Source organism: Flavobacterium agrisoli, assembly GCF_016522065.1.
Classification (GTDB): domain Bacteria; phylum Bacteroidota; class Bacteroidia; order Flavobacteriales; family Flavobacteriaceae; genus Flavobacterium; species Flavobacterium agrisoli.
The window spans coordinates 461,370-519,040 of record NZ_JAEHFV010000001.1 but is presented as its reverse complement, the minus strand read 5'-3'; the positions used below and the strand labels follow the sequence as shown (position 1 = coordinate 519,040).

At 34.2% G+C, this 57,671-nt stretch carries 58 protein-coding genes, 1 tRNA gene and 1 pseudogene (2 of these 60 cut by a window edge); 40 read left to right on the top strand and 20 right to left on the bottom strand.

Features of this window, described 5'->3' with window-relative positions; all coding sequences use genetic code 11:
• Positions 1 to 1,500, bottom strand: the 5' portion of a protein-coding gene (locus tag I5M07_RS02150) for a helix-turn-helix domain-containing protein (protein WP_200104545.1). The gene continues 174 nt to the left of window position 1, outside the view; 1,500 of the gene's 1,674 nt are visible here — the first part of the coding sequence; its start codon is at positions 1,498 to 1,500; the stop codon falls past the left edge of the window.
• A 331-nt stretch (positions 1,501 to 1,831) separates the two neighbouring features.
• On the opposite strand from I5M07_RS02150, the gene I5M07_RS02145 reads away from it, so the two are divergent.
• The 16 genes from I5M07_RS02145 to I5M07_RS02070 all read left to right on the top strand — a co-directional run bounded on the left by I5M07_RS02145 (position 1,832) and on the right by I5M07_RS02070 (position 16,879).
• The gene (locus I5M07_RS02145) at positions 1,832 to 2,437 is read left to right on the top strand and encodes a hypothetical protein (RefSeq protein WP_200104544.1); all 606 of its coding nucleotides are present in this window, start codon (positions 1,832 to 1,834) and stop codon (positions 2,435 to 2,437) included.
• A gap of 336 nt (positions 2,438 to 2,773) precedes the next feature.
• Complete coding sequence (locus I5M07_RS02140) at positions 2,774 to 3,643, top strand: helix-turn-helix domain-containing protein (RefSeq protein WP_200104543.1); 870 nt, start codon at positions 2,774 to 2,776, stop codon at positions 3,641 to 3,643.
• A gap of 74 nt (positions 3,644 to 3,717) precedes the next feature.
• Positions 3,718 to 4,893 carry a hypothetical protein gene (locus I5M07_RS02135; RefSeq protein WP_200104542.1) on the top strand — a complete coding sequence of 392 codons (1,176 nt, stop codon included), beginning with the start codon at positions 3,718 to 3,720 and terminating at the stop codon, positions 4,891 to 4,893.
• Positions 4,894 to 5,091: 198 nt separating this feature from the next.
• Positions 5,092 to 5,553 carry a hypothetical protein gene (locus tag I5M07_RS02130; protein WP_200104541.1) on the top strand — a complete coding sequence of 154 codons (462 nt, stop codon included), beginning with the start codon at positions 5,092 to 5,094 and terminating at the stop codon, positions 5,551 to 5,553.
• A gap of 127 nt (positions 5,554 to 5,680) precedes the next feature.
• The gene (locus tag I5M07_RS02125; protein ID WP_200104540.1) at positions 5,681 to 6,016 is read left to right on the top strand and encodes a DUF4134 domain-containing protein; all 336 of its coding nucleotides are present in this window, start codon (positions 5,681 to 5,683) and stop codon (positions 6,014 to 6,016) included.
• Between the two features lie 12 nt (positions 6,017 to 6,028).
• A complete protein-coding gene (locus tag I5M07_RS02120; protein WP_163397480.1) occupies positions 6,029 to 6,343 on the top strand; it encodes a DUF4133 domain-containing protein in 315 nt (104 codons plus the stop codon).
• Between the two features lie 32 nt (positions 6,344 to 6,375).
• A complete protein-coding gene (locus tag I5M07_RS02115) occupies positions 6,376 to 8,847 on the top strand; it encodes a TraG family conjugative transposon ATPase (protein WP_200104539.1) in 2,472 nt (823 codons plus the stop codon).
• Between the two features lie 9 nt (positions 8,848 to 8,856).
• Positions 8,857 to 9,540 (top strand): conjugal transfer protein TraI, encoded by a 684-nt coding sequence (locus tag I5M07_RS02110; RefSeq protein ID WP_200104538.1) that lies wholly within the window; start codon positions 8,857 to 8,859, stop codon positions 9,538 to 9,540.
• A gap of 14 nt (positions 9,541 to 9,554) precedes the next feature.
• On the top strand, positions 9,555 to 10,169 hold the full coding sequence (locus tag I5M07_RS02105; RefSeq protein WP_200104537.1) for a hypothetical protein: 615 nt from the start codon (positions 9,555 to 9,557) through the stop codon (positions 10,167 to 10,169).
• A gap of 11 nt (positions 10,170 to 10,180) precedes the next feature.
• Entirely contained in the window at positions 10,181 to 10,816 is a 636-nt protein-coding gene (locus I5M07_RS02100; RefSeq protein ID WP_200104536.1) for a TerB family tellurite resistance protein, read from the top strand.
• 3 nt (positions 10,817 to 10,819) lie between these two features.
• Positions 10,820 to 12,031 carry a conjugative transposon protein TraJ gene (gene traJ / locus I5M07_RS02095; RefSeq protein ID WP_200104535.1) on the top strand — a complete coding sequence of 404 codons (1,212 nt, stop codon included), beginning with the start codon at positions 10,820 to 10,822 and terminating at the stop codon, positions 12,029 to 12,031.
• 24 nt (positions 12,032 to 12,055) lie between these two features.
• Positions 12,056 to 12,664 carry a conjugative transposon protein TraK gene (gene traK / locus I5M07_RS02090; RefSeq protein WP_233431392.1) on the top strand — a complete coding sequence of 203 codons (609 nt, stop codon included), beginning with the start codon at positions 12,056 to 12,058 and terminating at the stop codon, positions 12,662 to 12,664.
• Positions 12,665 to 12,926: 262 nt separating this feature from the next.
• Complete coding sequence (gene traM / locus I5M07_RS02085) at positions 12,927 to 14,216, top strand: conjugative transposon protein TraM (protein WP_200104534.1); 1,290 nt, start codon at positions 12,927 to 12,929, stop codon at positions 14,214 to 14,216.
• Between the two features lie 13 nt (positions 14,217 to 14,229).
• On the top strand, positions 14,230 to 15,093 hold the full coding sequence (traN, locus tag I5M07_RS02080) for a conjugative transposon protein TraN (protein WP_200104533.1): 864 nt from the start codon (positions 14,230 to 14,232) through the stop codon (positions 15,091 to 15,093).
• A gap of 15 nt (positions 15,094 to 15,108) precedes the next feature.
• Positions 15,109 to 16,260, top strand: a complete 1,152-nt coding sequence (locus I5M07_RS02075) for a hypothetical protein (protein ID WP_200104532.1) — start codon at positions 15,109 to 15,111, stop codon at positions 16,258 to 16,260.
• A 343-nt stretch (positions 16,261 to 16,603) separates the two neighbouring features.
• A complete protein-coding gene (locus tag I5M07_RS02070) occupies positions 16,604 to 16,879 on the top strand; it encodes a DNA-binding protein (RefSeq protein WP_200104531.1) in 276 nt (91 codons plus the stop codon).
• Between the two features lie 349 nt (positions 16,880 to 17,228).
• Here the strand turns inward: I5M07_RS02070 and I5M07_RS02065 are convergent, their stop codons facing one another.
• The 9 genes from I5M07_RS02065 to I5M07_RS02025 form a co-directional block, all read right to left on the bottom strand.
• Positions 17,229 to 18,536: a site-specific integrase gene (locus I5M07_RS02065; RefSeq protein ID WP_200104530.1), complete on the bottom strand. Its 1,308-nt coding sequence runs from the start codon at positions 18,534 to 18,536 to the stop codon at positions 17,229 to 17,231.
• Positions 18,537 to 18,827: 291 nt separating this feature from the next.
• Positions 18,828 to 18,908 (bottom strand) — tRNA-Tyr (locus I5M07_RS02060).
• 172 nt (positions 18,909 to 19,080) lie between these two features.
• Positions 19,081 to 19,821 carry an acyl-[acyl-carrier-protein] thioesterase gene (locus tag I5M07_RS02055; RefSeq protein ID WP_200104529.1) on the bottom strand — a complete coding sequence of 247 codons (741 nt, stop codon included), beginning with the start codon at positions 19,819 to 19,821 and terminating at the stop codon, positions 19,081 to 19,083.
• 1 nt (position 19,822) lies between these two features.
• Complete coding sequence (miaA, locus tag I5M07_RS02050; RefSeq protein ID WP_200104528.1) at positions 19,823 to 20,752, bottom strand: tRNA (adenosine(37)-N6)-dimethylallyltransferase MiaA; 930 nt, start codon at positions 20,750 to 20,752, stop codon at positions 19,823 to 19,825.
• 13 nt (positions 20,753 to 20,765) lie between these two features.
• The gene (locus tag I5M07_RS02045; protein ID WP_200104527.1) at positions 20,766 to 21,605 is read right to left on the bottom strand and encodes an ion transporter; all 840 of its coding nucleotides are present in this window, start codon (positions 21,603 to 21,605) and stop codon (positions 20,766 to 20,768) included.
• Between the two features lie 24 nt (positions 21,606 to 21,629).
• On the bottom strand, positions 21,630 to 22,991 hold the full coding sequence (locus I5M07_RS02040; RefSeq protein WP_200104526.1) for an exonuclease domain-containing protein: 1,362 nt from the start codon (positions 22,989 to 22,991) through the stop codon (positions 21,630 to 21,632).
• Between the two features lie 69 nt (positions 22,992 to 23,060).
• A complete protein-coding gene (locus I5M07_RS02035; RefSeq protein ID WP_200104525.1) occupies positions 23,061 to 23,723 on the bottom strand; it encodes a YggS family pyridoxal phosphate-dependent enzyme in 663 nt (220 codons plus the stop codon).
• Positions 23,724 to 23,735: 12 nt separating this feature from the next.
• The gene (locus I5M07_RS02030) at positions 23,736 to 24,629 is read right to left on the bottom strand and encodes a 3-hydroxyacyl-CoA dehydrogenase family protein (RefSeq protein WP_200104524.1); all 894 of its coding nucleotides are present in this window, start codon (positions 24,627 to 24,629) and stop codon (positions 23,736 to 23,738) included.
• A gap of 78 nt (positions 24,630 to 24,707) precedes the next feature.
• Positions 24,708 to 25,673 carry a Gfo/Idh/MocA family protein gene (locus I5M07_RS02025; RefSeq protein ID WP_200104523.1) on the bottom strand — a complete coding sequence of 322 codons (966 nt, stop codon included), beginning with the start codon at positions 25,671 to 25,673 and terminating at the stop codon, positions 24,708 to 24,710.
• Positions 25,674 to 25,795: 122 nt separating this feature from the next.
• Here I5M07_RS02025 and I5M07_RS02020 point away from each other — a divergent pair, with 122 nt between their 5' ends.
• A complete protein-coding gene (locus I5M07_RS02020; RefSeq protein ID WP_200104522.1) occupies positions 25,796 to 26,437 on the top strand; it encodes a protein-L-isoaspartate(D-aspartate) O-methyltransferase in 642 nt (213 codons plus the stop codon).
• A 2-nt stretch (positions 26,438 to 26,439) separates the two neighbouring features.
• On the opposite strand, the gene I5M07_RS02015 is transcribed toward I5M07_RS02020, so the two are convergent.
• The 3 genes from I5M07_RS02015 to smpB form a co-directional block, all read right to left on the bottom strand.
• Positions 26,440 to 27,432 (bottom strand): helix-turn-helix domain-containing protein, encoded by a 993-nt coding sequence (locus I5M07_RS02015; protein WP_200104521.1) that lies wholly within the window; start codon positions 27,430 to 27,432, stop codon positions 26,440 to 26,442.
• Between the two features lie 91 nt (positions 27,433 to 27,523).
• Entirely contained in the window at positions 27,524 to 28,156 is a 633-nt protein-coding gene (locus I5M07_RS02010; protein WP_200104520.1) for a hypothetical protein, read from the bottom strand.
• An 83-nt stretch (positions 28,157 to 28,239) separates the two neighbouring features.
• On the bottom strand, positions 28,240 to 28,695 hold the full coding sequence (smpB, locus tag I5M07_RS02005; RefSeq protein ID WP_200104519.1) for an SsrA-binding protein SmpB: 456 nt from the start codon (positions 28,693 to 28,695) through the stop codon (positions 28,240 to 28,242).
• Positions 28,696 to 28,764: 69 nt separating this feature from the next.
• Between smpB and I5M07_RS02000 the strand changes: the two genes are divergently transcribed.
• Positions 28,765 to 28,989, top strand: a complete 225-nt coding sequence (locus I5M07_RS02000) for a VF530 family protein (protein ID WP_200104518.1) — start codon at positions 28,765 to 28,767, stop codon at positions 28,987 to 28,989.
• On the opposite strand, the gene I5M07_RS01995 is transcribed toward I5M07_RS02000, so the two are convergent.
• The 3 genes from I5M07_RS01995 to I5M07_RS01985 form a co-directional block, all read right to left on the bottom strand.
• Positions 28,986 to 29,549: a DUF3575 domain-containing protein gene (locus I5M07_RS01995; RefSeq protein ID WP_200104517.1), complete on the bottom strand. Its 564-nt coding sequence runs from the start codon at positions 29,547 to 29,549 to the stop codon at positions 28,986 to 28,988. The genes I5M07_RS02000 and I5M07_RS01995 overlap by 4 nt on opposite strands.
• Positions 29,550 to 29,664: 115 nt before the next feature.
• Positions 29,665 to 30,165 (bottom strand): GNAT family N-acetyltransferase, encoded by a 501-nt coding sequence (locus I5M07_RS01990; RefSeq protein WP_233621909.1) that lies wholly within the window; start codon positions 30,163 to 30,165, stop codon positions 29,665 to 29,667.
• A 50-nt stretch (positions 30,166 to 30,215) separates the two neighbouring features.
• Positions 30,216 to 31,067 (bottom strand): aldose 1-epimerase family protein, encoded by an 852-nt coding sequence (locus tag I5M07_RS01985; RefSeq protein WP_200104516.1) that lies wholly within the window; start codon positions 31,065 to 31,067, stop codon positions 30,216 to 30,218.
• 172 nt (positions 31,068 to 31,239) lie between these two features.
• Here I5M07_RS01985 and I5M07_RS01980 point away from each other — a divergent pair, with 172 nt between their 5' ends.
• The 11 genes from I5M07_RS01980 (at position 31,240) to argH (ending at position 44,456) form a co-directional block, all read left to right on the top strand.
• Positions 31,240 to 33,504: a M1 family metallopeptidase gene (locus I5M07_RS01980; protein ID WP_200104515.1), complete on the top strand. Its 2,265-nt coding sequence runs from the start codon at positions 31,240 to 31,242 to the stop codon at positions 33,502 to 33,504.
• Between the two features lie 449 nt (positions 33,505 to 33,953).
• A complete protein-coding gene (locus tag I5M07_RS01975; protein WP_200104514.1) occupies positions 33,954 to 34,595 on the top strand; it encodes a GNAT family N-acetyltransferase in 642 nt (213 codons plus the stop codon).
• A gap of 57 nt (positions 34,596 to 34,652) precedes the next feature.
• Positions 34,653 to 35,846: an argininosuccinate synthase gene (locus I5M07_RS01970; RefSeq protein WP_200104513.1), complete on the top strand. Its 1,194-nt coding sequence runs from the start codon at positions 34,653 to 34,655 to the stop codon at positions 35,844 to 35,846.
• On the top strand, positions 35,839 to 36,816 hold the full coding sequence (argC, locus tag I5M07_RS01965; RefSeq protein WP_200104512.1) for an N-acetyl-gamma-glutamyl-phosphate reductase: 978 nt from the start codon (positions 35,839 to 35,841) through the stop codon (positions 36,814 to 36,816). Before I5M07_RS01970 ends, argC begins: the two co-directional genes overlap by 8 nt.
• A 106-nt stretch (positions 36,817 to 36,922) precedes the next feature.
• Positions 36,923 to 38,062 (top strand): aspartate aminotransferase family protein, encoded by a 1,140-nt coding sequence (locus I5M07_RS01960; RefSeq protein WP_200104511.1) that lies wholly within the window; start codon positions 36,923 to 36,925, stop codon positions 38,060 to 38,062.
• Positions 38,063 to 38,104: 42 nt separating this feature from the next.
• Entirely contained in the window at positions 38,105 to 39,301 is a 1,197-nt protein-coding gene (locus tag I5M07_RS01955) for a glutamate-5-semialdehyde dehydrogenase (RefSeq protein WP_200104510.1), read from the top strand.
• Between the two features lie 69 nt (positions 39,302 to 39,370).
• Positions 39,371 to 40,132 (top strand): glutamate 5-kinase, encoded by a 762-nt coding sequence (gene proB, locus I5M07_RS01950; protein ID WP_200104509.1) that lies wholly within the window; start codon positions 39,371 to 39,373, stop codon positions 40,130 to 40,132.
• Between the two features lie 72 nt (positions 40,133 to 40,204).
• Complete coding sequence (locus tag I5M07_RS01945) at positions 40,205 to 41,152, top strand: N-acetylornithine carbamoyltransferase (protein WP_200104508.1); 948 nt, start codon at positions 40,205 to 40,207, stop codon at positions 41,150 to 41,152.
• Between the two features lie 82 nt (positions 41,153 to 41,234).
• On the top strand, positions 41,235 to 42,011 hold the full coding sequence (argB, locus tag I5M07_RS01940; RefSeq protein ID WP_200104507.1) for an acetylglutamate kinase: 777 nt from the start codon (positions 41,235 to 41,237) through the stop codon (positions 42,009 to 42,011).
• A gap of 43 nt (positions 42,012 to 42,054) precedes the next feature.
• Positions 42,055 to 43,125 (top strand): M20 family metallo-hydrolase, encoded by a 1,071-nt coding sequence (locus I5M07_RS01935; protein WP_200104506.1) that lies wholly within the window; start codon positions 42,055 to 42,057, stop codon positions 43,123 to 43,125.
• 50 nt (positions 43,126 to 43,175) lie between these two features.
• Complete coding sequence (gene argH / locus I5M07_RS01930; protein ID WP_200104505.1) at positions 43,176 to 44,456, top strand: argininosuccinate lyase; 1,281 nt, start codon at positions 43,176 to 43,178, stop codon at positions 44,454 to 44,456.
• Between the two features lie 105 nt (positions 44,457 to 44,561).
• On the opposite strand, the pseudogene I5M07_RS01925 reads toward argH, so the two are convergent.
• From I5M07_RS01925 to I5M07_RS01915, 3 genes and pseudogenes are all read right to left on the bottom strand, one after another.
• Positions 44,562 to 44,963 (bottom strand): annotated as a pseudogene (locus I5M07_RS01925) (peroxiredoxin family protein); the annotation flags it as partial.
• A 3-nt stretch (positions 44,964 to 44,966) separates the two neighbouring features.
• Positions 44,967 to 45,731 carry a DUF4369 domain-containing protein gene (locus tag I5M07_RS01920; RefSeq protein ID WP_200104503.1) on the bottom strand — a complete coding sequence of 255 codons (765 nt, stop codon included), beginning with the start codon at positions 45,729 to 45,731 and terminating at the stop codon, positions 44,967 to 44,969.
• A gap of 244 nt (positions 45,732 to 45,975) precedes the next feature.
• Entirely contained in the window at positions 45,976 to 46,416 is a 441-nt protein-coding gene (locus tag I5M07_RS01915) for a KTSC domain-containing protein (protein WP_200104502.1), read from the bottom strand.
• 226 nt (positions 46,417 to 46,642) lie between these two features.
• Between I5M07_RS01915 and I5M07_RS01910 the strand changes: the two genes are divergently transcribed.
• The 6 genes from I5M07_RS01910 (at position 46,643) to I5M07_RS01885 (ending at position 50,811) form a co-directional block, all read left to right on the top strand.
• Positions 46,643 to 47,194: a hypothetical protein gene (locus tag I5M07_RS01910; RefSeq protein WP_200104501.1), complete on the top strand. Its 552-nt coding sequence runs from the start codon at positions 46,643 to 46,645 to the stop codon at positions 47,192 to 47,194.
• Positions 47,187 to 47,339: a hypothetical protein gene (locus tag I5M07_RS01905; RefSeq protein WP_200104500.1), complete on the top strand. Its 153-nt coding sequence runs from the start codon at positions 47,187 to 47,189 to the stop codon at positions 47,337 to 47,339. The genes I5M07_RS01910 and I5M07_RS01905 overlap by 8 nt, the downstream gene beginning before the upstream one ends.
• A 5-nt stretch (positions 47,340 to 47,344) precedes the next feature.
• Positions 47,345 to 47,566 (top strand): hypothetical protein, encoded by a 222-nt coding sequence (locus I5M07_RS01900; RefSeq protein WP_200104499.1) that lies wholly within the window; start codon positions 47,345 to 47,347, stop codon positions 47,564 to 47,566.
• Between the two features lie 3 nt (positions 47,567 to 47,569).
• A complete protein-coding gene (locus I5M07_RS01895; RefSeq protein WP_200104498.1) occupies positions 47,570 to 47,941 on the top strand; it encodes a YchJ family protein in 372 nt (123 codons plus the stop codon).
• Positions 47,942 to 48,075: 134 nt separating this feature from the next.
• Positions 48,076 to 49,194: a vWA domain-containing protein gene (locus I5M07_RS01890; protein ID WP_200104497.1), complete on the top strand. Its 1,119-nt coding sequence runs from the start codon at positions 48,076 to 48,078 to the stop codon at positions 49,192 to 49,194.
• A 153-nt stretch (positions 49,195 to 49,347) separates the two neighbouring features.
• Entirely contained in the window at positions 49,348 to 50,811 is a 1,464-nt protein-coding gene (locus tag I5M07_RS01885; protein WP_200104496.1) for an AAA family ATPase, read from the top strand.
• A gap of 42 nt (positions 50,812 to 50,853) precedes the next feature.
• Here the strand turns inward: I5M07_RS01885 and I5M07_RS01880 are convergent, their stop codons facing one another.
• Positions 50,854 to 52,029, bottom strand: a complete 1,176-nt coding sequence (locus I5M07_RS01880; protein WP_200104495.1) for a proline dehydrogenase family protein — start codon at positions 52,027 to 52,029, stop codon at positions 50,854 to 50,856.
• Positions 52,030 to 52,123: 94 nt separating this feature from the next.
• Here I5M07_RS01880 and aroB point away from each other — a divergent pair, with 94 nt between their 5' ends.
• The 5 genes from aroB to I5M07_RS01855 all read left to right on the top strand — a co-directional run.
• Complete coding sequence (gene aroB / locus I5M07_RS01875) at positions 52,124 to 53,191, top strand: 3-dehydroquinate synthase (protein WP_200104494.1); 1,068 nt, start codon at positions 52,124 to 52,126, stop codon at positions 53,189 to 53,191.
• Between the two features lie 291 nt (positions 53,192 to 53,482).
• Positions 53,483 to 54,886, top strand: coding sequence for a type III PLP-dependent enzyme domain-containing protein (locus I5M07_RS01870; RefSeq protein ID WP_200104493.1), 1,404 nt, complete (start codon positions 53,483 to 53,485; stop codon positions 54,884 to 54,886).
• An 87-nt stretch (positions 54,887 to 54,973) separates the two neighbouring features.
• Entirely contained in the window at positions 54,974 to 55,942 is a 969-nt protein-coding gene (locus I5M07_RS01865) for a deoxyhypusine synthase family protein (RefSeq protein ID WP_200104492.1), read from the top strand.
• A gap of 9 nt (positions 55,943 to 55,951) precedes the next feature.
• Positions 55,952 to 56,353: a DNA primase gene (locus I5M07_RS01860; RefSeq protein WP_200104491.1), complete on the top strand. Its 402-nt coding sequence runs from the start codon at positions 55,952 to 55,954 to the stop codon at positions 56,351 to 56,353.
• Positions 56,354 to 56,669: 316 nt separating this feature from the next.
• Positions 56,670 to 57,671: the 5' portion of an OmpA family protein gene (locus I5M07_RS01855; protein ID WP_200104490.1), read on the top strand. The gene runs 249 nt beyond the window's last position; 1,002 of the gene's 1,251 nt are visible here — the first part of the coding sequence; its start codon is at positions 56,670 to 56,672; its stop codon lies off the right edge, out of view.

Here is a 57,671-nt window from a genome sequence, read left to right as displayed (position 1 = left end):
AATTTTTAGGTCATTGATGTAATCAGCAAAACGCTTGCCGCTGCGATGGTATATCACTTTTGAAAGATATTTGCTGTTTGTATTAAACCTTACGGTTAATGTTGTTAGTGTTGCCTCTTTGTGCAGGAATTTTTTATCCCTTTCAAATTTTTCAAGGTGTCTTATTATCTGCTGTACAGTCTCCTGCGAAATATCGGTTATTTCGAATTTGTCGGGTGCTTGTTTCTGTAAGCTGCTCTGTTCATTTTTTTTCAGAAGCAGATCAAATTTGATCTTATTGCGTTTTTTGGTTTCAAAGTGATTATAGGTCCCATAAATGACAGTGGAGAACAGAACGACAACCACGCTGATCAAAATAACGTCATAATATTTCTCTTTTACAAGCTGCTGCTGTATTTTTTCTTTTTCAAGGAGAATTTCTTTTGTGTCATATTCCTTGTGAATTTTGCCCATTAGGTACTTATTGGTATCTGTTAATATAGAATCTGCTTTTAAAAGCTGGTCTATATAATACAACTGGGATTTCAGGTTGTTTTCTTTCTTGTAATATTTAATCATTAATTCAAAAACTTCTCTTAAATCCGGACGAATGTAACCTTTCTCAATAAATACTTTTTCCACCTTTTTAAAGTAAGGGACTGCTTTTGCCGGACGCTGTAGTTTCCAATAGTTTTTTCCAATGTAAAAATTGGCGATTGATTCATTTGCAAATTCTGTCATGCTGTTTAACTGCGGCATGATTTCCTGAAGCAATTGAATCGAAGTATGATAATTATTTAAAAAGAACTGGTTGATTCCTTCGGAATGCTTAAAAAATAATTCCATCTCTGGTATATTAAGCTTTTCACATTCTTTAATTCCAAAGGCATTAGTTTCGGAGCATTTATTGTAATCTCCAATCTTATTGTAACAAACACTAAGTGAATGCAGTGAATTTAAATAGGGGCGGGGCTGATTTTTTTCAAAATATTCAATGCAGTCATTAAAAAGAGAAATGGCTTCATCATAAAATCCGAGGTAAAATTTGATCTGGGCAATATGATATTTGGTTTTGTATATTAGGTAATCATTATCAGATTTGGAAATGCTTTTATTTGCTTTAATATAATAATCATAGGCTTTTACATAGTTTTTCTGGCTGTAATATACTATTCCTTTGGATAGCAGGGCAGATCCAATCAGTTCATTACTTCTTGACTTTACAGCTGTCTGCACCATGCTGTCCGCATATTTTAAGCGGAGAATCATAGGTGACTGATGCAGCATATTTTGATATGCATTAACTAGCTCTTCATGATTCTTTTCACTGCGCGCTTTTCTTAAATAGGCATATAAATATGGAGATGCTTTCAGGCTGTCATTTTTGTATTGATAAATTTTATCATCCAGATATCCATAACTTTTAAAAATAAGTGAATCAGAAATTCTGTTCGGACTATTCTGGGCAGTTAAGGATTTAATTATAAATAGAAGTAAAAGTACCGATAAATTACATTTCATAATACATAGAAATTTTGAGTTTATGCTCTGATGAAAGCATAAATCAGATTAATAAAAAAAATGTAGAGGTCATTAGAGAGCAGCTTTCAAAAATACTGTAATTATTTGAATTTCAATATTTAATGTAAGAAAAATACATTATTGATTTCATGGAAATCGATAGTGGATTTTCCGAAAATCCACATACATGTTCTTGATTTATGATTTTTTGCAATTTAGATTTGCTTTGAATTCAACAGCAAAAGATTCAGTAAAGTACTGAGCAAAAGTTCTGCTGGCCCGGGTAAAATGGACTGAGACAAGTTCTCAATTAACCAAACCATTTTGCATTATGAAAAATTTACTAATAACTGGTTTAATTATTTTTTTAGGTTCATGTTCAAATGACGATTTTGACAATTCTGATTTAAGCTTGGTTTCGAGCCAAGCAATCAGCAAAGAGAAAACTGCAGATTTTAAAAAGGCGTCTGCTTTAGAGGAAAACTTTCAGGAAGTTCCGGCGGGAGATTACGTACTTCTAGTTCCTGCCCAATTAAAGGAAAAGATCATTTCAGTATTAAAAGCCCAACCTGGGCGAAATGAACTAAAGACTTTTGAGAAAAGCAGTTCTGTTTTAGATACAATTTCTTCTACGGAGGATCCTATCTCAGCATTATTTATAATTGTTGATGAAAGTGCACTGGGGTCATTATTGAAACTTGATCTGAAGGGGTATATAGTTAATCTCGGAAATCTTCGCGGCCAGCAGTACCACATCGTGGATGATTTTATAATTCAATACGAGATTTCAAAAAGACAGGATTCAACACTTCTAACAGATGAAAAGGAATCCATTTTATCTATTTCCTCTATTTCGGAAGCAGTTTTATTTAGCGAAAAGGATAGAAAAGACAGAGATTGGGAGACATCCACCACCAGTAAGAGTACCGGACATTAATAATGTAACGACGTAATTGAAGTTGATCACTTCCTACTTTAATATAGTTGATTAATAATTTTCTAATCTACCTGATTTATGAAAAAGAGAGCTTTGTTTTATATTTTATTGTTCCTTTTTAATCTTTGCAGCCTTTATTTTATAATGAAGCTTTTTGCTGCTGATCAGCTGGTTCAGTACGTACTTTACGAGGACAATATAATTGAGAGTCCGAGATTAACAGCATATATTTTATACGTCTGCTGTTTGTCTAATTTATATTTCCAGTTTTTTACATGGATGGAATATTTTTTCAAGGATGAAATCTAAAAGGAGATCTAAACTAAAAGAGCAAAAATGATTAGAGAAATCTTAAATACTGAGATTAAAAGCATTGAAAATGATGGTATTGATGTAGTCTACATTACAGACTATAGGGCAAAAAACATTGTACCGGTACCATTTTCCGTTTCAAATTTTTCAGTGCTTTTGATCAAAAGTGGTAAAATGAATATCAGATTTCATGACGAAACTAATATAGTTAATCGGAAAGATTTATTGGTAATCCCATTTAATTCCATTTGCACGAGGCTTGAAGCGACGGATAATATCCAGCTTTATCTTGTAAGGACAAATTTTGATTTTGCATTTAATAATTGTTATGAGAAAGAGCTTTCTGATGCTTTTAGTTTTCTAATGTTAAAATCAGATCGAAAGATTAGTCTTCAAGAAACAGATTTTAAAGTTTTATCACTTATTTACAAATTAATGTATGTATTGCAGAACAGCAATGACAAACCGGAAGTAATTACTAAGCTGCGCCGGATATGCTTTAATTTATTTATATATGAACTCAAGTTTATACATTCGAAATATAAACCCGACTTAAATCTTGACTTTTCAAGAAGGGAAAGCATTGTAATACAATTCCTGACTCTACTATCAATACATTTGAGAAAACAGCATCATGTTCAGTTTTATGCAGGAGCTTTATTTATCACTCCAGGACATTTGAATAAGATGGTAAAAGAAAGCACAGGTAAAACTGCTAAAGCATTTATCATTGAAGCTATTGTCAATGTTTCAAAAAATCTTCTTACGGACTCAAGCTATTCCGTGGCTAATATTGCCGATGAATTAGAATTCAGCAGCGCTGAAAACTTTGGCGTATTTTTTAAAAGACATACTGGTATGCTGCCAACCGAATTTCGTTCTAATAAAAAGTAAGCTGCCGAGATAGCTCCTTATTCTGCCAGAGATTGTTTAATTAAAACGATAAGACGATGATTAAAATGTATCCTTTGGAATGGTTTGATTCGTTGATTATAAATTCATTTGATACTGATAATTCTTCTGTAAAAGTATCGGAATATGAATTGGAGAATTTGAGTAAAACAATAGTATCTGAATCAAAAAAAATTAAAATTCATATTAAAGATTCTTTTTTCGAACTGAAAAGTAAAAGGCAGATTAGACTTCTGATAAGAAAATATCATTCTTCATTGGTTTTTTTATTAGACAGGATAGTAGAAATAAGAATGATCGAAAAATTCAATTCTCCTGATTTTTTTAGAATATTTGACCTGATCGTTAGTTCCCTGGACGATTTGCTGTCATTTGTAGAAATCAGATATTCGTCCTTTATGAGTTTGGACCAAAGGGTGTCCTACAGCTATTTTTCAATTTGGAAAAAAGAGACACTAGAGGTTTTAAAAAATGTGATTAAAAAAAAAGAAAATACTGTGGACAATGATCCAGAAATGGTATTTGTTGTTAATCTTCTTGCTGCGCCACTTCATAACAGCAGAAATAGTAAGTATACCTATCGCCAGATTTTGTATTATAGAGAGATAATCATCGAACTTGAAAAATTAAATTATCCAGTTACGGAATCAGAAGGTTTTTCAAATCTTGATCTTATGCTTATAAGAATGAATTTTAATTCCAGAGAATATACCGATAGACTGGTTAATAGAATAGGCAGGTATTTAGAAGGTTTTGAGAATTTATCTGAAAGACTTGAAAAGCTGCTATACTTCTGCAAGAAACTGTCTAAAATAAACGCAGATTTAAAATTGACCTTTAATCCATCTCAACAGAATCTTATCTCATTTTTGGAATACTGGTTCTCCAGCGAAATCAGATTTGCTGAAAAAAAGGCTGCAATTCTAATACAGGAACAGATTGATGCTTCTGTCGGGAGTGAATTTGTGGAGAAGGCAGATTCAAAACTTGAATGTATACTTTCAGGGGATCAGATTGGACTTATTTTAAGGGCTACAGATGAGGCGAGAATTATTAAAGCCAAGTCTATGAATTACATATTTAAAAGTATAGTACCTTATCTCTCTACTCCAGTAAAGAGAAATCTTTCTTACCAATCAGTGAGAAGCAAATCATATAATGCGGAAGAGCGTGATAAGGAAATTGCGATTGAAAGTCTAGAGAAAATAATCCGCAAGATAAAAACGTATTAGATTTTATTGTCTTTTATAATCTGACAACGCTTTAAATTCGGGCATTTTGAAAGGGTACAAAAAGGGTACAGAAAAGTTGTACTTGTAGAAAATTTATTCTTATCGTTCCTTTGACCTGTAGAATAAATCACATCAAAATTTAACGGATAGTGATTTTCATAGAGGAGGATAAAATGTTGAACGATAAAATGAGGAGCTATGTTTACAAATATTTCATGGGGCAGTTATCTGACCGCGGCTGGTATTACTATAATTTTCTGGTATCTAATAATCTTACTGAAATTTCACAGTAGTGATTTAAAAAAAATCTTATCAGGTGAAAAGAAACTGCAAATACCATTTCTAAAAAAAACTTCTAAAAATTTACAGGATATAAAATCGATATCCGATTCATTTCCGAAATCTTTTGATACCCTGGAAGATGCGGAAAATCTATCGCAGCGTATTAAAGAAGCAGTTAAAGAAAGTGCAGAAAAGAGACTAACAAAAGAGCAGTTTCAAAACTACCTGCGAATGCTTCTGGATGAATATCCTTATGTCAAAATTTCCTCCCTCAGAGAAAACATTAACCAACAAATGGTCTTTGAATCTCAAAGGCATCCTACTCTGCTTTTAACGCTCAGCGAAGCAGACAGTCTCTGGGAAGGACCGGTATTTTAAAAAATTCAGAGGAGGAATATTCCCCGTTCTCTCTGGTGCGGTATGGCTTTATGTGACAGGAAAAATAGAGCTGCAACGGTGGTATTCCTCTTCTTTTTATAAAGAATAACTTTAAAAATGATTTGTGATGAAAAAATGCAGATGGAAATTAAAAAGTCTTATTAGAAGATTTAGAGCTATGGGATCTTCGCTACTGATGATTCTGGTTAGTAATGTTATTTATAGCCAGGATGGTGTGGCGGGCATTAATGAAGCCAACCAGAAAGTGAGAAGTTACTTTGATGCCGGCACTGAATTAATGTATGCGGTAGGAGCGATCCTCGGGCTGATAGGGGCAGTAAAAGTATACCAGAAATGGAATGCCGGAGATCCTGATACCGGAAAAGTGGCAGCAGCCTGGTTTGGAAGCTGTGTGTTTCTGGTGGTAGTCGCTACTGTAATTAAATCCTTTTTCGGGGTTTAAACGATAGAGAAGATGAGTAACAGCGTTTATTCGATCAATAAAGGAATCAATCAGAGTATAGAATTTAAGGGACTTAAAGCGCAGTACATCTGGTATTTGGGCGGAGGTGTTGTAGGTCTTATGATTCTGTTTGCTGTCCTGTATATAATTGGAATTCCTTCCTTGATATGCATTGGTTTTGTTGGAACGGCGGGAGGTTTTCTTGTTTTTAAAATATACAGAATGAGTAATACCTACGGAGAATACGGCATGATGAAGGCTCTGGCTAAAAAACAGATTCCTAAGTGGATTAAAGTTTACAGCAGAGCAGTTTTTATGAAGTTATAGCTGTAGAGAGTTAATTATATAATAGAGAAAGGATGGAGAAGAGGATGGAAGAGCAGCTGCCGGTTATGGCAGTGGAGCATGACTGCATTTTATCAAAACAGGGCGATGTAACTATAGTTTTTAAGGCAGAACTGCCTGAAATTTTCACGCTGTCAGACCAGGAGTATGAAGCTTTCCACCAATCGTGGATAAAGGCGTTAAAGGTGCTGCCGAAGTTTTGTGTTTTTCATAAACAGGACTGGTTCTTAGAAAGTGCTTATAAAGCTGATTTTTTAAGTGAAGACAGCAGTTTTCTGACCAGAAGCAGTGAGCGTTTCTTTAATGAAAGACCTTTTTTGGATCATTCCTGCTATATCATGCTGACCAAGAAACCAGCGGGAAGAAGAAATGCAACCTCATTGTTTTCTAATCTGCTTAGAAGTTCCATAGTTCCAGAGGAAACCTTAAAACCGCAGCTTTTGCAGGATTTTGCAGATACCTGCGGGCAGTTTAAAAGGATTGTGGAAGACAGCGGATTTATAAAGCTGGAGCGTCTGCAAAATGAATCGCTTAGAAGCGAGAGCAGAAGAATAGGGCTGGTGGAAAAGTATTGTTTTTTATCAGAGCAGGAAAATTCATTCGTATTTAAGGATATCAGGTTTGACGAAGGATTAGCAGTAGGGGATAAACACTGCCAATTGTTTACACTTGGTGATGCAGCTGATCTGCCCGGATTATGCGGATCAAGAATTAATTTTGACCGCTATTCGACCGATAAGACCAAATTCAGCGTTGGTTTTGCGTCAACTCTCGGCCAGCTCTTATCCTGTAATCATATTTACAATCAGTATATCTTCATTGAGGATTCACAGAAAACCATCCAAAAGCTGGAAAGCAAGCGACTCAGACTGCAGTCACTCTCTGCCTATAGCCGGGAGAATATGATTGCCAGGGATGCGACGAATGATTTCCTGAACGAGGCAGTATCACAGCAGAGGCTTCCGGTTAAAGCCCATTTTAATGTACTGGCCTGGAGCACGGATAAGGAAGACCTGAAAGAGATTAAAAACAAAGTGTCATCAGCTCTTGCCCAGATGGATGCGGCAGCGAAGCATGAAACAGTCGGAGCTTCTCAGATCTATTGGGCTGGAATGGCGGGAAATGCAGCGGACTTTCCCATGAATGACACCTTCGATACCTTTACCGAACAGGCGGTATGCTTTCTGAATATGGAAACGGGATATAAATCTTCACTGAGTCCCTGCGGTATCAGGCTGGGAGACAGGCTGACAGGAAAACCAGTTCATGTTGATATCAGCGATGAGCCTGTTAAGATGGGAATCTGCACCAATCGCAATAAGTTTATATTGGGACCTTCGGGCAGCGGCAAGTCCTTTTTTACCAATCATATGGTAAGAAGCTATTACGAACAGGGAACGCATATTGTGCTGGTGGATGTTGGGCACAGCTATAAAGGGCTCTGCGATATGGTAAACGGTTATTATTTTACTTACGATGAAAAGAATCCTATCCGTTTTAACCCATTTTATATTTCAGAAGGAGACAGTCTGGATACGGAGAAAAAAGAGAGCATTAAAACGCTTCTGCTCGCACTCTGGAAAAAAGACGACGAAACCTTTAACCGGAGCGAGTATGTAGCGCTCTCAAATGCCCTGCAGTTGTATTACGAGAAATTGGATAATAATGCAGAGATATTTCCCTGTTTCAATAGCTTCTATGATTTCCTGAAGGTGGATTTTATCTCAATTTTGGAAGGAGATAAAGTAAAGGAGAAGGACTTTGATGTGAATAATTTTCTTTATGTACTCAGGCCTTATTACAAGGGAGGCGAGTTTGATTATCTACTGAACGCGACAGAAAATCTGGACCTTCTAAAAGAAAGGTTTATTGTCTTCGAGCTGGATAATATCAAAGACCATCCGATTCTTTTTCCAGTAGTGACCATCATAATAATGGAAGTTTTTATAAACAAGATGAGAAAACTTAAGGGTATCCGAAAAATGATACTTATTGAGGAAGCATGGAAAGCACTGATGAAGGAGGGTTTTGCAGATTACATTAAGTATCTTTTTAAGACCGTGCGTAAATTCTTCGGGGAAGCGATAGTGGTAACTCAGGAGGTGGAGGATATTATTTCTTCACCAGTGGTCAAGCAGGCCATTATCAACAACAGCGACTGCAAGATCCTTCTGGACCAGAGCAAATATCAAAATAAGTTTAACCAGATTCAGGAGCTGCTGGGACTTACAGACAAAGAAAAGGCACTTGTACTTTCTGTAAATAAAGCCAATGATCCAGCTAGGAAATACAAAGAAGTGTTTATCTCCCTGGGAGGGATGCTTTCAAAGGTCTACAGAACCGAAGTTTCGCTGGAGGAATACTTAGCTTATACAACAGAGGAAAGCGAGAAAGTGAAAATGAATGCCTATGCGAAGAAGTTTGGCGGGGACATAAAGAAAGGAATAGCCGCAATGGCTCAGGATATGAGAAATGGAATTAAATGAAAAGGAATAATGAAAAAGAAATTAATACTCTTGATGGTCTGCCTGTTGCTACTGGGCACCTCGGCAAGACCTGCGGAAAAAGTTGCGGCACTCCCGATATTGGAAATTGTAAAAGCAGTAACTAAGAAGGTAATCAAAGCAATCGATCTTAGAATCCAGAAACTGCAGAATAAAACGATCTGGCTTCAGAATGCACAGAAGCAGGTGGAAAATGTACTTTCCAAATTGAAGCTCGATGAGATCTCGGACTGGACTCAGAAACAAAAAGATCTTTACAAAGGCTACTATGAAGAGCTGGCAAAAGTAAAGTCAATTATCACCTACTACCAGAGGATAAAAGAGATTACCAAAAAGCAGACACAGCTTGTTCAGGAATATGAAAGAGCCTGGAATCTTTTCAGGCAAGATACTCATTTTAAAGACAGCGAAATCCAGTATATGGAGCGCGTTTATAAAGGAATACTAGAGGAAAGTGTGAAGAATATCGACCAGATTTTTTTGATTCTGGATTCTTTTGCCACCCAAATGAGCGATCTCAAACGTCTGGAAATCATCAACAAGGCTGCTGATCAGATTGATGGGAACTACGACGACCTTACAATGTTTAACCAGCAGAACATACTGCTGAGTCTTCAGAGGGCCAAAACAGAAGCAGATGTAAACCAAGTGAAACAATTTTACGGAATTCCATAATTCAATAAAAAAACATGAAAAAGATAGGTGTAATACTAATAACGCTCTGTGTTTTTAATCAAGGCATGAGCGGGCAGGCAAAGCAGAGAAAGGAACTTTTACTGCAGATAGCCGCGCTTCAGGTTTATATCGACTACGCAAAGAAAGGATATTCGGCAGTATCAAAGGGGCTTAATTTCATAGGTGATGCCAGAAGAGGAGAGCTAAACCTGCATGGTGATTATTTTACCTCACTTTTAAAAATCAATCCAAAGGTTAGGAATTATTATAAAACTGTTGAGATTATTTCCATGCAGTTTAAAATAATGAAACTCTGCAGCAAGACTTTGGCAGATCTTAAGACTGTTGATTTGTTTCACGGTAATGAACTGGACTATATAGAGAGGTCTTTTGAGAAACTTCTTCAGAACTGCAGCCAGACTCTCGACCAGCTGCTTGTTATTACCACCGATGCAGAACTGGAACTAAAAGATGACCAGAGGCTTGAGCGCATTGATCTCCTGCACAAAACTATGCTGGAGGATTATAATTTCTGTCTTTCTTTCTGCAGCGATGCCAGACTGCTGTCGATTTCAAAATCTGCAGATAAAAAGGATTCTAAGAATGTTGATGAATTATATGGATTATAAATTAAGCTACTATGAAAAAGATTTTGATTTTGACAATATTGATCACTTTGTTAATGATTCCAGTTAAATCAATGGGGCAGTCAGCAGAAATTCAGCAGTTGATTTTGAATATCGAAAAGCTATCCCAGTTCAAGAAAATTCTCAGTGATATGAAAAAGGGATATGAGCTGCTTTCAGGTGGATACAAAACGGTGAAAGATATGACTGAAGGAAACTTCAGCCTGCATAAAACTTTTCTAGATGCACTTATGCAGGTAAGTCCAGCGGTGAGGAATTATAAAAAGGTAGGAGAGATAGTGGAATATCAGATTTCAATAGTCAAGGAAAGCCGCAACGGTATGAACCGATTTATAAAAAGCGGAAATTTCAGCGGACAGGAAATAAATTACTTTGAGAAAGTTTACGGAAACCTGCTTAATCAGAGCGTGCGAAATCTCGATGAACTTACGATGGTCATAACAGCTGATAAGCTCAGGATGTCGGACGACGAAAGACTAAAGGCAGTTGACGATATCTATGAGCAGATGCAGGATAAACTGCTTTTTCTCAGAAACTTTAATACCACGTCGAACGTGCTGGCTCTTCAGAGATCAAAAGAGAAAAAAGATGTTTATGTCTCAAAGAGTTTTCAAGAATTTAAAGAGTAGAGTATGAAATGCCTATTAAACAAAAAAGCAGTTTGTGTGATGCTTATCATGTTACTGCTTCCTTGCAGAATAATAGCACAGGGACTTGGTGAAGACATGAGTAGTCTTCATGGGGTTTTAGACCAGCTTTATGATCAAATGATGCCTTTGTGTTCTAATCTAATAGCAGTAGGGCAGGGAATAGCAGGCTTTGGAACTATATGGTATATAGCTTCAAGAGTTTGGAGGCATATTGCAAGTGCGGAACCTATCGATTTTTACCCGCTCTTCCGTCCCTTTGTAATAGGATTCTGCATTATGATTTTTCCGTCGGTTCTGGCACTTATTAACGGAGTTATGAAACCAACTGTTACAGCTACTGCAGCTATGGTAACAGGCTCTAACAATGCAGTTGCTGTTCTTCTTAAAGAGAAAGAAAAAGCAATTAAAGAAACCGATCCATGGAAGATGTATGTAGGGGCCGCTGGTACGGGTGATCGCGACAGATGGTATAAGTATACGCATGACGGTGCTGATCCATCGGATGAGAGCATGCTCGCAGGCATAGGCAATGATGTAAAATTTGCAATGGAAAAAGCTTCTTACAGTTTTCGAAATTCGGTCAAGGAATGGCTGAGCGAGGTGCTGAGGGTTTTGTTTGAAGCTGCCACCTTATGCATTGACACCCTTCGGACATTTCAGCTGGTGGTGCTTTCCATTTTAGGTCCGCTGGTATTTGGAATCGCAGTATTTGAAGGTTTCCAGCACACGCTCACTGTCTGGCTTGCCCGATATATCAATATTTACCTCTGGCTTCCTGTTGCCAATATATTCGGAAGTATTATAGGAAAGATTCAGGAACTCATGCTCAAGCTGGACCTCTCGCAGGTGCAGGCAACAGGTGACACTTTTTTCAGCAGGACCGATATGTCATATTTAATTTTCATGATAATAGGTATCATAGGATATTTTACCGTGCCTTCTGTTGCCAATTATATAGTTCATGCAGGCGGAGGAGGAGCCTTGGGTCATAAAGTGACAAGCATGTTTAGCAATTCAGCTAGTTCTGTTGTGAGAACCTCTTCAAATGCGGTTGGAATGGCTGCTGATGCGATGGGAGATGCGGATCGGAGAATGACCAGCAGCATGGCTGCGACAGCAGGAAGCAGTCCTTATTTTACTGATAAAGGAAACTATATGAATGACAGGCTTAAAGGAAATTCTAAACAGACTTAATAAAAGGAGCATATGTTTACCAAAATGAAAAACATTGATACGGCATTTAGATATGTGAGAGGTTTCACGATGCTTGTAATTGCAGGATGCATCATAATAAGCTGTTATGCTGTCTATAAAAGTTTCCAGACAGTGAGCCTTATGCAGGATAAAGTATATATTCTGGCAAACGGTAAAGCGCTGGAAGCTTACGCTTCGGAAAGAAAAGATAATATCACTGTTGAAGCAAGGGACCATGTGAAAACCTTTCATAAGTTTTTCTTTACCCTTGATCCTGATGATAAGGTCATTAAAACCAATATCACAAAAGCCCTATATCTGGCAGACGACAGTGCAAAACGGATTTATGATGACCTGAAGGAAAACAATTTTTATTCGGGTATTATATCAGGAAATATCAGTCAGACCATCCAGATTGACAGTGTGAGTATTGATATCCGTGAATATCCCTACCATTTTAGATGTTATGCCAGACAGAACATTATCCGTACTACCAGTATTTTGAAAAGAAGCCTGCTTACAGAAGGTGCGCTTCGCAATGTATCAAGAAGCGATAATAATCCGCATGGTTTTCTTATCGAGCGGTTTAATACGATTGAAAACAAAGATATTTCCGCAGAAACCAGAAAATAGAGATTTATGAAATCCTTTTTTACAAGGCAGACTGAGCCTTTTGTGTATCACAAGTATTATCTGCTATTGCAGAAAAGATGGGCAGAAAAAATGAAGAGAGTTACAGATGGTCTCTCTAAAACAAAACTGATCTGGGGACTTCTGTTCTTTACGGTTTTGACATCGGGTTACTTAATTTATAACCTGTATAGGACATTCTATAAACAAGCTGAGGTTTCAACAGCTTCAAAAATTAAGACAATCAATTTAAAAAACTAAAATTATGCAAGAGAAAACATTATCTCCAAAGGAGTCTAAAAAGAGAAAGATGCTTTTAATGCTGCCTCTTATAACATTTCCATTTTTGACATTCTTATTTTATTCATTAGGCGGCGGAAGAATGGAATCCAAGATGGCAGGGAACGATGAAAGGAAAGGATTCAATTTTAATCTGCCACTGCCTAAATTTAAAGAAGATTCAGCACTGGATAAGATGAGCTATTACGATCAGGCGGCAGTTGATTCGATAAAACTGCGAGAGCAGATAAAAAAAGATCCTAACTATATTGATAATAAAGTCTCGGAAGATAAGGCAGATTCTTTTTCCACAAGTGATTTTGAATCCCGCATGCTTCCAAAAAACAAATCAGCTTTTAATTCTCAGTCTTTTCAGGACCGCAATGAACAGAAAGTTTATGAGAAGCTCAGGGCTCTTGAAAACATAATCAGCCAGCCCGCTGTCCCTGCTTACGGTCAGGACATGAGGGAATTTGAAAATTACGGCACTTCCAGTGGAGAATCGGAAGAGATTAAAAAACTTGAAGGGCTAATGTCGACAATGAGCACGCCTCAGGAACCTGATCCGGAACTTCAGCAGTTAGGCGGTATGCTGGAAAATATTTTGGATATACAGCATCCGCAGCGCGTGCAGGAAAGGCTTAAACAAACATCTGAGAGCAAAAAAGGCAAAATATATTCAGTGCAGAAAAAAGAAGCAGAGAATAACATAAGCTCACTTCATCGGAATGTCGATTTGCAGACCTCTTTGAAAACAAATGAATTTTATTCTCTGGACCAAGCACAGCCTGCTGAAGAAATACAAAATTCTATTGAAGCAGTTGTGCATCAGACGCAGACTATTGTCAATGGCTCGATGGTTAAATTAAGACTTACGAATGATATTTTTCTCCAAGGAACAATGATACCCAGAAATACTTTTCTGTATGGTACGGCGGCTTTAAAAGGGGAGAGGCTGGAGGTAAAAATCACAAACATCCAGTACAATAATTCGATATTTCCCGTCGAGCTGGCAGTCTATGATATGGACGGGATTGACGGCATCTATATTCCCGGAGCGATTAACAGGGATGTGGCTAAGGCATCAGCTGACAGATCCATTCAGACACTCGGTCTTACCGGGATTTCGGATTCCTGGGGAGCACAGGCCGCAGGTATGGGCATCGAGGCAGCCAAAAGTCTGATGAGCAAAAAGGTAAAACTCATAAAAGTGGTTGTAAAGGCAGGGTATCAGGTGCTGCTGTATGATGAAAAACAAAAGAATTTAAAACCTTAAAAAGAGAGAAAGTATGAAAAGAGCGAATTATTTGTTTTTAATCAGCTTGCTGCTGGTTTGTGTTTCAGTTAATCCACAGTCAAACGCAAGGGAAACTGTCTTTTACGAAGACCAGTATAAAAATCTACAAGTAGGTTTTTCTAAAACCACAAGCATTATTTTTCCTTATACAATCAAGAGCATAGATTTAGGAAGCGCAGAAGTGCTTGTACAGAAAGCAAAAGGAGTTGAGAATATACTACTTGTAAAAGCTGCTAAACAGCATTTTTTTCAGACCAATCTGACAGTTGTAACTTCTGACGGGAAATTGTATGTTTTTGTACTGAATTATGACGATTCCTGCCCTGACTTAAATTTTAAGGCTGAAAATGCAGTGGCTGCAAGCAGGGACGTGCTTTTTTCTTTAGAAAACGAAAATCAGAAAAGAATTGAACAGTGTGCTTTGGCTGCATATTCCAAAAAGAAAAAAATCAGTGGTCTAAAAAAATCAAAGTATCAGATCAGACTGGAGGTGAACGGGATCTTTATCCAGCAGGATGTTTTGTATCTGCGTATTGTTTTTGAAAACAAATCAAAGATTAACTACGATATTGATCAGCTCCGTTTTTTTATCAGAGACCAGAAGAAGTCAAAACGTACCGCGTCGCAGGAAATTGAACTGCAGCCTTTGTACGCGACTTCATCTTCTTCTGTAATTCCTTATAAATCTGAAATAATAAAAGTTTATGCTCTGGAGAAATTTACCATCCCGGAGAATAAGTATCTGACACTTCAGATGATAGAAAAAAACGGCGGAAGACATTTGGAAGTGGATATTAATAATAATCTGACTGATAAGGTAATTCCGATTACAGAATTAAGCAGTGACACTTTTTAAGCTTTAAAATAAATTATGATAATCAATTTAGCTGACACTGAAATGATGCTGTCATTTGCTGAGGAAATGGCTTATAACGGCCATCGATTTGCCGCCTTTAATACCGATGAGGTGACTGATACCGACACAATTGAGTTTTTTAGAAATCCCTTGGATGCGAAGGAGTACTGTCTGGTTATGACCAATGATGCGAATTATTTTCAGAGCCTGCCGATTGAATCAGTTATCGACGACTTGCGAGCAGTTTTGAATAGCGGGGCAGATACTTGCGAAAATGAAGCAATAGAACTTACTGGATTTGCCAAAAGGGAAATAGATAGGAGAGAAATTTTAGAAAATAATTTAAATGAAAACGCAATGAATGAGAAAAATTTAGAATACCTGAAAGACCAGTTAAAATATACTGGATTTGGAGAAACGTTCGATGCTGAACTGCGAGAGAACATAATGAAGGGAGATAAGGATTTTAAAATTATGCACACCGGCATTATGAACAATGGTCTGCCAAATAAGGATACCTTAACTGTAGAATTAAATTTCAAAAGGTCTGAGCAGACAGATATGTACTTTTTTAATTCCTATCATGTCAATCTTCAGAAAGAAGAAAACAAACCTGGTCTGGAACAGACCTTCTACATTAACAAAGACAGCGCCAGCATTACAATGAAAGAGGCTTATAATTTGATGGAAGGCAGATCTGTCAATAAAGATCTTAAAAACAAAGAAGGGGAGAGCTATAATTGCTGGCTGAAAATCGACTTTAAACAATCTGACAATGGTAATTTTAAGCTGAACCAATACCATCAGAATTATGGGTATGATTTGGAAGCAAGTCTGGCAAAACATTCAATCAAAGAGCTCAATGCTCCGCAGTATAAAGAAGACCTTTTAAATTCCCTTAAAAAAGGAAACCTTCAGTCGGCGACTTTTGTTGTCGGCGGTACTGAAAGTAAAATGTTTGTGGAGGCAAATCCCCAGTTCAAGACTGTTAATGTTTACGATGAAAATTTACAAAGAATTAATCATCGAGAGAGCAAGGAAGAAAAAAAGGCTGAATCTCAAAAAGAATCAGTATCTAAAGATCAAAAAAAAAATCTAGATTCTGATGAAGGTGATTCAGGGAGGAAAGATAATAAAGTAAAGAAAAGAAAAACTCCCTCACTTTAAAAGTTATGGAAAAATTAAAGCCTTTATCGGATTTTTTCAAAGCAATAGAGAATGATTACCGGATTAGTCCAATGCATATTGCCATTTATGCAGCTCTATTACAATTTAGATCCGTTAAGGGCTTTATTAATCCAATTTTTGTCTTTAGCTCGGAGATTATTGTTATTGCTAAAGTTTCTTCAGCAAATACGTATCATAAATGTGTCCAGGAACTTCATCAGTATGGATATATAAAGTATAGGCCATCTTTTAAAAAAAATCGTGGAAGTGAAGTATATTTTTTGTTTTCAGCTGACGCGGACATCTAAAGATTCTGCAATTAATAATTTTATGAAATTGTACTATGAATGAAATTGTAACCAAGGAAGATCTGAGACAGTTTGGTCTTCTTCTAGTAGTTAAAATACAGGCTTTATTTAAAGATAAGGATTCTGGACGGAAAGAAACTTTGGAACCAGAGTGGATTAAAAGCAAGTCTGTGAGAAAACTGCTTGATATTTCAGCAGGTTCAGTACAGAATCTTAGAACAAGCCAAAAAGTCCGTTTCAAAAAAGTGCTTGGGTCGTACTACTATAATAAAGAAGATCTTCAAAAATTATTTGATGATGATAAACACTAAGAGATTAAAAGAAAGCTATATAATGAGTTATCTGTCAATGTATAGTAATGATCCTAAACTAAATGTCTGGCATCTATCGATTTTGACAGCAATACTAGGATTAGGCTATAGGCAGGGCCAAAGAAGAAGGATTAAAGTCAGCCGCAGTAAAATTATGGAGCTGTCACATGTCAATACGCTGCCGACTTATCATAAGTATTTTAAACAGCTTCAGGATTTGGGATACATTAAGTACACCCCATCTTATCATCCAGGATATAAAAGCGAAGTTAAGTTGTGTAAAAGGAGGCTATCTCAAAATATTTGAGATAGCCTCTTTTAATTTTAAATATATTTTTAAATTTATTGATCACGAAGAAATGTTGTATTTCTTTTTGATTGCCTGAATTTCCTTTTCGAGCCTGCTGAGAACCGCCAAATCAGGTTTAGATATTTTGGATCCAGTTTTATTGAGTTTTTTATTGAGAATAGACATTTCACGACCGATTGTAGCCTGCTCAGTTATAGCATATGCCTCAGTCTGTTTTACCGATGCATGACCCAGCAGTTCTTTAACTACATTAATAGGGACGTTGTTATTTAATGTCACAGTGCTTCCAAAAGTACGGCGGGCCATATGCGTGTTTAATGTAAAAGGAAAGCCACACAAGACTGCCACCTCTTTTAGATACTCATTCATTTTCTGGTTGGATGAAACAGGAAGCACGGTTCCACGCTGGATACACAGCGGGTGCTCTTTATATTTTTCAATTATTTTCAGTGCTTGGGGAAGAAGAGGTACATTAAATGATGAGTTTGTTTTCTGCCTTTCGGACATAATCCATAGATTTCCATCAATGCCTTCTTTGATATCAGTTTTCTTTAATTGATAAGCGTCTATGTAAGCCAGGCCAGTGTAGCATTGGAAGACAAATACATCCCTTACGACATTGAGCCTGTCAGTTGTGAAATAATGACTTTCAAGTTCGTACAATTCCTGTGCGGTAAGCGGTTTTTTTACCAGTTTTGTTTTACGTCCCTTAAAGTTCTTAAATGGGTCCTTGGTGATTAACTCCTTATCGATGGCGCGGATTACAATCTTTTTGAAATTTGCAATATATTTTAGGGTGGTGTTGTTGCTGCAGTCGCGTACAGTTCTAAGATAAAACTCGAAATCCTTTACAAACTCAAGATTCAAATCTGCAAATTCAATATCGTCCTTTTTAAGCTTGAATTTTATAAACGCAGTCAAATGGTTTTTAGTAATGGTAAACCGGTCAAGGGTGCCTTTTGCATAGCCTTTTCCAAGAAGCGCCTCCATTTCATCATTATGCTTTTGAAATTCTTCCAGCACCTTAATCTTTGGCGCTGTCCTTCCCAGAACCTCGTCCATAATTTTCTCAGCGGTTATGGTTTTGCCACTGTACATCATTTCGGTTTTGATTTCATTGATTTTTAAAGTCAGCGAATCCAAAAAGAAGTTCAGCGACTTTGCATCTTCCTTTGAGCCGACCGCTCTTTCGAACCTTTGATCCCATCGTGTATTATCCCATTTTCTCTTAGTTGAGCTTTCCTTACGGATACCGTCAACAGTTATTCTGAAATACACAATCCATTCTTTACTTTCTATTTTGGGTCTTTTTAAAAAGAATCCCAAACCAAAACTGCTTTCCAACATAATCCTACTTTTTAAATTAATAAATGTAGAATAATATTACTGCCAAATCAAGTCGTTAATCTCGTTAACCCCTGTAATATAAGGGATTTTTGCTGTTTCTGGTGCACTTTTCAGCGCGCCGGAAAGTGCACCGATTCTGCACCTTTAATTTTGTGAGGATTTATAAATATTGAAAACAGGCCTAAAATAAAAAAAACCTGCAAATCGTTGAATTTGCAGGTCTTCAGACATTTTTTGTGGCTTTTTGAAAAGATTGAAAACTTTTAGTTTTCCGCCTTTTCGGCCTTTCCGTGGGGAGAGCAGGATTCGAACCTGCGAAGTTTTCACAGCAGATTTACAGTCTGCCCTCGTTGGCCGCTTGAGTATCTCCCCTTGCTTTAAAGCAGCGCTTAACTGTTGCTAAGCGGTTGCAAATATAGGAACTGTTTTGATGTTTCCAAACAAAAAAAGCAGTTTATTTTTAGATTATTTTTAAATGATTGGAAGTGAATAAAATAAAATTTACTTTTTTTAATTTTAATTCTGATTAACAACAAAAAACCGTTTATTTCCAATTTAGTTGAAGGGCAAAACAGTTTTTTTCTTCTTTTTGAATAGAAAAAAAAGATTCTTTGTTGGTTTTAAATTCATTAATTGAAATTTCATCTTCCAACGAAAGTTCTTTCATAAAATTCATTTCAAAACTTTCTAAAGAATGATTTAAAATTAATTTTGGTTCTACATAATCCAAGCACCATTCCAAATATTTAACATTGTTTACATGGTTTACAATATCCAGATCGGAAATAAAAACTTGTTTTTTTGCAATCAGTTCACTTTCAGTTGGCACTACTATTTTTGATAAAGACACTTCGGTAGCTTTTTTATCGGGAAAAAGTTTAAAATGCTCAAAAGGTAAAGCTAATGCTTCTGGACGACGAATTTTGGTATTAAAAACGGCCCAAAACGTTTCACAACCCACCATTTTTTTTTTGTTTACATACATTTCTAAAGCACGGGTTGAGCGAGAATTTTCTAAATTATTAATCCAAGTTTTGATGGTTACAATATCGCCAGATTTTGGTAATTCTGAAATTTCAACTCGCATTCGACTCAGTACCCAAGCTTGATTAAAAGCTTGCATATCATTAAAACTTATTCCACCAACCTCTGAATGTGCTGCGGCGGTAAGTTGTAATAAATTGCACAAATCGGTGTATTTTAAAAAACCACTTGGTGTGCATTGGGTAAAGTTAATTTCCCATTCTTTGCTTATTTCCGATTGAAAATTGGGTGAAATTGGCATTTTAATTATTATTTTCGGTTAACGAATGTATGTGATTTGCAATGGTTAAAAATGGCGTTTGAAAATCGAACCAAGTTGTGTTTTCATTTCGCTTGAACCAAGTGAGTTGTCTTTTTGAAAAACGTCTTGTATTTTTCTTTATTTCATCTACAGCAAAATCTAATGAAATTTTATGATCGAAATAATCAAATAATTCGCGATATCCTACGGTTTGCAAGGCATTTAATGATTTGTGAGGAAATAATTTTTTGGCTTCTTCTAGTAAACCCGCTTCCATCATCAAATCAACTCTGCGGTTAATTCGGTCGTAAATTACCGTTCTATCTGCCTCTAATCCGATTAAAATTGGAACAAATGTGCGTTTGTTTTCTTTTTGGTTCAAAAAAGAAGAGTAGGGTTGTTGTGTAGCCAAACAGACTTCTGAAAAACGCATCAATCGTTGTGGATTTTGTAATGTTTGCGGATTGGTTTTAGATAAAAAAGCTACATATTCCGGATCATTTTCTTCGAGTATTTTTTGCAATGCCGAAATACCTTCTTTTTCGTAGATATTGGCAACTTCTTCTCTAATTTTTTGTGGAATGCTAGGAAAAGCATCAAATCCTTTTAAAACGGCATCCACATATAATCCTGAGCCTCCCACCATTATGGCGAAATCGTTATTTTTAAATAATTCTTCCAGAGTTTGTAGTGCTTCTTTTTCAAAATCTCCAACTGTATATGGCTCAAAAATCGATTTATTTTGAATAAAATGATGCGGAGCAGACTCTAATTCTTCTGAACTTGGCACCGCAGTTCCAATAGTCATTTCTTTAAAAAACTGGCGGCTATCGCTGGAAATGATTTCGCAGTCAAAATGTTGTGTCAATTGAATGCTTAAAGCGGTTTTTCCGATGGCAGTTGGGCCAACTATCGTAATAAGATATTTCATTTAGCCTTGTAATTTATTTAGGTGAAAGAGTAGCACCACATTGATAACAAAATTTGGAATCATCGGGATGTTCTATCAAACCGCAATTTGGACACGGGTTTTTATGAGTATGAACACTGTTTTTTAAAGTGTTTTTAGCAAATTCGGCCGTTACAATTCCGGTAGGCACAGCAATAATTCCGTAACCTAAAATCATAACTAACGAAGCTACAAATTGGCCCAAGGGAGTGATAGGTGAAATATCGCCATACCCAACAGTGGTAAGCGTTACAATGGTCCAATAAATACTCACTGGTATGCTTGTAAATCCACCTTCTTTGCCTTCTATCAAATACATCAAACTTCCAATAATGATGGTGCAAACTAAAACAAAATATATAAATACAATTATTTTTCCTTTACTGGCTTTTAGGGCATTTATTAATTGTAAATACTGACTGTTTATTTGTGGTATATGGAGAATTTTGAATAATCGTAGCAAACGCAAAGCCCGCACGATGACAAAAACATTCGTTCCAGGAAATATCCGAGACAAATACATCGGTAAAATAGCGAGTAAGTCGATTATGCCATAAAAATTAAAGATGTATCGAAACGGTTTATTGATGCAAATAATACGTAATAAATACTCAATTGTAAATAAAACGGTGACAATCCATTCAAAAACAATTAATTGCTCGTGGTATTTTTGATTAAAACCTTGAACGGTTTCTAACATTATCAAAATAACACTAAAAAGGATAACACCTAACAAAATCAAATCAAACAATCGTCCACTAACGGTATCGCTTTTGTAGATTATTTTGTAAATTTTATTTCTAAATTGGTCAAATGAAGATAACGGTTTATTCATTTAAAATGGTTTTAAACTGTTATTTTAAAAGTTAATGATTTTTAATGTTTTGCTTTTTCGAATATAATTTTGAATAATACTTCGTACATCACGATTATTCTCCATCGGAATTAGGATGTTTTTTAGAATTTCGGGATTCGTAATTTGATAATTCAAATCATAAAATGCATAACCTTTATATACGCCATTTTCAATCAAAACGGCACTTCTTTCATTAATAGTTCGTCCTTTATCTAATAAAATCATATTGGCATGCTCAAACGAATAATCGGTAATAAATTCTTGTACTCGAGCATTGTAAATTTCGGGTGCAACCAAGCCCAAACAAGCACCATCACATTCTTTTATTTTATATTGAAAGCATTCTTTTTTAGTTTCGTACAATCCATTTAATTTTTGGCAAAGGTGGTATCTTTCGGTAATTTTAAAAAGAAAATTTTTGCCTTCTTGTAAGGTCGAAAACGAGGTAATTTCGCGCTTTCTACCATCTGTTTTTTGTATTCTTAAATTCAGATAATTGTCTTTATCTTTTTCGAGATAGAGGGCGTATATAAAAATATTTTTGCGTTGCGACCGATTTAAAATAGGTTTATTAACCTTTATTTCCTGACTTTCTTTTAAAAGTGCAATTAGTTCGCTTCCGGTTTCTTCAAAAGAAATAGTAAACACGTCGTTTTGAATGCGTTTACTTTTATTGGTAATGCCGGTAAAATGTTGGTTTACCCTTTTTTTGATGTTCCGACTTTTGCCAATATAAATGATATTTCCATCTTTATTGTGAATGTAATAAACGCCCGTTTTAGCAGGTAAATCGTTTAATAAATCAAGCAGTTTAGGTGTGATTCCTTTTGCGACTTCAATCTTAATAAAGTCTTTTATAATGGTTTTTTCAACGTCTTTTTCAAGTAACAACTTGAACAATTTTACAGTTGCCATAGCATCTCCACTTGCGCGATGTCTATCGGCCATTGGGATACCGAGAGAGCGGACTAATTTTCCTAAACTATAAGAAGGTTGTTCGGGAATTAATTTTTTTGCCAACTCAACCGTACACAAGGTTTTAGCTTCAAATTGATAGCCCAACCGATTAAATTCGGTGCGTAAAATACGGTAATCAAAAGAAGTATTATGTGCCACAATAATGCTATCCGAAGTTATTTCGATAATGCGTTTGGCTACTTCAAAAAACTTAGGAGCCGAACGCAACATGGCGTTGTTAATTCCGGTTAGTTTAGCTACAAAAGGCTGAATCGGAATTTCGGGATTTACTAAGCTAATGAATTGATCTACAACCTCTAAACCATCAAATTTGTAAATGGCAATTTCGGTAATTCCTTCTTCATTGTATTGGCCTCCAGTAGTTTCTATGTCGAGTATTGCGTACAAATTGTGGTGTGAGTATGGTTTTAATGTATGTTTTTTAATGTTTTAACGAAAATAATAAATTTAAGAAAATTAAACCCTTCCTCCAAAAATACTACTTCCAATTCGTACCATGTTACTTCCGCAGGATATGGCTAATTGATAATCGCCCGACATTCCCATAGAGAGGGTGTTCATTTTACAATTTTCTAAATCAGTATTTTTATAACGATCAAAAAGTTTCTTTAAATATCCGAATTCTTTTTCAATTTGAAGCTTATTTTCAGTAAATGTTGCCATTCCCATTAAACCTTTTATTTGAATGTTTTGTAATTTTTTTAACTCATCCGAATGTAATAAATCTTGTAATTCGGCATCATCCAAACCAAATTTGGTATCTTCTTCTGCAATATGGATTTGAAGTAAGCAATCGATAGTTCGATTGTTTTTAGAAGCTTGTTTGTTGATTTCCTGTAATAATTTTAAACTATCAACACCGTGAATTAAACTCACAAACGGCGCCATAAATTTTACTTTATTCGTTTGCACGTGACCAATCATGTGCCACTGAATATCTTTAGGCATTTGCTCGTATTTTTCAGTCATTTCTTGAATTTTATTTTCTCCAAAAATGCGTTGACCTGCTTCGTATGCCTGCATTAAATCGGTAACGGGTTTTGTTTTAGAAACTGCTACAAGCGTAACATTTTCGGGTAATTCATTTTGTATAGACTGTAAATTGGATGCAATGGACATGTAATGGATTTTTTAATTTTTTAAAAATTGATTGGAGATAACTTCGGCTTTTTTATTTTTCGTATAATCATAAAAACCTTCGCCCGATTTTACACCGAGTTTTCCGGCTCTTACCATATTGACTAATAAAGGGCAGGGTGCGTATTTTGGATTTTTAAATCCTTCGTAAAGTACATTTAAAATAGCCAAACAAACATCTAAACCAATAAAATCGGCTAATTGCAAAGGTCCCATCGGATGTCCCATTCCGAGTTTCATCACCGAGTCAATTTCAATAACTCCAGCCACATTGTGATGCAAGGTTTCTATGGCTTCGTTTAACATGGGCATCAAAATACGATTGGCCACAAAACCAGGATAATCGTGTACTTTTACTGGCGATTTTCCGAGTTTATGTGCTAATTCCATCACAATTTTGATGACTTCATCACTAGTCGAATAACCCCGAATAACTTCAACCAAAGGCATAATAGGCACCGGATTCATAAAATGCATTCCAATAACCCGCTCCGGATGCGATACAACCGACGCTATTTGTGTAATGGAAATAGAGGAAGTGTTGGTAGCCAAAATAATATTATGCGAACAAATATGATTGAGTTTTTTAAAAAGATTGAGTTTAAGTTCGGTATTTTCTGTAGCGGCTTCAATTACAAAATCTGCTCCTACGGCACCATCTTCCAAATCGGTGTAACATATAATATTCGTTATAGTTTTGATTTTGTCTTGCTCTGTAATGCTGCCTTTTTTTATCATTCGATCCAAATTGGCCGCAATAGTATTCATACCTTTATCTATTGATTTTTCAGAAATATCAATCAGTTTGACGGTAAATCCGTGCTGCGCAAAAGTATGTGCAATTCCGTTTCCCATCGTTCCTGCACCAATAACTGCAATTGTTTTCATTTTATTTTTTAAAAAATTAAGGTTTAAAAATGTACAAAAACACTTTAAACCTTAAAGATAATTATATTTTATTAAAAGTTATTTCTCGAAACAATCGATAATTTGGTAGGCAACACGCAAGGCTTCGGTTGCTTGTTCCAATGTTACAATTGGAGTAGTATTGTTTTGTATTGCTTCGGCAAATGATTCTAATTCATCTAAAATGGCATTATTTTGAGAAACTTCGGGATTGGTAAAATAAATTTGTTTTTTTACTCCTTCAGCATTTTGTAGAATCATATCAAAATCACCAGGATTTTCGGGCGCATCTTTCATACGAACTACTTCGCATTTTTTTTCTAAAAAATCAACCGATATATAAGCGTCTTTTTGAAAAAAACGGGTTTTCCGCATATTTTTCATCGAAATTCGGCTAGCAGTTAAGTTGGCTACGCAGCCGTTTTCAAATTCAATTCTGGCGTTGGCAATATCAGGTGTTTCGCTAATAACCGAAACTCCACTAGCATTGATTTTTTTTACTTTTGATTTAATTACGCTTAAAATAGCATCGATATCATGTATCATTAAATCTAATACTACCGGAACATCGGTTCCTCTTGGATTAAATTCGGCCAAACGGTGTGTTTCAATAAACATTGGGTTTTTGACCATGTTTTTTGTAGCAATGAACGCTGGATTGAAACGCTCTACATGACCTACTTGTCCTTTTACGTTGTATTCTTTGGCTAAAGCTATTATTTCTTCTGCTTCTTCAACAGTATTTGAAATGGGTTTTTCAATAAAAATATGTTTACCCGATTTGATGGCTACTTTAGCACATTTATAATGCGAAAGGGTAGGAGTTACAATATCAATCACATCAACAGCATGTATTAATTTGGCAATTGTATTGAATTTTTTGTATCCGAATTCTTTTTCAATTTTATCAGCATATTCTTGATTTTCGTCATAAAATCCAACTAATTCATATTTTTCAGATTGTTGTAATAAACGCAAATGAATTTTTCCAAGATGACCTGCACCTAAAACTCCTACTTTAAGCATGATAATGTATTTTTAACAAAAATAGCAATTTCAATTTAAAATCCTGAATAATTGATTTGGATTTTGGATATTGCTTTTTGGATTTTTTACAGTTATTTTTACCAAAAATTAAACACCAAACATTGAAAGACACTGCCAAACATCAAGGACTTAGAAATCAATTAGTAAGCATTTTGCAACAAAAAGGGATTTCGGATAAATCGGTTTTGGAGGCCATTCAAAAAATTCCAAGACATCTTTTTTTAGATTCTAGTTTTGAAGATTATGCTTACCAAGATAAGGCTTTTCCTATAGGTGCGGGTCAAACTATTTCGCAGCCTTATACAGTGGCCTTTCAATCGCAATTATTACAAGTTAAAAAAGACGATAAAATTCTCGAAATCGGAACAGGATCGGGCTATCAAACGGCTGTTTTGTATAAATTGGGTGCCAAAGTTTACACTGTTGAAAGACAAAATGAGCTATTTAAAAAAACCAATGCTTTGTTTCCTAAATTAGGAATTAGACCCAAACATTTGTCTTTTGGAGATGGTTACAAAGGTTTACCCTTACACGCTCCTTTTGATAGTATTATCGTTACTGCGGGAGCTCCTTTTATTCCAAAACCTTTAATGGCTCAGTTAAAAATTGGGGGTAGATTGGTAATTCCGTTAGGCGAAAATGTACAAATAATGACACTTTTAATTCGTAAAAACGAAACCCAATTTGAAAAACATGAGTTTGGTGAGTTTCGATTTGTTCCTTTATTAGAAGATAAAAATTAAATTTAAAGCGAAAGAGCGTATTCTAAAGTTGCTTTTTGAGCTTCGGCCATGAGTAAACTAAAATTAGCAATATTGTCTTCGGTAAAACTTTGTTCTATTTCAGCAATATAATTTTCCTTCTCAGAACGATCGCTTTTAATTACAATTAAACTGTATTTGTTTTGAAGTAAAATCCAATTCATTATTAAAAAGGCAATTTGATTGTTGTACTGCCGAAAAGGCAAAATTTGCATGATTTTTAAATGAGTTTCTGAAGCCAGGATCAATGGATGGATGTTGTCTTTGCTCATCTCATACCATTTGAAGAGAATTTTGAGCTCATTTATAGTTGTTTTATCTGGCTGCTGATTGCTTATTTCTGGTTCTATTTCTTGAGTTAATATGGAATAAATTTGCAATAATTTTTTCTCACAAAAGTCAATTTTTTTCTGAATTAATTCTTTGCAATATTGAATGGCTTCAAAAAAATTAATGATTTCTAAATGCTCTTTCATAGGTTTATCTGTAATAGAAATCCCTTCGTTTACAATAAGTTTTACCTCTTCAAAACTCATTTTATTTCCGTTTAAACTATTGCATTCAAAAGTAAAATACAAATCCAATTGCTTGGTGATTCTACGGTATTCTAACAAATTTAAATTATAGAATTGTTGTAGGAGTGAATTAATTTCGGTAACTAATTTTTGTAATTTTTCTGAAGTTTTAGGCTGAATGACCTCTGATTTCAAAAGTTCGGATTCGACTAATTTCAAAGCTTCTAAAGCGAATTTTTCATTTTTAATTTCATGTAAAATTCTTTCTTTTAACCATAAAACTAAAATTGTATCTAAATTGATATTTAATAAATGAGCAAGTTTTACTATTTGTTCCTTCGTAGGTTTTCGTGTGCCACTTTCAAATTTACTAATTAAGGCTTGGTCTATTTGTAGCATTTGTGCTACTTCCCTTGTTTTTAACCCTTTTTCTTCTCTTGCCTTTTTTAAAATTGCATTCATGGAATCGTAGTTGGTCTTGACAAATTTTGTCATTTATTGAGCTAAAAAAAAGCGCCTTAATTTAATAAAGCGCCTTAAAAGTTTTGTTTAATTATTTTGCAATAGAACCATCAACTTGCATTTGCTCTTTAATAGCATTCATGATATCATCTACCATTGGCCCTAATTCAGATCCAGCTAATGTTTTAGTGGTACCTGTCCAAAGCAATTTGTTTTTTGTTAACGAAAAAATGTTTGTTTCAATCATGTAGTACGTACTTTCGTCATAGTAACCTGGGCTATAAAATCCAGTACCGTACATTCCGTACCAACCACCAAAAGCACCACCATAAAAACCACCATATCCAGGATAACCTCCATAATATACGCCAGTTGTACCAGGAACATAATCGGTTTCTTTTTCCTTGCTAACCAAACGCATTGTAATTACACCATCAAAATTTTCATCGTGTAAAACTTTAAGTTTTTCTTCTTGCGACATTTTTTGAGTCGTTTCGTTTAGAAATTGGTAAGAAGTATGCAAAATGGAAGGATTCGTAGCTGCAATTCTATTTTCGGTATTTCTACGTGTAGCCTCATCTTTCATTAAAGCTACTACCATTACTTTTTTAAAGTTTTGTGATGCAATAGTTTCGCTAGGGTCTTTCCAACTTGTTACTACCGATGTGCTGCTTCCACAGCTAACAAACAAGGCCGCAGTTATAAGAGCTAAAATTTTTTTCATTGTACTTATTTAGTTTTAAATTATAAAAGTAAAAGTAATTATTATTATGAAATATTTTACAATAAAATTTGAATTCTCTAGATTTAATTAAACGCTTTTTTGATACGATCTAAATCGCGTTTAGTATCTTGTTCTTTTAATGATTCGCGTTTATCATACGTTTTTTTACCCCTACACAATCCGATTTGAAGTTTAGCTAAACCTTTTTCGTTGGTAAATAATTTTAAAGGAATGATGGTTAGTCCTTTAGCTTGAACACTTTTATGCAACGTTTTTAATTCGCGTTTATTCAAAAGTAATTTTCTTTCGCTTCGGGATTTATGATTGAATTGGTTACCGAACGAATATTCTTCGATATACGTATTAATTGCAAAAAGCTCCATGCCGCTAAATTCGCAAAAGCTCTCGGTTATGTTGGCTTTTCCTAAACGAATGGATTTTATTTCGGTTCCTGCTAAAACAATTCCAGCAGTATAAGTGTCGATTATTTCGTAATCAAATCGAGCTCTTTTATTTAAAATGTTTACAGACTTTTGCATATAGCGCAAATTTAGGAACAAATAGATGAAACTACAATCGTTTTTAAGGAAATACTATAAATTTGCATTATGGAAAAAATACATTCAAAAGATCCACTTCATGGCATGACCCTTCAAAAAATCCTAGAACTACTTGTGGATTTTTATGGTTTTGATACTTTATCGGAATTAATTCCGATTAATTGTTTCAAAAAAAATCCTACTATCAAATCGAGTCTGACTTTTTTAAGAAAAACCGATTGGGCTCGAAAAAAAGTAGAAGAACTCTATTTAAATTCGTATACTAAATTTTAATTTAATTTATACGAAAGCATAATTCCTCCACGATAAGGTAGCCATTCACCACTTTTGTTATAGTTTTGAGCTCTGTCATAGCGACCTGGTGTACCATCATTATAATAGCCGTGATAAAAACCTTGGTGCCAACCACCTCCAACAAAACAATCCAAATTAAATTTTTCGTTTAATTTTACGTTATAACCAATCGTTGCTCCTAAACGGTAGCCAAAACCATCTTCGTATTGATTTGATTCCCAATAATTCCATTTTTGAAGTTGGTATTTATCAGCACCAATATGAGCACCCACATAAAAACCATTGTATTTTTCTTTAAAATGGTAACGAACTTCGGGTGTAAAAGTGTAAAATTTCATAGGATGTTTTCCATCAAAAGAATTCCAAAACGAAGCCATAACATCAAACTGAAAAGTAGTTTTCTCACCTATACTAGTTTCTATACCAATATCCGGAATTAAAACTAACGCAGTTAAAACATTTGCTTTTATGTAAGTTTGACTTTGAAGTGTTGAAAAAAAAGAACAAAAAAGGAGTAGGGCAATAACAGTTTTTTTCATGATTGGGTTTACAATTCTAAGGTGGTATTTAAAATTTGGATGCAAATATATCGCTTAAAATCGGTGAAAATTATTTGAAACAACCATTTTTTAATTAAGAAAAATTATTGCAAGTTTAGTTATTTAATAATGAGTATATTACCGAATCGTAAAAAACGCCATTAAAAAATTCATTTTCTTTGAAATGGGCTTCTTTTATAAAACCGTTTTTTAAAAGCACTTTTTCAGAAGAATAATTTTTGGGATCAATTACCGCTTCGATAGAATGTAAATGTATTTCTTCAAATCCAAACTGTATCAACCTTTTTACCGCTTCCGAAATAAAACCTTTTCCATGGTATTCAGATAAAAGCATATAACCTATTTCGGCTCGGAAGTGTTCCGGTTTGATGCGGTAAAATCCGATTAATCCAATTAATTTAGAATTCCCTTTGTTTCTAATTGCCCAATTTATTCCTTCGTTAGATTCAATTTTAGCGTCAATCATAGAAAGATGCTCCAAAGCATCTTCTTTCGTTTTTAACAAAGGTCTCGGAATAAATTGCATCAATTCAGGATTAGAACGAAGTGCGATTATTTCTTGGTAATCCGATTTTTTGGCTCTATCAAAGACCAATCTTTCAGATTCAAAAACAGGAAATGGTGTAAAGTTTAAGGTTTACATTTTTACAGTATTTCTAATGAAAATTGCGCTTTAAAATTTTTATCGGCAAGTAATTCTATGATTCCTTCTTTATCTTCTAATCGACCGTTGTTTTGGAAGGTGTCGGCATATCCCAACCAAGGTTCAATACAAACAAAAGGCGCATTAACAACAGTCCAAATTCCCAAACTCGGAAAATCGGTAAATACAACTTTAAGGTAGGGTTTTTTATTTTCTAAAATAGTGAGCGCATTCGATTCTAAATTTTTAAAAATCAGAGCATCTTTTTCAAATAATTCGTAATGAAGTGGTAAACTTTTTTCGTTTAAATCCAGTTCTTTCGTTTTATCCGAAATTAAATTGTCTGCTAATAAATAATAATTTGCCTTTTCTGATTTTTCAAATTGAAGGGAATAGCTTTCGAAATTTTCAGGGAGAGCAATGGCAGGATGCGCACCTACAGAAAAAAACATCGACGTTTTATTTTTATTGATGACAGTATACGCTATGCTAATTTTAGAATCTTCTAAGGTATAACTAATTTGAAATTCAAACTCAAAAGGGTAAACTTGTAGTGTTTCTGGATTAGATTGGATTGAAAAAATAGCAGTCTCGGCGGTTGAATTCACCAAAGTAAAATTCATTTCACGAGCAAAACCATGTCTGGAAAGTTGGTATTCTTTGTCATTAAATAGGTATGAATTATTTTTCAATGCCCCAACTATAGGAAACAAAACTGGAGAATGTTTACCCCAAAATTCCGGGTTACCTTCCCAAATGTATTCTTTGTTATGATGGTTTTTTAAAGAAATTAATTCGGCACCTAAATGTGCAATGGTTGCTGTAATTTTGGAGTTAGATAGAATAGTTTGCAAGTCTTTAACTTTTAAAATTTTTGTAACGATATTTTTTAATAAATACTTTTTAAAAGAAGTAATTGTAATTATTTATTTTATAAAGTTTTGCTAAATTACGTAAAGGTTATTGAATTTAATTTCCAAGACAGTGTTTTTTTTCATTAATTTGCTAACTAAACCTCTTAATCTAATGAAAAAATACAATTGTAAAAGCGTTTTTGCTACCGCTTTATTATTTGTGTTTTCGATTTCTTGGTCGCAACAAGAATCGAAAACTTCTGCATCTGAGTCCAATTACAATTATCATGATGCATTTGCTCCAAATTTTTATACCCAAAATGGTACTACAACTCGCTCAGCCAGTGGAAAACCTGGAGCAGAATATTGGCAAAATAGTGCCGATTACAAAATAAAAGTACATTTAAACGAAGCAACAAATGAGTTAGTTGCTTCCGATGAAATTACGTATACCAACAACAGTCCCGATTCGATGTCGTTTTTATGGCTAAATATGGATCAAAATTTGTTTAAAGCCGATTCTAGAGGAAATGCTATTATTCCTTTGACCGGAAGTCGAAATGGAGCTCAGGGTCAAATTTTTGACGGAGGTTATAAAATTAAATCGGTAAAAGTAATTTCTGGAAATAAAAAAAGAGGAAATGAAGCCGATGCTAAATACGTAATTACAGATACGCGTATGCAGGTTTTTTTGCCAACAGAATTAGCGGCAAAAGGAGATGTTGTTAAAATAAAAATCGAATATTCGTTTATATCTCCAAATGAAGGTTCTGACCGTATGGGAGTTTTGGAAACCAAAAACGGTAAAATTTTTACTATGGCGCAATGGTATCCTCGTATGTGTGTTTACGATGATGTTCATGGTTGGAACACCAATCCTTATTTAGGTGCTTCCGAATTTTATTTGGAATACGGTACTTTTGATGTAGAAATTACAGCTCCAGCTAATCATATTGTGGTTGCATCGGGAGAATTATTAAATGGTTCTGATGTACTTTCTTCTGAAGAAAAAAAGCGATATAAGCAAGCGAAAGAAAGTGATAAAACAGTTATCATTCGTTCTGCTGCCGAAGTAGAAGCTATGGCCAATACTAAATCAAATGGCGAAAAAACATGGCATTATCAAATAAAAAATGCACGTGACTTTTCGTGGGCTTCATCGGCTGCCTTTATTTTTGATGGAGCAAAAATTAATTTACCAAGCGGAAAAAAAGCATTGGCTTTGTCGGTTTATCCTGTAGAAAGTGATGGTCAAGAAGCTTGGAGCCGTTCTACCGAATATACCAAAACATCGATAGAGAATTATTCTAAACGTTGGTTTGAATATCCGTATCCAGTGGCTACAAATGTAGCAGGAAATGAAGGCGGAATGGAGTATCCAGGAATTGTTTTTTGTGGATGGGAATCGAAAGGTGAATCGTTATGGGGAGTTACCGATCATGAATTTGGACACATTTGGTTTCCGATGATTGTTGGTTCAAACGAACGTTTGTTTGGCTGGATGGATGAAGGTTTTAATACTTTTATAAATTCGTTAAGCTCTCATGATTTCAATAACGGTGAATATAAAGAAGCTGCAACCGATAATCATAAAATGGCTGAAAGGTTTACTAGTCCAAAATTAGAAACCGTTTTTAGTTCGCCAGACAACATGAAAGAAGCCAATATAGGAATGTTGCTTTATTTTAAGCCAAGTGCAGGTTTAATTATGTTAAGAGAACAAGTTTTAGGTGTAGAACGTTTTGACACTGCTTTTAGAGAATACATTAAAAGATGGGCTTATAAACACCCAACTCCTGATGATTTTTTTAGAACGATGGAAAACGTTTCTGGAGAAGATTTAGGTTGGTTTTGGAGAGGTTGGTTTATCAACAACTGGCGATTAGATCAGGCAATTACGGGAATCAAATACGTGAAAAATGATCCTGCTAAAGGTGTTATTATTTCAATAGAAAATAACGATAAAATGGTTATGCCAATTGTTATCGAAGTAAAAACAAAATCCGGAAAAACATCCAGAGCAAAATTGCCAGTTGAAGTTTGGCAACGTAACAAAGAATGGTCTTTCAAATACGATTCTAACGAAGAAATAGAAAGCATTACAATCGATCCGGATCATGTCTTCCCGGATTATAACGATGCTAATAATATTTGGAAAGCTGCTTCTGGTAAAATTGAAAAAGACCTTATTTTAGATGCCTATTTAGGAACGTATTCTAATACTCAATCGCCAATGAAAGTTGTTTTTACAGAGTCAAATAGTACCCTTAAAGCGGATATTACCAATTATCCTTCCTTTTTTGTAACTCCGGTAAAAGAAAAACCGAATACTTTTGAGTCCAAAAGAGCTGGTGTTACGTTTGAATTTGATACTCAAAAAAATACCATGAACATGCTTTTGGGCGATGGTCAAAAAATTCCGTTTACGAAACAATAATTACAATATTTAATTTTTTTAAAAGCCTCAAGCATTTTGTTTGAGGCTTTTTTTGTAACAGACTATTAAAAAAATGTTATAAACCTGTTCATTTTATTATTTCTCAAAAAAAATCGTACTTTTGTGCCATGAATAAATTGAATTTACATATAACTTTTGTCTTACGGACATTCTTGCCTATTACTTCGCCCGAAGTACGGATACTATTTGTATAGTATTCATTAGAGTTTAAAATTGTATTCATTCTATATTCATTTTCATTTTGAAATTACCTCAGTTATCCTTCGGAGTAATGTTCCCTAAAAACAGTATTCGTTTTTTTAAATCAAAAATTCAACATTTTGATTCAGAATGTTTTATGTTTGTTTTTTTTGGTCTGATTCTTGGATGCAATGGAATTTCAAGTAAAAAGTTATTTAATTTTTTAACCCTTAACTTCAATTATTAAAATGAAGATCTCTATTGTTGTTACACAAGAAGAACATTTTAAATATGCGCAAGAAATTTGCGATACTATAGAATCATCGGCCTTGCTAAGAGGTACGGGTATTGCTAAACGTACGCCAGAATATATACAAAAGAAAATGAAAAACGGCGATGCAGTTATTGCATTAGCTGATGATAAATTTGCTGGTTTTTGTTACATCGAAAGTTGGGAACACGGTAAATTTGTCGCACACTCTGGTTTAATTGTTCATCCGGATTACCGTCATTTGGGCTTAGCCAAAAAAATAAAAACATTCGTTTTTGATTATTCGTTAAAAAAATTCCCAGGTGCAAAAATTTTTGGAATCACCACAGGTTTAGCTGTAATGAAAATCAATTCGGATTTAGGATACAAACCAGTTCCTTTTTCTGAGTTAACCACCGATCCAAGTTTTTGGGCTGGATGTAAAACCTGTACTAATTTTGAAATTTTACAAAGTAAAAACAATAAAATGTGTTTGTGTACGGGAATGCTCTATGATCCAAACGAAAAGAAAAAAGAACCACCAAAACACCCTTTTAACGAGGCTGTTTTGAAAAGACTTAAAAAAATAAAACAAGCCTTGTTTTTAAATAAAATTTTGGCGTTTGATTTTTTATCTTAAAATTAAAATTAATCTAAACTAGCTACGATTCTAAATAAGTAGTGCAAATTATATAATATGAAAAAAGTTGTTTTAGCTTACAGCGGAGGTTTGGATACCTCATATTGCCTTAAATATTTAAAAAATGAAAAAGGGTATGAAGTACATACTGTGCTTGTAAATACAGGTGGTTTTGACGATGCCGAGTTGAAAGCTATTGAAGATAGAGCTTACGAATTAGGAAGTGCCAAACACGCTAATTTGACAATTTTAGATAAATATTACGATAAAGCCATCAAATATTTGATTTTTGGTAATGTTTTAAAAAACAATACATACCCGTTATCAGTAAGTGCTGAAAGAGTTTTTCAAGCTATTGAAGCAATCAATTATGCAAAATCTGTTGGTGCAACTGCTATAGCACATGGTAGTACAGGAGCTGGAAACGACCAAATTCGTTTTGATTTGATTTTTCAAACCATAGCTCCGGAAATTGAAATTATAACGCCAATTCGCGATTTAAAACTTTCTAGACAAGAAGAAGTAGATTATTTACAAAAAAATGGTGTTTCGTATTCTTGGGAAAAAGCCCAATATTCAATCAATAAAGGACTTTGGGGAACCAGTGTTGGGGGGAAAGAAACCTTAACTTCGGGGCAACCTTTACCGAGCGATGCTTATCCTTCACAATTACAAAAAAACAACGAAGAAAAAGTAACATTAGAGTTTAAAAAAGGTGAATTAGTTGCTGTTAATGGAGTTTCGGACAAGCCATCAAACAATATTGTTACTTTAGAAAAATTAGCAAATGCTTATGCTATCGGAAGGGATATTCACGTGGGTGATACTATTATAGGAATCAAAGGAAGAGTTGGTTTTGAAGCTGCTGCTCCGTTAATCATAATCAAAGCCCACCATTTGTTAGAAAAACACACTCTTGGTAAATGGCAACAATATTGGAAAGAACAATTAGGAAACTGGTACGGAATGTTATTTCATGAAGGGCAATTTTTAGATCCTGTAATGCGTAACATTGAAACATTCCTTGAGGATACTCAAAAAACAGTAAACGGAACAGTAACGGTTTCCCTAAAACCATATCATTTTTCTTTAGATGGAATTGAATCACCAAACGATTTAATGAATAATGGTTTTGGTCAATATGGCGAAATGAATAATGCTTGGACATCGGATGATGCTAAAGGTTTTATCAAAATTCTAGGAAATGCACAAAACATTTATTCATCTGTAAACCAAGAAAGTTATGATTAATGTCGGAATAATTGGGGGATCGGGATATACAGCAGGCGAATTAATTCGTTTGTTGATGTTTCATCCAAATGTAAATATCGACTTTGTATACAGCACAACTAACGCTGGAAAACCTTTATATACCGCACATCAAGATTTGATGGGTGATATTGAAATGAATTTTACCGATCAGGTAAATCCAAATGTAAACGTGGTTTTTTTATGTTTAGGTCATGGCAGATCCATTTCTTTTTTACAAGAAAACCCATTTGCTGCACATACTAAAATCATCGATTTAGGAAATGATTTCCGATTGAATGCCGATGCCGTTTTTGAAGAAAAAACCTTTGTTTACGGTTTGCCTGAATTGAATAAAAATAAAATTAAAGAAGCAAATTATATTGCCAATCCTGGTTGTTTTGCTACAGCTATTCAATTGGCATTATTGCCATTAGCCGCTGATGGTTTGTTACAAGACGATGTGCATATTAACGCTACAACGGGCAGCACTGGAGCAGGAGTAGGTTTATCGGCAACTTCTCATTTTAGTTGGAGAAACAATAATTTTTCGCACTATAAAGCATTCGAACACCAACATTTGGGCGAAATCAATCAAAGTTTAAAGCAATTGCAAAATTCATTCGAAAACGAATTACTTTTTATTCCAAATAGAGGTGATTTTCCAAGAGGAATTTTCGCAACGTTATACACTAAATCTGAAGAAACTTTAGAAAATCTAGTTGCCAAATACGAAGCTTTTTACAAAGATGAACCTTTTGTAACGGTTACAACTTCTAATATTAATTTAAAACAAGTAGTGCAAACCAATAAGTCTATTATTAGTTTAATGAAAAAGGGCAACCGGGTACTCATTACGTCTATCATCGATAACTTGAGTAAAGGTGCTTCAGGCCAAGCCATCCAAAATATGAATTTGATGTTTGGTTTGCCCGAAACTACCGGTCTGCAAGTAAAACCTTGTGGATTCTAGAAAAATTGAAAGATTAAAAGATTGAAATATTTAAAAATTAAATCAATCATCAAAACATAAATCTTTCAATTTTTACATTATTAAATCTTTAAATAATAAAAGAAAAATGAACTTATTTGACGTTTACCCATTATATCCCATAACTCCTGTTAAAGCTTTAGATTGTACAATTTACGACGAAAATGGGGTTGAATATTTAGATTTATATTCTGGCCATGGTGTGATTTCTATTGGTCACGCACAACCTGATTACAATACAAAAATGAAAGCACAGTTGGATAATTTGAGCTTTTATTCAAATGCCATTCAAAATCCATTGCAAGTTGAATTGGCCGAAAAGTTAGGGCAAATGTCAGGACTTACTGATTATAGTTTATTTTTATGCAGTTCTGGTGCCGAAGCAAATGAAAATGCTCTAAAATTAGCTTCTTTTCACACCAATAAATCAAGAGTAATTGCATTTGATAATTCTTTTCACGGAAGAACCTCGGCGGCAGTTGCAGTAACCGATAACAAAAAAATTGTGGCTCCTTTAAATGCGCAACAATCTGTGACTTTTTTGCCTTTAAATCAAATTGATTTGGTAAAATCGGAACTAGAGAAAGGTGATGTTTGTGCAGTAATCATTGAACCAATCCAAGGTGTTGGCGGTTTAGACCAAGGTACAACGGAGTTTTTTCAGGCTTTACAAGAGGTTTGCAATGCCAATAATGTGATTTTAATTCTAGACGAAGTACAATCGGGTTATGGCAGAAGTGGAAAATTCTTTGCATTTCAACACCACAATATTACACCCGATTTGGTTACGACGGCCAAAGGGATGGGGAACGGTTTTCCTATCGGTGGCGTTTTAATTTCGCCTAAATTCCAAGCAAGTTATGGGTTGCTAGGAACTACTTTTGGTGGAAGTCATTTGGCTTGTGCAGCAGGAATTGCCGTTTTGGATGTGATGAAAAACTTGAATTTAATCGAAAACACCAACAAAGTGTCTGAATACTTTTTTGAAGCAATTAAAGCTATTCCTGAAATCAAACAAGTAAAAGGAAAAGGACTGATGTTGGGGGTCGAATTTGATTTTGATGTGAGTGCTTTGAGAAAAAAAATGATTATTGAAAAACATATTTTTACTGGTGGAGCAAACAATAAAAATTTATTGAGAATTCTTCCTCCATTAACCGTTAACACAGAGGCGATTGATAAATTTGTAAAAGCTTTGCAAAAATCATTAGCCGAATTAAACGCTTAATATTTTAAACCAATAGCGTTTCAAATTAACTAACCAAAAACCATGAATACATTACTTCCAATAGAAAAAAGAAATGCTGTGTTAACTACCATGGCTCTTCTTTTAGAACAAGAAAGAGAAGCTTTAAAAGCCATTAATAAACAAGATTTAGCCAATTATAATGGTGAAGATTTAGCTATGGAAAAAAGGCTTTTGGTAGATGACGCAAAGGTTGATGCCATGATTTTGTCGGCCAAACAATTAGCTAGCCAAGAAGATCCTGTTGGACAAATCCGCTATGAGTTCACTCATGAAAATTGTCTGCGAATTAGCAATAAAACCGCTGCTTTTGGAACTATTTTAATTATTTACGAATCGCGTCCCGATGTAACGGTAGAGGCAGGAGGAATTGCTTTTAAGTCCGGAAATAAAATTTTATTGAAAGGCGGAAAAGAATCCTTATTGTCCAATCAAAAAATTGTTAGCCTTTGGCATCAAGCTCTTCAAAGTAATGATGTTGCTACGGATTGGGTAGAATATTTGAATTATGACCGCGTACAAACACAAGCTTTCTTAGAAAAACCTTCACAACGAATCGATTTAATTGTTCCTCGTGGCGGAGAAAAATTAATCGAATTCACCAAAAAACACGCAAATTGTCCGGTTATTGTAAGTGGTCGGGGCAATAATTTTTTATTAGTCGATAATGAGGCTAATTTAGAGAAAGCAAAAAATATTATCATTAACGGAAAAACCTCAAACATATCTGTTTGTAATGCGCTAGATAAAGTTTTAATTGATATAAATTTGCCAAACTGGGAATTGTTTGCAAAAGAAATTGTGTCGGTTTTACAAGATAAAAATGTGGAAGTTTTAGGAGATGAAGTTGTTGCCAAAACAACTGGAATTTCGGCTATTGAAAGTGATGACATTTGGTATGAGGAATTTCTAGATTATAAAATTGTTATAGGAACCGTAAATACTACACAAGAAGCTATCGAAAAAATCAATACATACTGTGGTGGACATTCGGCCAGTATTATTACAGAAAATAAAGATAAAGCGCAAGAATTCATGAATAATGTGGATTCGGCTGCGGTTTACCATAATGCTTCCACTCGTTTCACCGATGGTGGGCAGTTTGGTTTGGGCGGCGAATTAGCCATTAGTACCGATAAATTACACCAAAGAGGTCCAATTGGATTGCAACATTTGGTAACCAACAAATGGTTTGTATACGGTGAAGGACAAATAAGATAAATAGATTGAAGAATTGAAAGATGGAATTACACTAATTATTAAATCTTTCAATTTTTAAATTAAAAAAACATGTCAAAAAAAAGGATTTTATTAAAAATAGGAAGCAACACCCTAACCAAAGAAACGAATCATATTTCGCGTGGTAAAATTGAGGATTTAGGTATGCAAATTGCGGCTTTAAACGATCAATACGAATTTGTAATTGTAAGTTCTGGAGCCATTGCAGCAGCCAAACAATTCGTGAAATTAGAATCAAATGGGAAAGAAATTGTAGTAAAACAAGCTTTAGCTTCAATCGGGCAACCCCATTTAATGCGGATTTTTCATGAAAATTTCAGTGATTTGGGATTGTTAACTTCACAATGTTTACTTTCGTATTCCGATTTCGAAAAAGAACAATCTAAAGTAAATATCGTGAATACTATTAACGTCTTGGTCGATAATAATTATATCCCGATTATTAACGAAAATGATACTGTTGCTACCGATGAAATTCGGTTTGGAGATAACGATAAATTAGCTGCTTTAACGGCCGTTTTGTTGAATGTTGATATTTTAATTATTGCAACTAATACTAACGGAATTTATACAAAAGCTTCTTTTAAAAACGAAAATCCGGAGACCATTTTACAAGTTTCGGATCTTTCATTATTAGAGAATGAAATCGGCGATTCAAAATCTTCACACGGAACGGGCGGAATGCAATCTAAAATTGAAGCGGCTGCTATTGCTAAATCGGCTAATATCGAAACATGGATTGTCAACGGTTTGAATGATAATTTTATTTTAAATGCTTTAAACAATAAAATTCCGTTTACAAAGATTGTATAAGTAAAACATTAAATTCGGATGATTTTTTAATCATTAAATCTTTTAATTTTTCAATTAAAAAATAGTACAACGATGAACTATATTTCTATTCAAAACATCGACTCATTAGACAAATGGGTAAAAAGCGCGCTTAAAATAAAAAAAAATCCGCTTAAAAATAAAAAGCTAGGTAAAGATAAAACCTTAGGAATGTTGTTTTTTAATCCGAGTTTAAGAACCCGTTTGAGTACGCAAAAAGCGGCTTTGAATTTGGGAATGAACGTGATGGTAATGAATTTTACAAATGAAGGCTGGACGTTAGAGTTTGAAGATGGAACGATTATGAATCAAGGTGCTTCCGAACATATTCGCGAAGCAGCCGAAGTAGTTTCGCAATATTGTGATATTATCGCCATTCGTTCTTTTGCGGGTCTTATTGATAAAGAAAAAGATAATGCGGAAATGGTATTATCTGGATTTCTTAAATTTGCTACCGTGCCTATTGTGAATATGGAAAGTGCAGTGGGGCATCCGCTACAATCATTGGCAGATGCGATTACGATGGAGGAATTTAAAACGCCTCATCGTCCGAAAGTCGTTTTATCATGGGCTCCACATCCGAGAGCTTTACCGCAGGCGGTTGCCAATTCTTTCGTAGAAATGATGCAAAAACAAGAAAATATGGATTTTGTCATTACACATCCCGAAGGATATGAATTAAATCCGGAAATAACTAAAAATTCTAAAATCGAATACGATCAAAATAAAGCATTCGAAAATGCAGATTTTGTTTACGTAAAAAATTGGAGCAATTATAACGAATATGGAGCTGTAACCAACATGGATCCAAATTGGACCGTTACAGCCGAAAAAATGGCTTTGACCAATAACGGAAAATTTATGCACTGTTTGCCTGTTCGTCGTAATGTTATTGTAGCCGATGAAGTAATCGATAGTGAAAATTCAATTGTCATTCAGCAAGCACATAATCGTACCTACTCGGCACAATTAGTCCTTCAAAAAATATTGAAAAAAATATAGAAAAAGTTTCTAAGTTACTAAGAAACTAAGTTTAAATAGCTTAGTGACTTAGCAACTTAGTGACTTAGCAACTTAAAAAAATATGCAAAAACTCACCGTAATAAAAATAGGAGGAAACATCATTGATAACCCAACTGAACTAGCACAATTTTTAACTGATTTTTCTAAAATTGAAGGTAATAAAATTTTGGTTCATGGTGGGGGAAAATCGGCTACTAAAATGGCGCAAAGCATTGGTTTGGTTCCTCAAATGGTTGAAGGACGTAGAATCACAGATGCTGCTATGTTAGATGTAGTGGTGATGATTTATGCCGGACAAATCAACAAAGATATTGTAGCTAAATTACAGGCTAAAAATACAAATGCGATTGGTTTTTCGGGTGCTGATGGAAATTTAATCCAATCGGATAAACGAAATCATCCAACTATTGATTATGGTTTTGTAGGAGATGTGAAAAAAGTAAATACGCCTTTACTTCAAACCTTAATTTCAAACGAAATTGTTCCTGTTTTTTGCGCTATTACACATGATAAAAACGGACAATTATTAAATACAAATGCCGATACTATTGCAAGCGAGTTAGCCATTGCATTATCAGAAGTATATGAAGTTACTTTGAATTATTGTTTCGAAAAACCCGGCGTTTTGTCCGATTCCGAAAATGACGATTCGGTTATTCCGGATATTAATTCTGAATTATATCACAAATTAAAATCCGAAAACGTAATTCATTCGGGCATGATTCCTAAGTTAGATAACTGTTTTAACAGCCTTTCCCAGGGAGTTCAAAAAATTAAAATAGGGCATCATAAAATGTTGCAAAACGAAACAATCGTTCATACATTAATTACCCTTTAATCGTTTCTAAAAATAAAGAAACACAAAACACTATAAAAGTTATATGAAATCCATAGAACTCTTAACACAAGAAGCCATTGAATTATTAAAGAATTTAATTGAAACACCTTCATTTTCAAGCGAAGAAGACCAAACAGCTCTTTTAATTGAAAATTGGTTCAATCAGAACAATATCCCATTTCAAAGAGAAAACAATAATGTTTGGGCTTTTAATAAAAATTTTGATACAAGCAAACCTACTTTGTTACTCAACTCTCATCACGATACGGTAAGACCCAATCAGGCTTATACCAACGATCCGTTTAAAGCTTTTGTAGAAGATGGAAAATTATTTGGCTTAGGAAGTAATGATGCAGGTGGTTGCTTGGTATCGTTACTAGCGACTTTTGTTTATTTTTATGAAATCGAAAATCCGTCACATAATGTAGTTTTAGTGGCTTCGGCAGAAGAGGAGAGCAGCGGTAAAAATGGTTTGAATAGTGTTTTAAAACATTTACCAACTTTAGATTGCGCTATTGTAGGCGAACCTACTTTAATGCAATTAGCCGTTGCCGAAAAAGGATTACTCGTTTTAGATGTAAAAATAAAAGGAACGGCTAGTCATGCCGCACATCAAAATGACGACAACGCAATTTACAAAACCATGCAAGTGGTAGATTGGTTTAAAAACTATACATTTGAAAAAATATCGGATGTTTTAGGACCAGTAAAAATGACGGTAACACAAATAAATGCTGGAAAGCAACACAATGTTGTCCCTTCGGAATGTGATTTGGTGGTAGATGTACGGGTAAATGATTGTTATTCTAATAAAGAAGTTTTAGAATTAATTCAATCACAAGTTTCAGCCGAAATAACACCTCGTTCACTGCATTTAAATTCCTCATCCATTCCAATTTCGCACGGTTTAGTTCAAGCAGGAATTGCATTAGGAAGAACAACTTATGGTTCGCCAACTTTGTCAGATCAATCTGTTTTGAGTTGCCAATCGTTAAAATTAGGACCAGGCGAGAGTTTGCGTTCGCATTCGGCAAACGAATTTATATACGTACACGAAATTGAAGAAGGAATTCAATTGTATATTAAAATTCTAAATGATTTTTTAAAAAAATAATTCTTTACAGACAAGTCCTAACTTGTCGCTTCGTTTAAAAATAGAATACTATGAAACTTTGGGAAAAAGGAATACCAACTGCAAAACAAATCGAACAATTTACGGTTGGAAATGATAGAGAATTGGATCTTATTTTAGCAAAATATGATGCTTTAGGCTCTATTGCTCATGCTAAAATGTTGGGACAAATTGGATTATTGACTACCGAAGAAACCCATTCATTAGTTGAAGCTTTAGAAGAAATTATAACAGAGGTAGCAAAAGGTAACTTTACTATAGAAGATTCTTTTGAAGATGTTCATTCAAAAATTGAATATCTTTTGACTGAAAAATTAGGAGATGCCGGCAAAAAAATCCATACCGCACGCTCTCGAAACGACCAAGTTTTAGTTGATGTTAATTTGTACCTAAAAGATGTGGTAAACGAATTAAAAGAGCAAGTAAAAACGCTTTTTGATTTGATGATGGATTCGGCCGAAAAATACCAAAATATTCTTTTACCTGGCTATACCCATTTGCAAATTGCCATGCCATCTTCATTTGGAATGTGGTTTTCTGCTTATGCGGAGACCTTAATTGACGATATTACCTTACTTAATGCGGCTTTGAAAGTAGTCGATCAAAATCCGTTAGGTTCTGCTGCCGGTTACGGGAGTTCGTTTCCAATCAACCGTACCTTTACAACAAAAGAGTTAGGATTTGAAACCTTAAAATACAATGCGGTAGCTGCACAAATGAGCCGTGGAAAATCAGAAAAAACGGTTGCCTTTGCTATGAGCAGTGTGGCCGCGACGCTTTCAAAATTCGCTATGGATGTTTGTTTGTATATGAGCCAAAATTTTGATTTTATTGGTTTACCCGGTCATTTAACTACAGGTTCGAGTATTATGCCGCATAAAAAAAATCCAGATGTTTTTGAGCTAATTCGAGGAAAATGTAATAAAATACAAGCTTTGCCTTATGAAATTACTTTAATTACCAATAACTTGCCAAGTGGTTATCATAGAGATTTACAGTTGCTGAAAGAAGGTTTGTTTCCTGCCATTCAAAACTTAAAAGCTTGTCTAGACATTGCTATTTTTTCAATTCCGGATATCACAGTAAAAGAAGGAATCTTAAACGACAAAAAATACGATTATTTGTTTACTGTAGACACATTAAATGAAATGGTGGTTGCGGGAATGCCTTTTAGAGATGCTTATAAAGCAGTAGCCGAAGAATTAGAAAGTGGCAATTATCAATCACCAAAAGCAACAAAACACACTCATGAAGGAAGTATTAATAATTTGTGTTTGGAGGAAATAAAAATGAAAATGAAAAATGCTTTTTAGTTGTTTTTTTTAATATTTAAGAAAGAAGTACTGGGAGAAAAAAGTTATTTACTTAAATTCTATAAAATAAAAAACCCGTCTCAAAATTCTGAGACGGGTTTCTTTTTATTTCGCTAAAAGTTCTTCGATTTTTGCTCTTAAGGCTGCACCTCGTAAATCTTTGGCAACTACTTTTCCTGAAGCGTCTAAAATAAATGTGGCTGGAATTGCTTCAACACCATACTGTGCTGCTATAGGCTCTTCCCAAAATTTTAAATTAGAAACATGTGTCCAGGTTAAGTTATCTTTTGCAATGGCTTCTTTCCATTTAGAGGCATCTTTATCCAAAGAAACCCCAATAATATTTAAACCTTTGCTATGTAAATCTTTATAAATAGCTACTACATTCGGATTTTCTTGTCGGCAAGGACCACACCAAGAAGCCCAAAAATCAACGATAGTTACTTTTCCTAAACTTTCTTTTAAAGAAACCATTTTTCCCTCCGGATTCGGAGCAGAAAAATCTGCTCTTCAGTTAGGGCTACCTACAGCAGGTGCAGCATTTGCTCCTACAGAAGGCAATTTCATTTGACCGATTGTTGTTTTTACAGCAGTTCCGGGTTTTGTGTTTTTAACCGATTCGTCTAAACCGTTAAATAATTTTTCAATTTTTGCAACATCAGCTGTAGGATCGCTTAGCATACTTTGTATAATTAAAACACTAATAAACGATTTTGGATGTGATTCTGCATATTCGTTATATTTTGATTTTGACGTTTCTGCAGTTTCTTGCTGAATTTTCATGTATTCTTTCATCAAACCATTGATGGTTGCGGTATCCTGAGTTTGTTGTGCTTTTTGCATAACTGCCATGTTTTTCTTTTGAAAATCCATTGCTTTCTTTTGCGTTTTATCCATTTCGTCTTTAAAGCTGTTATACTCATCATTATTGTAAGTACCCGAAGCTTTAGATTTATTAATACTGTCTTTATTAATTTCAATATTAATTTCGCCACTTTCTAAGATGAATGGAACATTTCCTTGTAAACTTTCAATGTTTAAAACGTGAAAAGAAGGTTCGGTAACTTTACCTTTAATTTCAAATTTTCCATTTTCAACCTTAACAGTATCTAAATTTAAGATCGCTCTAGTTGTAGGATCTTGTGTTTGTAATATGATTGTTTTTCCGTTTTCAACTCCAGTAGCCGTTCCCGAAATGATGTATTCGTCTTTACCAACTTTACTACAAGAAACAAAAGCTACGGTAAGAGCAAGAAATAAGATTGTTTTTTTCATTATTTTAATTAAGTTAATTGATTTTGTCGAACAAAAGTATCTAAAAATACGAAACAGATATAGATATAAGACCTAAAATTTTGTTATAGTTTTTAAAGGTTTTAAGTGTTTGATTTTTAAATGTTTATTGGGTATTTTTGGTTGCTTTAGTGCTAAAACAACAAAATAAATATAAAACAAATAGGGTTGTAAACAAAAAAACACCCATAAATTATGAGTGTTTTTTTACTGATTTTTAAACAAATTAATCTTGGTTTGTCTTTTTTCTCCAAGTAAAATTGTTCAAAATATGTCTTTTAGCAAAACGTCCTGGTGAATCGGCATTTACCATTTTAACGTAAGTAGCTTTAGGAACACTAATGTATTCGTAAACACTTCCGTTTGAAAAATCAATAATTAAACGGCCATCAACAAATTTATAATCTGTAATAGATGTAGTCGAAATAGTTTCGGTGTATTCAGGTAAATTTGCTTTAATCGTTTCTGGGTTGATACTTACCAAAAAATGATAGGCTTCGATGATGGCTTTACTTTTATCTTCGGCGGCTTTTAAACCCGCTTCATCTCCTTGAAATTTATCCGGATGACATTCTTTCATTGCATCACGGTAAATCTTTTTTAAATCTTTTAATTCAGCCGTTTTGTCTACGTTTAGTAACTTGCGGTATTCAACAATTTTTTTCATAAATAAAAAGTAACTTTTTGCCGTTTATGGATTAAAATGAACCTTTTAAAGGTCTATTCGACAATTTTTTTGCAAATGTACACTTTTTTTTAACTTTTCTGAATGGCTTCAAAATATTAATTGAAATTTAACCTCTTTGCTTGTTTTCTTTTTTTTGAATTAGAATATCAAAACCATTTCTATAAAAGCCTTTTCAAAATCCATTGCTTTCTGATTATATTTGTCCATGCAAAAAAAGTTTAAGCCCAATCCGAATTCTTTTAAAAATACATTTTGTGTTTTTCAAGAAGTTCCAGCTGATGTAATTGTCAATTTAGAAGTTCAGTTTGAAAGCAAATCGGGGAGTAGTTATTATTATACTTCGGAAGGAATGTATAGAAAATCAAATCATTGGGGACGATTGGCCAATAGCAAATGGCGACTAACTGCTTTGGAACCGGAAACGCCTACCAAATGCAAAGTTGGTTTTGCCAATTGGAATGATTTTTATCCCGATAATAATTCGGAGAAATTATATTATATTGAAGTAGATTTTGATAAAAAAACAGTCCTTTATCAGCACAAAAATAATCCTAATTATGATAAAAAAGCGGTTTTACGAACTACTTTAGAAACTCGAAAACGAATTAAACAAATTCGGAATTTACTCGAATTGACTTCGTGGGCAAAGTACTTTGAATTTGATTATTTGGAATTTTTACGAAAAAAAATTATTCACGAACTTATTTTTTCCGAAACAAGTTTGGAGGACATAAAAAGGAACATACAAAATGAGTAGGAATAACCAAAAGAATAGAGAAAGTCACAATAATAAGCTGTATAAAGCACAAAACAAAGCGAAAAATGCCGAAATGGAACGGAAAGAAAAGCTTAAGTTAATTGTAAAAAAATATAACGACAATAAAGATTCATCCCAAAAATAATTAATATGGAAAACGACAAATTTGCTGATTTGAAATCCAAAGTTCAAGAAATTATTGATTTAATTGCGGCAAAAGAATTAAAAGCGGCCAATAATAAATTAGTAGACGTAAGTGATGATTTGGATGAAATGCTTGATTTTGCCGAAGAAGACGCGGAGTTGAGGGAGATTAGCAAATACCAAGTATTATTAAATCAGTTACATCAAAAAATTAATGCGGCCGAATAAATAATGAAAAACCTTATTTGTTATTGCGATACTGGACTCTTGTATGAAAATTGTTGTGGCCAATACCATAAAAATAAAAAGGCGCCTACTGTTTTGGCATTGATGCGATCACGATATTCGGCTTTTGCAACACATCAGGCAGCATATTTATTAGAAACCACTCACATTTCGGAACGGCGATTTTATTCAAAAGAAGCTATTTTAGATTGGGCAACGTCAAACAAATGGCTGAAGTTGGAAATCATTAATTTTACGGAAAATACAGTTGAGTTTAAGGCTTTTTATAAAGCTGAAAATCAGGTAGAACACATTCATCATGAGTTTTCTACTTTTGTAAAAGAAAGAGAAAAATGGTTTTTTCTGAAAGGAGAATAAGTTAGTTAGTATTCAGTTAAAAGGATTTTTTGATGTGATTATTTTAAAAATTGATGCGTTTTACAAAAATACTTTAACTAAAAATTAATAATTGTTGTTTTTTACTAATTCTAAAATACGCTAATTTTAGAATTATGAAAAATGAACTTAAAAAAGGATTTTACTTTAAGACTTACGAGGCTCCTTTTCAGTCACCGTTCGATAAACTTTTTGGTATTTTTAAAGAACTCCTTACCCATACTTCGGGCGATTTTGATGAAGCAATTAGCTGGCTTCGCGAGTTAGATGACGAGTACCAGCTAACCGATGATACATACACCATTGATGATTTTATAGAAGACCTTAAGAAAAAAGGCTATATAAAAGAAGAACTTCAAGATGACGGCTCTTCAAATATTGGAATTACAGCCAAGACAGAAAGAGCAATTCGCCAGCAAGCTTTAGATCAAATTTTTGGGAATTTAAAGCGTTCGGGGGCGGGAAACCATAAAACAAAATTTTCAGGAAACGGAGACGAACATACTGGTGAATACCGAGAATTTCGTTTTGGCGATGCTTTGGAACAGATTTCCTTAACCGAAAGTTTAAAAAATGCACAAATCAATAATGGTTTAAACGGTTTTAAATTAACCGAAAATGATTTGATTGTCGAAGAAGCGCAATACAAAGCTCAAATGAGCACTGTTTTGATGATTGATATTAGTCACAGTATGATTTTATACGGCGAAGACCGAATTACTCCGGCTAAAAAAGTGGCTATGGCTTTGGCCGAGTTAATTACGACTCGTTACCCAAAAGACACCTTAGATATTTTGGTTTTTGGTAATGATGCTTGGACTATTTCGATTAAAGATTTACCCTATTTAAAAGTCGGACCTTACCATACCAACACCGTGGCTGGTTTACAATTGGCAATGGATATTTTGCGTCGTAAACGAAATACCAATAAACAAATATTCATGATTACAGATGGTAAACCAAGTTGCGTGAGAGAACGCGACGGCAGTTATTATATGAACAGTAATGGTTTAGACGAATATATTGTAGATAAGTGTTACACACAAGCCCAACAAGCTCGAAAATTACATATTCCTATAACTACCTTTATGATTGCGCAGGATCCTTATTTGCAGCGATTTGTGAATCATTTTACCGAAGCCAATCAAGGTAAAGCCTTTTACACGGGCTTAAAAGGTTTAGGAGAAATGATTTTTGAAGATTACGAAACAAATAGAAAAAAGCGGGTAAAGTAAGAAGTTGCTGATAGGTCATCTTTTTTAGAAGTAAAGCCGCAAAGAGACAAAGCGCTTTACTAATTTATGAATTCGAAAGCCGTTGATCATCAATTACAAATAAACATATTGAATTTTTAAATCATTTAATTTTTCAATTTTTAATCAAATAAAATGGATATAAAAAAAATAAATACATTAGGCGAATTAAAAAAATCGGGCTACCAAAGTAAATCGATTAAAGAAGAATTACGTTCTAATTTAATTGAAAAGATCAAAACGGGAAAACCGGTTTTTGAAGGGGTTCACGGTTTTGAAAATAGTGTAATACCGGAACTGGAGCGCGCTATTTTATCCAAACATAATATTAATTTACTAGGACTTCGCGGACAAGCAAAGACCCGATTGGCTCGCAAAATGATTGAATTATTGGATGAATATATTCCCTATGTAGAAGGTTCCGAAATAAACGACGATCCGTTTAATCCCATTTCTAGGTTTGCTAAAAATCTAATTGCAGATGAAGGAGATGAAACGCCAATTATTTGGTTGCATCGCTCGGAACGTTTTTTCGAAAAATTAGCCACACCCGATGTAACTGTTGCCGATTTAATTGGTGATTTGGATCCGATAAAAGCGGCCAATTTAAAACTTTCTTATGCTGATGAAAAAGTGATTCATTTCGGAATGATTCCGCGCGCCAATCGCTGTATTTTTGTTATCAACGAATTACCCGATTTACAAGCTCGAATTCAGGTTGCCTTGTTTAATATTTTGCAAGAAGGCGATATTCAAATTCGAGGTTTTAAATTGCGATTGGCTTTGGATATCCAATTTGTATTTACAGCAAATCCTGAAGATTATACCAATAGAGGCAGTATCGTAACGCCTTTAAAAGACCGAATTGGTTCGCAAATACTTACGCATTATCCCGAAAATATTAACATTGCTAAAACCATAACAGCGCAAGAAGTTACGTTGGATAGTTTTCAAAATAACTTGGTTTATGTTCCTAGTTTAGCCAGAGATATTTTAGAACAAATTAGTTTTGAAGCACGTGAAAGCGAATATATTGATCATAAAAGTGGTGTAAGTGCGCGAATGAGTATTACTGCTTTTGAAAACTTGCTAAGCACTGCCGAACGGAGAGCATTGCTTTCGGGGGTAAATCAAACTACTATTCGTTTGAGTGATTTTGTTGGGATCATTCCTGCCATTACAGGAAAAGTTGAATTGGTTTATGAAGGCGAACAAGAAGGAGCTGCAGAAGTGGCGCAACTTTTAATTAATAGTGCAATACGAACTTTGTTTTCGGAATATTTTCCAAAGATTGAAAAATTAGAACGGCCAGATGCGGTAACACCTTATACCGAAATTGTTGAATGGTTTTTTACCGAAAGTGGTTTTGAACTTTTAGACAATGCTTCGGAAGAAGAATACAAAAAAGCGCTCGACGCTGTATCGCCTTTAAATCAATTACTTAAAAAATACCAACCCAATCTAGAGGAAAAAGATATTTATTTTATGAAAGAATTTGTACTTTGGGGATTGGTTGAATTTAAAAAACTTAGCAAAGACAGATTTGCAAAAGGTTATGAATTTAAAGATATGTACGGAAGTTATATCAGTAAATTATAAAAAAAATGCGTCAGTTATTTGACGCATTTTTAGTTTTAAAAATTATTTTGAATTTTCTTTTCTTCTTTTTCTTTCCTTTTTAATTAAGGTTAACTCGCGATTGGTTTGTCCGGCAACAGAAGTATTTTCTTCAGCACGACGAATCAAATACGGCATAACATCTTTAACAGGACCAAAAGGAAGGTATTTGGCCACATTGTATCCGTTTGCCGCTAAATTGTAGCTTATGTTATCACTCATCCCATATAATTGTCCAAACCAAATGCGCTCGTCATTCGGTTTAAGTCCGCGCGTTTGCATCATTTCCATTAATTTATACGAACTGTTCTCGTTGTGAGTTCCTGCAAAAATGCACATTTTGTCAATATGATCTAACATATAAGCCACGGTTGCATCATAATTGATATCAGTTGCTTCTTTTGAAACACAAATAGGGGAAACGTAATCAAGTTCTTCGGCTCGTGCATTTTCTTTTTCCATATAAGCGCCACGAACTACTTTCATCCCAATATAGAAGCCTTCTTTTTTGGCAATTTCATGTAAGTTTTTTAAATAATCCAATCGATCCCAACGATACAATTGCAAAGTATTAAATACAATTGCTTTTTGGGTATTGTATTTACGCATCATATCTGTTACTAAATCATCGGCAGCATCTTGCATCCAGCTTTCCTCAGCATCAACCAATAAGGCTACATCTTTAGAATGCGCTTCTTTACAGACTTTATCGAAACGTTCTTTTACTCGGTTCCATTCTTCTTCTTCCGAAGAAGATAATTTTTTTGAAGCTCCGATTTTTTCAAATAATTCAAATCGACCTAAACCAGTGGGCTTAAATACTGCAAACGGAATAGCCATGCGTTCTTTAGCAAACTCAATGGTTTTTAATGTCATCACCAAAGCAGCTTCAAATTGGTCTTCTTCTTCTTTTCCTTCAACCGAATAATCCAGAACTGAAGAAACACCTTTGGTAAACATTTTATCAACAACACTTAAACAATCGTTCTCGTTAACACCACCGCAAAAATGGTCAAAAACAGTAGCACGTATTAATTTTTCAACAGGTAAATTGGCTTTTATAGCAAAATTAGTAACTGCTGTTCCGATGCGAACTAGAGGTTGGTTAGCAATCATTTTGAAAAGAAAGTAGGCACGATCAAGTTCCGTATCGCTTTTTAGCGAAAAGGCAACTTGTGTGTTATTGAAAATATTTTCCATTTTTTGTGATATTTTTGTGCAAATATAGATAGAGTTTGAAAATTATTTAGTTAAAAATGCCTTATTTTGTATTTTCAAATAACCAAAAAATAAAATGGAATTTATACAAGCCAACAACTATCCTATTCATTTTAACGAAAAGGCTTACGAAGCTTTAAACAAACATTTAAAAGAGACCAAATACTCCAAAATTTTTATAATTGTTGATACTCAAACCAACGAGCATTGCGCACCCCATTTTTTACCTTTATTAGAAACCGATTTGACCGTTGAAATTATAGAATTTGAGTCGGGCGAAATCAATAAAAATATCGATACCTGCATTGAAATATGGAAAGTTTTGACCGAATTAGGTGCCGATAGAAAATCGTTAGTAATTAATTTAGGTGGAGGAGTAGTAACCGATTTGGGTGGATTTGTAGCTTCAACCTTTAAAAGAGGACTGGATTTTATTCATATTCCAACTACTTTATTATCAATGGTTGATGCTTCTGTTGGCGGAAAAACCGGAGTAGATTTAGGTAATTTAAAAAACCAAATTGGCGTTATCAATGTGCCTTTAATGGTTTTGATTGATACCCATTATTTAGAAACGCTTCCTCAAAACGAAATGCGTTCTGGCTTGGCCGAAATGTTAAAACACGGTTTGATTTATGACAGGCAATATTGGGAACAATTTTTAGATTTAACTTCATTGGATTTTGATACTTTGGATACTTTAATTTACCGTTCGGTAGAAATTAAGAATGAAATTGTAAAACAAGATCCGACAGAAAAAAACATCCGAAAAGCACTTAATTTCGGACATACTTTAGGGCATGCCATTGAAGGTTACTTTTTAGATCACGAGGCAAAAAAGACTTTATTGCACGGTGAAGCCATCGCAATTGGAATGATTTTGGAAAGTTATATCTGTTTGCGAAAAAATTTAATTTCGGAAGCCGAATACATACAAATCAAAAAAACAATCCAAACTATTTACGAAGATGTTGATTTTGAGACGAGTGATATTGATCCGATTTTAGAATTATTGATTCACGATAAAAAGAATGAATACGGATTAATTCAGTTTGCGCTCATTGACGGAATTGGCAAAATAATTATTAATCAATCGGTTGAAAATAATTTAATTTTAGACGCTTTCAAGGATTACAAATCTTAGTCTTTTTTTAATAAAAAAGCTTTGCATTACGTTTATATTATTTTTTACATTTGCGCCAATGAAACGAACCCATAAATCAAAACAATTTAGTTCTAAGAAGAACAAAAACAATATTTCTTTATTGCGAATATTGAATCGTTTTTATGAATTATTGGGAAGCTTTTGCGCCGTTTTATTTCAATTGAAAAATACAGAACACGATAATCTAGAAATTGTATACGCTAATATTAGGGTTTGAATTTTTAAAAATGTTAAAGGATCAAAAATTAACTTTTAAATTTTTAAAATCAAATGAATACAAAATATTCGGATCTTATCAATCAAACGTACTACTTTCCTCAAGAAGAATTTAAGCTTAATAAAGACAATCTACAATTTCATAATATTGATTTAATGAAATTGGTAGAAGAATACGGTACTCCTTTAAAGTTTACCTATTTGCCACAAATTTCAAATAATATTAAAAAAGCCAAAAGTTGGTTTCGAAATGCGATGGAAAAAAACAATTACGATGGTAAATACTACTATTGTTATTGTACCAAAAGTTCGCATTTTGAATATATCATGAATGAGGCTTTTAAAAACAAAATTCACGTAGAAACTTCTTCTGCATTTGATATTAATATCGTTGAAAATTTACTTGAAAATGGTAAAATCAACAAAAATACTTTCGTAATCTGTAACGGATTTAAACGCGATCAATACATTACCAATATTGCGAGATTAATCAATAACGGGCACAAAAACACGATGCCAATTATTGATAATTACGAAGAGTTAGATTTACTTCAAAAAGAAATTAAAGGGAAATTTAAAATTGGAATTCGAATTGCAGCCGAAGAAGAACCTAAATTTGAGTTTTATACCTCTCGATTGGGAATTGGATATAAAAACATTGTGTCTTTTTATAAAAAACAAATTCAAGAAAATGAAAATTTAGAGCTTAAAATGCTGCATTTTTTCATTAATACCGGTATAAATGATACTGCATATTACTGGAACGAATTGGTAAAATGTATTAAAGTTTATATTGCTTTAAAAAAGGAATGTCCTACGTTAGATGGTTTGAATATTGGTGGCGGTTTTCCAATCAAAAATTCATTAGCATTTGAATATGATTACCAATATATGATTGATGAAATAATCAATCAGATTAAAATTGCTTGTGACGAAGCCGAAGTGGATGTTCCCGATATTTTTACGGAATTTGGTTCGTTTACTGTAGGGGAGAGTGGAGGAGCTATTTATCAGATATTATATCAAAAGCAACAAAACGATCGTGAAAAGTGGAATATGATTGATTCCTCTTTTATTACAACATTACCCGATACTTGGGCCATTAACAAACGATTTATCATGCTGGCTGTTAACCGATGGAATGATACTTACGAAAGGGTTTTATTGGGTGGTTTAACTTGTGATAGCGATGATTATTACAATTCGGAACAAAACATGAACGCTATTTATTTGCCTAAATATAACAAAGAAAAACCCTTGTATATTGGTTTTTTTAACACTGGTGCATACCAAGAAACCATTGGGGGTTATGGAGGCTTACACCATTGTTTGATTCCTCAACCGAAGCATATTTTAATTGATCGTGACGAAAATGGTATTGTAGCAACCGAAGTTTTTTCGGAACAGCAAACTTCTGATGATGTTTTAAAAATATTAGGATACCATAAAAAACAATAAAAAAATCACAATTTAAAAATGTTCTGAATTGAAAATTTAGTAATTTGCAGTAACATTATTTAAAATAAAATATAAAAAAATAGAATAATGAAAGGACCAATAAGTCAGTTTATCGAAAAACACTATTTGCATTTTAACTCGGCTGCTTTAGTGGATGCTGCCAAAGCTTACGAACAACAATTAGCCAATGGTGCTAAAATGCTTGTAAGTATGGCTGGAGCCATGAGTACTGCAGAGATAGGAAAAATTTTTGCAGAAATCATCAGACAAGATAAAGTTCAAATTATTTCATGTACTGGCGCCAATCTTGAAGAAGATATCATGAATTTGGTAGCGCATTCGCATTACGAGCGTGTACCGCATTACCGTGATTTAACTCCTCAAGAAGAATGGGATTTATTAGAAAGAGGTTTAAACCGAGTTACCGATACTTGCATTCCAGAGCATGAGGCTTTTCGTCGTTTGCAAAAACACATCTATAAAATTTGGAAAGATGCTGATGACAAAGGTGAGCGTTATTTTCCACATGAATTTATGTATAAAATGTTGCTTTCGGGGGTTTTGGAAGAATACTACGAAATTGACTTGAAAGACAGCTGGATGTATGCTGCTGCAGAGAAAAACTTACCTATCATTGTTCCCGGCTGGGAAGATAGTACAATGGGAAATATTTTTGCTTCTTATGTAATTAAAGGAGAATTAAAAGCATCAACCATGAAATCTGGAATTGAATACATGACATTTCTAGCCGATTGGTATACAAAAAACAGTGAAAACGGAATTGGTTTCTTTCAAATAGGAGGTGGTATTGCAGGAGATTTTCCTATTTGTGTAGTGCCAATGCTTTATCAAGACATGGAAATGCATGATATTCCTTTTTGGAGCTATTTCTGTCAAATTTCAGACTCTACAACAAGTTACGGTTCTTATTCAGGAGCAGTGCCTAATGAAAAAATAACCTGGGGTAAATTGGATATAAACACACCTAAATTTATTATAGAGTCCGACGCAACGATTGTTGCGCCATTAATTTTTGCATATTTATTAGATTTATAGAATAACTTTATGAAAAGAGTAATAGTTGATTACGCAAAACTGACCAATGAAATTTTAAATCTTTTAGTCGAAAAATTTCCTGATGGTTACGATGATTCGGATGTAATCCGTTTTAAAAATGCTAAAAACGAACTTGTTGAAGCAGTGGAAGTGCGTACTGAGGATACCATTTATTTGGTAAAAATTAGCACCAAACTGGCCGATAGAATTGAAAATTATGATGAGGATGATGATATTGATGCAGATGTAGATACTATTGAACCAATAAAAGGTTTAGACTTGGTGGATGATATCAATGATGATGATGAAGATGAAGAAACGGATTCGGATAAACCAGATGTTGATGGGGATGATGAAGATGAAGAGGACAAAGAAATCCTAGATGAGGACGATGAAGATGATGATGAATAATAACTATAGGTTAAAAAAGATAAAAGAGGGCAATGGCTCTCTTTTTTTTTGGAAAATTTTAATATTTGGTAAAATTAATCAAATATGCTTTAACATTGTCTTTATCCTAAAATAATGCATAGATGATTAAATAGAAATCAACTTTTGAGCAATATCAATGATTATTACACATATGTTAAGCCATTAAATTCAGTAAACATGGGAATTATATAACTACAAATAGAAAGGTTTTATGAAATGTATTGTTAAATTTGTTTAATAATTTAAAATATTTATCGATATTTACTTACAAAATACAAACTAAATTTTATTAAACATGAAAAAAACAATCACTTCTTTATCAGTATTACTACTGTCTTTTGCAGCTCAAGCACAAACAGCCACAGAGTCAGAGATGGCAAATAATAATGATTATAACCATTGGTCTATCGAATTAAATGGTGGATTAAACAAACCTTTTAGAACTTTTACACCTGGATATTATACAGAATCAATTAGTCCATGGCATGGAGACGTAGGTGTACGATATATGTTCAATCCAAAGTTCGGTTTGAAATTAGATTACGGATATGATCAATTTTCGGAGGCGGATACTTCATTAGAATTTGATAGCCGTTACATGAGATTAGATTTACAAGGTGTTGTGAATTTAGGGAGAACTTTAAATTTTGAAACTTGGACAAACACTTTGAGTTTATTAGCTCATGGAGGTTTTGGTGTGGGTCAATTAACCGCAGATGACGGATTCGATGGTGAAGATTATACTGCTAATGCTATTATGGGTCTTACCGGTCAGATAAGGTTAGGAAACCGTGTAGCCTTAACAGGTGATTTATCGGGTATTATGAATCTTAAACAAAATCAAAATTTTGATGGAATGTCAAGGGCTAGAACTAGTGGAGTAGATGGTGTTATATTGAACGCATCTGTTGGTTTGACTTTCTATCTTGGTAAAAACGAAAAACACGCTGATTGGGTGGTTGAAGCGGATAAATATTCAGATTTTGATCGTAGACTTAGTTTAGTAGAAACGGGTCTAGTTGATAGCGACAAAGATGGTGTTGCTGATTTATATGATTTAGAACCAAACAGTATTGCAGGTGTTGCTGTTAATACTAAAGGGCAATCTATTGATAATAACCAAAATGGGGTTCCAGATGAGTTAGAAAGCTATTTACAAAGTACTTACGGTCAAAATAACAGTGCAGCTAATGGTACTGTTGAGGAGTTAATTAATGATGGTTACGTAAATGTTTATTTCGACTTTAATTCTTCTAAACCAACTAATGCTTCTTTATCTGGTGTTGATTTCTTAGTG

Bases quoted from the DNA above. Each gene is read 5' to 3' on its own strand.
- I5M07_RS02030 (WP_200104524.1), bottom strand. From the start codon at position 24,629: ATGAAAACAATTGCAGTTATTGGTGCAGGAACGATGGGAAACGGAATT.
- I5M07_RS01945 (WP_200104508.1), top strand. From the start codon at position 40,205: ATGAACTATATTTCTATTCAAAACATCGACTCATTAGACAAATGGGTA.
- I5M07_RS02035 (WP_200104525.1), bottom strand. From the start codon at position 23,723: ATGTCCATTGCATCCAATTTACAGTCTATACAAAATGAATTACCCGAA.
- I5M07_RS02070 (WP_200104531.1), top strand. From the start codon at position 16,604: ATGAATGAAATTGTAACCAAGGAAGATCTGAGACAGTTTGGTCTTCTT.
- I5M07_RS02025 (WP_200104523.1), bottom strand. From the start codon at position 25,673: ATGCTTAAAGTAGGAGTTTTAGGTGCAGGTCATCTTGGAAAAATTCAT.
- I5M07_RS02105 (WP_200104537.1), top strand. From the start codon at position 9,555: ATGAAAAAGATAGGTGTAATACTAATAACGCTCTGTGTTTTTAATCAA.
- I5M07_RS02015 (WP_200104521.1), bottom strand. From the start codon at position 27,432: ATGAATGCAATTTTAAAAAAGGCAAGAGAAGAAAAAGGGTTAAAAACA.
- argB (WP_200104507.1), top strand. From the start codon at position 41,235: ATGCAAAAACTCACCGTAATAAAAATAGGAGGAAACATCATTGATAAC.
- miaA (WP_200104528.1), bottom strand. From the start codon at position 20,752: ATGAAATATCTTATTACGATAGTTGGCCCAACTGCCATCGGAAAAACC.
- I5M07_RS02000 (WP_200104518.1), top strand. From the start codon at position 28,765: ATGGAAAAAATACATTCAAAAGATCCACTTCATGGCATGACCCTTCAA.
- I5M07_RS02140 (WP_200104543.1), top strand. From the start codon at position 2,774: ATGATTAGAGAAATCTTAAATACTGAGATTAAAAGCATTGAAAATGAT.
- smpB (WP_200104519.1), bottom strand. From the start codon at position 28,695: ATGCAAAAGTCTGTAAACATTTTAAATAAAAGAGCTCGATTTGATTAC.
- I5M07_RS02145 (WP_200104544.1), top strand. From the start codon at position 1,832: ATGAAAAATTTACTAATAACTGGTTTAATTATTTTTTTAGGTTCATGT.
- traN (WP_200104533.1), top strand. From the start codon at position 14,230: ATGAAAAGAGCGAATTATTTGTTTTTAATCAGCTTGCTGCTGGTTTGT.
- I5M07_RS02120 (WP_163397480.1), top strand. From the start codon at position 6,029: ATGAGTAACAGCGTTTATTCGATCAATAAAGGAATCAATCAGAGTATA.
- I5M07_RS02100 (WP_200104536.1), top strand. From the start codon at position 10,181: ATGAAAAAGATTTTGATTTTGACAATATTGATCACTTTGTTAATGATT.
- I5M07_RS02130 (WP_200104541.1), top strand. From the start codon at position 5,092: ATGTTTACAAATATTTCATGGGGCAGTTATCTGACCGCGGCTGGTATT.
- I5M07_RS01905 (WP_200104500.1), top strand. From the start codon at position 47,187: ATGAGTAGGAATAACCAAAAGAATAGAGAAAGTCACAATAATAAGCTG.
- I5M07_RS02125 (WP_200104540.1), top strand. From the start codon at position 5,681: ATGAAAAAATGCAGATGGAAATTAAAAAGTCTTATTAGAAGATTTAGA.
- I5M07_RS01980 (WP_200104515.1), top strand. From the start codon at position 31,240: ATGAAAAAATACAATTGTAAAAGCGTTTTTGCTACCGCTTTATTATTT.
- I5M07_RS01895 (WP_200104498.1), top strand. From the start codon at position 47,570: ATGAAAAACCTTATTTGTTATTGCGATACTGGACTCTTGTATGAAAAT.
- I5M07_RS02075 (WP_200104532.1), top strand. From the start codon at position 15,109: ATGATAATCAATTTAGCTGACACTGAAATGATGCTGTCATTTGCTGAG.
- traJ (WP_200104535.1), top strand. From the start codon at position 10,820: ATGAAATGCCTATTAAACAAAAAAGCAGTTTGTGTGATGCTTATCATG.
- I5M07_RS01865 (WP_200104492.1), top strand. From the start codon at position 54,974: ATGAAAGGACCAATAAGTCAGTTTATCGAAAAACACTATTTGCATTTT.
- I5M07_RS01910 (WP_200104501.1), top strand. From the start codon at position 46,643: ATGCAAAAAAAGTTTAAGCCCAATCCGAATTCTTTTAAAAATACATTT.
- I5M07_RS01880 (WP_200104495.1), bottom strand. From the start codon at position 52,029: ATGGAAAATATTTTCAATAACACACAAGTTGCCTTTTCGCTAAAAAGC.
- I5M07_RS01935 (WP_200104506.1), top strand. From the start codon at position 42,055: ATGAAATCCATAGAACTCTTAACACAAGAAGCCATTGAATTATTAAAG.
- argC (WP_200104512.1), top strand. From the start codon at position 35,839: ATGATTAATGTCGGAATAATTGGGGGATCGGGATATACAGCAGGCGAA.
- I5M07_RS01975 (WP_200104514.1), top strand. From the start codon at position 33,954: ATGAAGATCTCTATTGTTGTTACACAAGAAGAACATTTTAAATATGCG.
- I5M07_RS02055 (WP_200104529.1), bottom strand. From the start codon at position 19,821: ATGCCAATTTCACCCAATTTTCAATCGGAAATAAGCAAAGAATGGGAA.
- I5M07_RS01900 (WP_200104499.1), top strand. From the start codon at position 47,345: ATGGAAAACGACAAATTTGCTGATTTGAAATCCAAAGTTCAAGAAATT.
- I5M07_RS02045 (WP_200104527.1), bottom strand. From the start codon at position 21,605: ATGAATAAACCGTTATCTTCATTTGACCAATTTAGAAATAAAATTTAC.
- I5M07_RS02115 (WP_200104539.1), top strand. From the start codon at position 6,376: ATGGAGAAGAGGATGGAAGAGCAGCTGCCGGTTATGGCAGTGGAGCAT.
- I5M07_RS02110 (WP_200104538.1), top strand. From the start codon at position 8,857: ATGAAAAAGAAATTAATACTCTTGATGGTCTGCCTGTTGCTACTGGGC.
- I5M07_RS02065 (WP_200104530.1), bottom strand. From the start codon at position 18,536: ATGTTGGAAAGCAGTTTTGGTTTGGGATTCTTTTTAAAAAGACCCAAA.
- I5M07_RS01870 (WP_200104493.1), top strand. From the start codon at position 53,483: ATGAATACAAAATATTCGGATCTTATCAATCAAACGTACTACTTTCCT.
- I5M07_RS01920 (WP_200104503.1), bottom strand. From the start codon at position 45,731: ATGAAAAAAACAATCTTATTTCTTGCTCTTACCGTAGCTTTTGTTTCT.
- I5M07_RS02010 (WP_200104520.1), bottom strand. From the start codon at position 28,156: ATGAAAAAAATTTTAGCTCTTATAACTGCGGCCTTGTTTGTTAGCTGT.
- I5M07_RS01995 (WP_200104517.1), bottom strand. From the start codon at position 29,549: ATGAAAAAAACTGTTATTGCCCTACTCCTTTTTTGTTCTTTTTTTTCA.
- I5M07_RS01970 (WP_200104513.1), top strand. From the start codon at position 34,653: ATGAAAAAAGTTGTTTTAGCTTACAGCGGAGGTTTGGATACCTCATAT.
- I5M07_RS01860 (WP_200104491.1), top strand. From the start codon at position 55,952: ATGAAAAGAGTAATAGTTGATTACGCAAAACTGACCAATGAAATTTTA.
- traM (WP_200104534.1), top strand. From the start codon at position 12,927: ATGCAAGAGAAAACATTATCTCCAAAGGAGTCTAAAAAGAGAAAGATG.
- I5M07_RS01885 (WP_200104496.1), top strand. From the start codon at position 49,348: ATGGATATAAAAAAAATAAATACATTAGGCGAATTAAAAAAATCGGGC.
- I5M07_RS01915 (WP_200104502.1), bottom strand. From the start codon at position 46,416: ATGAAAAAAATTGTTGAATACCGCAAGTTACTAAACGTAGACAAAACG.
- I5M07_RS01955 (WP_200104510.1), top strand. From the start codon at position 38,105: ATGAATACATTACTTCCAATAGAAAAAAGAAATGCTGTGTTAACTACC.
- I5M07_RS01890 (WP_200104497.1), top strand. From the start codon at position 48,076: ATGAAAAATGAACTTAAAAAAGGATTTTACTTTAAGACTTACGAGGCT.
- traK (WP_233431392.1), top strand. From the start codon at position 12,056: ATGAAAAACATTGATACGGCATTTAGATATGTGAGAGGTTTCACGATG.
- aroB (WP_200104494.1), top strand. From the start codon at position 52,124: ATGGAATTTATACAAGCCAACAACTATCCTATTCATTTTAACGAAAAG.
- I5M07_RS01960 (WP_200104511.1), top strand. From the start codon at position 36,923: ATGAACTTATTTGACGTTTACCCATTATATCCCATAACTCCTGTTAAA.
- proB (WP_200104509.1), top strand. From the start codon at position 39,371: ATGTCAAAAAAAAGGATTTTATTAAAAATAGGAAGCAACACCCTAACC.
- argH (WP_200104505.1), top strand. From the start codon at position 43,176: ATGAAACTTTGGGAAAAAGGAATACCAACTGCAAAACAAATCGAACAA.